Genomic DNA, 55,432 nt, shown 5'->3' with positions numbered 1-55,432 from the left:
GGCGTGCCGCCCGGCTGCTGCGCTGTAGAGGAACGACGCGTAGTCGTCGTCGAGCCCCCGGCCCATCGTCGACAGCGGGACGGGGCACGCGCGAAGGGCTGCGTCGAGGCCGTCGACCGACACCTGTCGCACGGTGAGCGCCCCGGCGGCCTCCCTCACCAGGCGGTGGGCCTGCTCGCCGACCACCTGTCCGAACTCGGTATCGAGGTTGGCGATGGGCACGTCGGCGGCCGCCAGGGCGATACGCCCGTATGCCGTGATGCTGTGGTGGGAGATGCCCCGGTGCCGCTCTCGGACGTCGGCCTCGGAGACCCGCAGCGCGGCGATGCTTCGCCCGCCGAGCGTGGCCGTCGCGTTGACCGCCTCGCCGGCCGCCACACCCGTGTAGCCCCACGTCGTGCCGGTGCCGACGTTTCCGGGGCCCTGGACCACGACGGCCAGATCGGCCCCGACGACATGCCGTGCGGCCAGCAGCCCGGAATGCAGTGTCACCGCCTCGTGGTCACCGCCGTAGGCCTGACCCACGGTCACGGTCGCGGCGAGCCACCCGGCGTCCTTCAGCCCGGCGACCGTGCGCGAGAACGCGATCGGCAGGGCGCCCCCGTCGGTCATCACATAGACAGCCCGGGCGTGCGGTCGATCCACGCGGAGACCGCAGAGCACGGCTGGGAGGGCCGAGTGAAGATCGGCGACGACGACCGGCATACCCTCCAGGTCACCCGCCGCGGCCAGGGGACCCGTCATGAGGGCGTGGTGGGGGCTGTCCTGCTCGTCGACAGCGAGGAACATCTGCTGGTGGGGTGTGTACCGCGCCTTGACGATGTGGCCGTGCGGAGGAGGCGGGTCGGCGGGGAGCCGGTCGGGGACAGCGACGACGAAGGCGAGACCCCCCGTGCCGAGGCCTCTCAGCAGGGCAGATGCGTTGAGCAGGACCCGGTCGCCCACCTGGGGCTCGCCGACCAGCGCCGTGTAGGCCAGAGCGCGAACCGTCTCAGGTTCGCCGGACGCGTCCTGGGGAGCCAGCCGCACGGCATACTCGACTGCACCCGGCCAGCGTCCGTGCACCTGCTCGACCCGTCCATCGCGCCACTGCATCACGACACGCACAGTAGCCGTCAGGCTCTCCTGCGTACTCCGGTAGCGTCGCCCTGTGAGCTCCCCGACCGGCCCTGCGGCAAAGACCGAGCGTCTGCTGAACCTCGTGCTCTGCCTGCTCTACACGCGCCGGGCGCTCCCCAAGTCCAAGATCCGCGAGATCGTGCCGCAGTACGGCTCGGCGGCCAGCGACGAGGCCTTCGACCGGATGTTCGAGCGTGACAAGGACGAGCTGCGCGAGCTCGGGATCCCGCTGGTCACCGAGGACATCGGTGGCGTCTGGGACGACGAGCTGGGCTACCGCATCGACCAGCGCGACTACGCACTGCCCGATATCGAGTTCGAGGCAGACGAGCTGGCCGTCCTCGGGCTGGCGAGCCGTACCTGGGCGCACGCCTCGCTGGCCGGCCCGGCAGCGTCGGCCCTGCGCAAGCTCAAAGCCATCGACATCGAGCGCGACGGCGAGTCCCTCGTCGGGATCGAGCCTCGGCTGGGCACGCGAGAGGCGGCCTTCGAGCCGGTGAAGAACGCGGTGGTCGCCCAGCAGACCATCTCCTTCGGCTACCGCACCGGCGGTCAGGGCCAGGTCCTCACGCGTCGCGTCCAGCCGTGGGGCCTCGCATCGTGGCACGGCCGCTGGTATCTCACCGGGCACGACCTCGACCGCGGTGCGCCGCGCGTGTTCCGGCTGTCGCGCATCGAGGGTGCGGTCAGGCCCGTGGGCAAACCCGGCGGTTATGCCGTGCCCTCGGACCACAGCGCTCGCGACATGATCCGCACCACCGTTGGCGACCAGCAGGCACGCACTGCCGTGGTGCGGGCCCGCGAGGGACGCGGTCAGGCGCTGCGCCGTCGTGGCCACGAGCGGGCGACCGAGCCGCCCCCGGCCGGCTGGACCCTGCTGGAGGTCCCGTTCACGGACGCTGACACCTTCGCCGACGAGGTCACCGGCTACGGGCCCGACGTCGTCGTGGAGGAGCCACCGGAGGTCCGTGAGCTGGTCATGGCGCGGCTGCGCGGTGCCCTCGGTCAGGAGGCCATGGCATGAGCGCTCCCGAGACCGCGACCGCGCGGCTGTCCCGTCTGCTGACGATGGTCCCGTGGCTGGTCAACCGCCAGGGGATCGACCTCGACCAGGCCGCCGCTGACCTGGGCATCACCGCGAACCAGCTCGAGACCGACCTGCGGTTGCTCTACCTGTGCGGCTACGGACAGATGCCGGACGAGCTGATCGACGCTCAGTGGGAGGGCGGCCGGGTCTTCGTGACCAACGCGGACGCCATCGCCCGCCCGCTGCGGCTGGGTCGCGACGAGGCCTTGACCCTCATGGTGGGCCTGCGCGCCCTGGCTGCGGTCCCCGGACTGGGGGAGCGCGACGCGATCGAGCGTGCGATGGCCAAGCTCGAGCAGGCCACCGGGGCCAGTGCCGAGGCGGCCGCTCGCGTCGAGGTCGCGATCGACGAGGGCGTCGAGGCGAACCTGCTCGCCGACGCCCGGCGCGCGGTCGTCGACCATCGGCGCGTCCACCTTCGCTACCTCGTCCCGAGTCGTGACGAGGCCACAGAGCGCGACGTCGACCCGATGCGCGTGGTCAACCTCGACTCCCGCTGGTATCTCGAGGGCTGGTGCCACCGAGCCCAGGACACGCGGTTGTTCCGGATGGACCGGATCGAGTCGATGCAGGTGCTCGACGAGGACGGCACACCGCCCGCGCACGCTCGGCTGCGCGACCTCGACGCGGGGACCTTCACCGCGAGCCCGGACGACACCCTGGTCACGCTGCGGCTCGAGGCCGGCGCCGCGTGGGTGAGTGACTACTACCCGGTCGAGTCGGTGGAGACGGCATCCGACGGGTCGCAGACCGTCACGTTGCGCACGGCCGACACACTGTGGCTGCGCCGGCTGATGTGGCGGCTGGGAGGACTCGGCAGGGTGCTGGCACCCGTAGAGCTGGCCGACAGCGTCCGCAGCGGTGCCGAGGCCGCTCTGGCGGCCTACGACGGGTAGGGTGCTGGGCGTGTTGTGGGTCCTGATCTGGGTGCTGCTCGTCGTGGTCGCGGTGGCCTACCTGGCGACCCGTGTCTGGGGCGTGTGGGGCCAGTTCAAAGAGCTGACGGCCGAGGTCGCCCATGCGTCTGACACCCTGACCGGCCTGCAGGCCCAGGCCGAGCGGCTCGGCGACCGGACGCCACCGGCGCCGCTGGCCGTGTTCGGAGACCCGCGGCAGCTGCGCCGGGAACGCCACGCCACGCGTGGAGCGTTGAAGCAGGAGCGGCGCGCCCGCCAGGCCGCCAGACAGCCCCGCTGGGCCCGCCCCGTAGACTGAACTCACCACGCGGCCGAAAAGGAAGGCACATCATGCTCAGGGGCGCATTCGAGGGTTGGCACATCGTGATCATCCTCGCGCTGCTCATACTCCTTTTCGGCTTCAAGCGCCTCCCCGACGCGGCCCGCAGCCTGGGGCGTTCGATGCGGATCTTCAAGTCCGAGGTCAACGAGATGAAGCACGACGGCAAGAGCGCGGCCAGCAGCGACACCGTCAAGGGCGAGACCGTCAAGGACGAGGCTCCGCCCCGCCAGGACACCGCGCCTCGCGAGGAGACCAGCCCGCGCGAGGGCAACTCCTCCGGCCTCTCCTGACCCGTCACCCCAGCAGCCCCGACGACGACAGCGCGGCAGTCCACGATGGCGTTCCGGCGTGCCCGCAACCCCGAGGGCAAGATGTCGCTGGCCGACCACCTTCGGGAGCTGCGCCGACGCTTCCTCATCTCGGCAGTCGCGGTCCTGGTCGGCGCGGTCGTCGGCTGGGTGACCTACCCCCGCGTCTACGCGGCCTTGGCGGCGCCGTTCAACGACTACAAGACGAGCCACCCGCACAGTGTCATCAGCCTCAACTTCGGCAACGCGACCGCCGCGTTCTCCCAACAGGTGAGCATCTCGATCTTCGTCGGCGTGCTGGCCTCGAGCCCCGTCTGGATGTTCCAGCTGTGGGCGTTCATCGTGCCTGGTCTGACTCGCAAGGAGCGCCGCATCTCGCTGGCGTTCATCGCCGCCATAGTGCCGCTGTTCCTGGCGGGCTGCGCGCTGGCCTACGTGGTGCTCCCGAAGGTCCTCGCGGTGCTCTACGGGTTCACGCCGCCGGGCGCCTCCAACATCCAGCAGGTCGCGGACTACTTCTCGTTCGTCACCCGGTTCATCCTGGCGTTCGGATGCTCGTTCCTCATGCCGGTCTTCCTGGTGGCCCTCAACGCCATCGGACTCCTGCCCTCGGCTGCGATGCTGCGTGTGTGGCGACCCGCCGTGTTCGGCATCTGCGTGCTCTCGGCCATCGCGACGCCCACGCCGGACGCGTTCACGATGTTCCTGTTGGCGATCCCTCTGGTCGCGCTCTACTTCGCCGCAATCGGCGTCAGCAAGCTCATCGAGCGCACCCGCGCGTCTGACCGGCCGACCTGGGCCGACGTGGCCGACGACGAGGCCTCGAACCTGTAGCCTCCGGCCGTGGTCAAACGCGTCGGACTGGTGGTCAACCCCACCTCTGGTAAGAACCGCGGCATGGTGCTGGGCCTCGAGGTCGCCCACCGTCTGCGCGCCGCCGGGCACGAGGTCCTGGACCTGTCCGACGAGTCGTACGCCGCCGCGCGCGACCGTGCGATGGGGGCCATCGCGCAGGGACTCGACCTCCTCGCGGTGGTCGGCGGCGACGGCATGGTCCACCTGGGCGTCAACCTGGTCGCCCTGACTCCTGTGCCGCTGGCGATCATCGGCGCAGGCACGGGCAACGACGTGGCCCGCGGCCTGGGCCTGCCCGTCCACGACCCGGTGCGTGCTGCCGACATCGTCACGACCGGTGTCCCGCGGACCATCGACGCGATCAGCCACACCGACTCCCACGGCGAGCGGCGCTGGTACGCAGGCGTTCTCGGTGCGGGGTTCGACTCGATCGTCAACGAGCGAGCCAACACGTGGCCGTGGCCGCACGGCCAGATGCGCTACAACCTCGCGATCCTGCGCGAGCTGCCGCTGTTTCGTCCCATTCCCTACGTCGTCACCGTCGACGGCCGCAGGCACGAGAGCAGGGCCATGCTCGTCGCCGTGGCCAACGGCCCCTCCTACGGCGGCGGCATGCGCGTCGCGCCCGACGCGAGCTTCGACGACGGGCTCGTCGACGTGGTGATCCTGCACGAGATCAGCACCCTCGAGTTCCTGCGGGTGTTCCCCAAAGTCTTCACCGGTGCCCATGTCCACCACCCGGCCGTGGAGATCATCAAGGGGCGCCAGGTGACCCTCGAGGCGGACGGCATCGTGGCGTACGCCGACGGTGAGCGCTTCGCGGCCCTGCCGCTCACCCTGGAGACCGTCTCCGGCGCGGTGACGGTGCTGGTGCCTCCCGGCACGTAGGCTCGGTCCCATGTCCACGCCCGCCGAGCGGTATGCCGCGAGCACGCGCCGCGCGGCATACGCCAAGAGCCAGCTGGCGGCCTTCGCCGCCACCGTCGCGTTCCCGCTCGACCCCTTCCAGGAGCAGGCCTGCGAGGCGGTGGAACAGGGGCGGGGTGTTCTGGTCGCGGCGCCCACCGGCGCAGGCAAGACGATCGTCGGAGAGTTCGCGGTCTTCCTCGCCCTCGCCACGGGCCGCAAGGCGTTCTACACGACGCCGATCAAGGCGCTGTCCAACCAGAAGTACAACGACCTCGTGCGCCGCCACGGCGCCGCCAACGTCGGACTGCTCACCGGCGACTCCTCGATCAACGGTGAGGCCCCCGTCGTCGTGATGACGACCGAGGTCCTGCGCAACATGATGTATGCCGGGTCCTCGACGTTGCACGGCCTGGGCTTCGTCGTCATGGACGAGGTGCACTACCTCGCCGACCGGTTCCGGGGAGCGGTCTGGGAGGAGGTCATCATCCACCTGGCTCAGGACGTCCAGGTGGTCTCGCTGTCGGCGACGGTGAGCAATGCCGAGGAGTTCGGCGCCTGGCTCGCCGAGGTGCGTGGGGGAGTCGACGTCATCGTGTCGGAGCACCGGCCGGTGCCGCTGTGGCAGCACCTCATGGTGGGCGAGCGCCTCTACGACCTGTTCGTCGACGAGGCATCCTCGCCCGTCACGGGCCTGGACGCCACGCGCGTCAATCCCGAGCTGTTGCAGGCGATCCGCGTCGCCGACGAGCGCGGTCGCTGGGACGGTGGCGGCCGCCAGGGGTCGAGAGGTAGACGTGGTCCGGGCGGACGCCCCGGGGAACGCACCGGCGGACGTCCCGGTGGGGGCGGGGGCACCGGCGGGCGGCCTGGTGGCGGCCCGACCCGCTCGGAGGTGATCCTGCGACTCGAGCGTGAGGGACTGCTGCCGGCCATCACCTTCATCTTCAGCCGGGTCGGCTGCGAGGCCGCGGTGAGCCAGCTGCTGCGCGACGGCGTCCGGCTGGTGCCCGAGGTCGAGGGCGACCGGATCCGGCGCACCGTCGAAGAGCGCGTCTCGTCCCTGGCCGACGAGGACCTCGGGGTGCTCGGCTACTGGGACTTCGTCGACGGGCTGAGCCGTGGTTTCGCCGCCCACCACGCCGGGATGCTGCCGACGTTCCGCGAGATCGTCGAGGAGCTGTTCACCGCCGGGCGGATCCGGGCCGTGTTCGCCACGGAGACTCTCGCCCTCGGCATCAACATGCCGGCCCGGACCGTGGTCATCGAGAAGCTGGTGAAGTTCAACGGCGAGACCCACGCCGACGTCACTCCCGCCGAGTACACCCAGCTGACCGGCCGGGCGGGCCGACGCGGCATCGACATCGAGGGGCACGCGCTCGTGCTCTGGAACCGCGGTCTCGACCCTTTGGCCTTGGCGGGGCTCGCCTCGACCCGCACCTACCCGCTGCGCTCGAGCTTCCGCCCGACCTACAACATGGCCGTCAACCTCGTGGCGCAGGTGGGTCGCGAGACCGCGCGCGAGATCCTCGAGACGTCGTTCGCGCAGTTCCAGGCCGACCGCGCCGTCGTGGGACTGGCTCGCGCGGTGCGCAAGAACGAGGAGGGCCTGCAGGGCTACGCCGAGGCGATGGAGTGTCACCTGGGCGACTTCCGCGAGTATGCCGCGCTGCGCGAGTCCATCGCCCGCCTCGAGAAGGAGGGAGCAAAGAGCCGCTCGGCCAGCCGGCGCGCGGAGGCCGCGGTGTCCTTGGAGGCGCTGCGGATCGGTGACGTCATCCGCATCCCGGCCGGCCGCCGGGCTGGGTACGCCGTGGTCGTCCAGCCCTCGAGGTCGTTCCACGGCGAGCCTGCCTCGCCCACCGTCGTCACCGAGGACCGGCAGGTGCGACGTCTCTCCCTGGTCGACGTCCCCACTCCCGTCGAGCCCCTCGCCAAGGTGAAGGTGCCACCCCACTTCAATGCCAAGAGCCCCAAGGCGCGCCGCGACCTCGCCACGTCGCTACGGATCGCCGTCCCGCACGACCCGCCGCCACCGCGGGCGCGCGCGCGGCATACGGGGGCAGCGGACGAGGATGAGCAGGTGGCGGAGCTGCGTCGCCGGCTCAAGGCCCACCCATGCCACCAGTGCCCCGACCGCGAGGACCACGCCCGATGGGCTGAGCGCTGGTGGCGCCTCAAGCGCGAGACCGTCGGACTGCAGCGCAAGGTGGAGGGGCGCACCAACTCGGTGGCCCGGACGTTCGACCAGATCTGCGCGCTGCTGGCCGAGCTGGGCTACCTGTCCCCAGACGGTGGCGAGGTCACGGCCCAGGGGCAGAACCTGCGGCGCCTCTACACCGAGAAGGACCTGCTGGCGGCCGAGTGCCTGCGCCACGGTGCGTGGAAGCGGCTCGACCCGGCCGGTCTCGCTGCCGTGGTCTCCTCGCTGATCCACGAGCCGCGACGCGACGAGGCGGACCCCGCGCCACGCATGCCCACGGACGAGGTTGCCGAGGCCGTGCACGAGATGCAGAGGCTCTGGTCGTCTCTGGAGGACCGTGAACGCGAGCTCGGGCTGCCCCTGACCGGCGACCCCGACGCCGGGATGGCCTGGATGATGCACCGGTGGGCCAGCGGTCGGCGCCTCGAGGAGGTGCTGAGGGGTTCAGACATGGCCGCCGGCGACTTCGTGCGACGCTGCAAGCAGGTGGTGGACCTGCTGGGGCAGCTGGCCGACGCCGCGCCGGAGCCGGTGCTGCGTGGCACCGCCCGCAAGGCCATCGACGCCGTGATGCGCGGCGTGGTGGCCGCCGACCGGCTGGACTGAGGGAACGATGTCCGACGACCCGCCGCTGACCGGCACCTCAGCCCTGACCGGTCTCAAGGCTGATCTGCACCGGTACCTCCAACAGGGCCGCGACAGCCTGTTGCGGACTCTCGATGGCCTGGGGGAGTACGACATCCGCCGTCCGCTGACTCCCAGTGGCACGAACCTGCTCGGTCTCGTCAAGCACCTTGCTGGCGTGGAGCTGGGCTATCTCGGCAACTCCGTGGGCCGGCCGGCCCCCATCACCCTGCCATGGGAGGAGGACGGCTCGGTCTGGCAGAGCGCCGACCTGTGGGCGACTGCCGAGCAGTCCCGCGACTACCTGCTGGATCTCTATCGCGTGGCCTGGGGCCACAGCGACGCTTCGCTGGCCGCGCTGCCGCTCGATGCGCCGGCGACCGTGTCGTGGTGGCCGGCAGAGCGCCGCTCGACGACCTTCGGCTCGTTGGTGGTCCGCGTGGTCGCGGAGACGGCTCAGCACGCCGGCCACGCCGAGATCCTGCGTGAGTCTCTGGATGGGCGCGGCGGCCGCGACCATGACGCCGTGGGGGATGACGCGTGGTGGGAGCGGTATGTCGCCGACATCCAGCGGGCGGCAAACGCGTTCCGCTGAGGGACCCGCTCGCTGTCCCTGTGGACAGCGGGGGTGGCGTGTGGGTGGAGTGCTCTAGATTGGACGTATGTTCGAATCGGGGGGTCGTCCGCAGCTGACGGTGACTGACGTGTCGTCGCTCGTCGGCGGTCTGGCGGCGCTGGACGTGGGCGACCTCACGGACGCTCGGCGGGTCGACCTCATGAGTGTGCTCGAGTCGCTGAAGGGCGCGGCTGCTGCGGTCCAGGCACGCCTGGCCGTGGACTTCGCCGAGTCGCAGGAGGCCGGGGCGCAGGAGGCGGGGACGCGGCGGCTCGAACGCCGGAGCGTCGCGGCACAGGTCGCGTTGGCACGACGCGAGTCTCCGCACCGGGGGTCGCGCCATTTGGGTTTCGCCCGGGCGATGGTGCGCGAGATGCCTCACACCATGGGCCATCTGGCCGCCGGACGGGTGAGCGAGTGGCGCGCCACCATCCTGTGCCGCGAGACCGCCTGCCTCAGCGTCGTGGACCGGACCGCGGTGGATGCAGCGCTGGCGGCCGACCTGCCGACTCTCGGGGATCGACAGGTCCAGTCACGAGCTCGGGCGCTGGCAGCCCGGTTGGATGCGACGGCGACGGCCAAGCGCGCGGCGCGGGCGCAGGGTGACCGGTGCGTGAGCCTGCGCCCGGCGCCGGACACCATGACGTACCTGACGGCGTTGCTGCCTGTGGCCCAAGGAGTGGCCGTGTTCGCCGCACTGGAACGGGCAGCAACCACCGAGCGCGCGGGCGACGACGACCGGGGTCGCGGTCAGCTCATGGCCGACACGCTGGTCGAGCGCGTGACGGGTCAGGCGGCCGCCGCGGCTGTGCCCATCGAGGTGGTCATGGTCATGTCCGGCGACACGCTGGCGGGGCTGGATGACTCCCCGGCTGAGGTGCCCGGTTACGGGCCTGTGCCCGGCGAGGCGGCTCGGGCAGCTCTCGCGGCGAGCTCCGATACGGAGGCGTCGATCTGGTTCCGGCGCGCGCTGACCAGCCCGGACGGTGCGCGGCTGATCGGTCTCGACAGCCGGCGCCGGTTGTTCCCCGTGGGGCTGAAGCGTTTCCTGGTCCTGCGTGACAGGACCTGCCGGACCCCATGGTGCGATGCCCCCATCCGTCACGCCGACCATGTGCTCCCGGCACGCCGGGGTGGCTCGACCACGTCGGCCAACGGCCAGGGTCTCTGTGAGGCCTGCAACCAGGTCAAGGAGGCCGCTGGGTGGTCTGCACGGGTCGTGCAGGACGGCACACGCGAGGGCGCACGGCACCGGGTCCGGCTCCGCACCCCCTACGACTCCACGGCCCCGCCACTCCTGGAGGGGGCGCCTGCACCAGACATCAGCTGGGTCGAACGCCGCCTTCACCTCCGGCTGGGTGCGGCGTGACGCCCTGGCTAGCCGATCCGCAGTGCCGCGAGGACTCGGTTCAGCGAGCTTGTCACGCCGAGCTCGCTGGCGAGCCGGCTCAGAAGCACGGGGTCGGCGACCTGCGCGGGCAGCCGCATGTCGACCTCCTCCACCGGCGCGTCTGGTGCGACCTCGACGACCTTGGGGGCCACCTCGAGATAGGCAGCGCCGGCCTCCAGGCGGGTCCGCTGCGCGCCCTTGATCTCGGGGTCGCCGTTGGCCACGGCCGCGCGCAGGGCCTCCAGGGAGCCGTAGCGCTCGATCAGCTTCGCGGCCGTCTTCTCACCGATGCCGGCCACGCCTGGCAGCCCGTCGCTGGTGTCACCGCGCAGCACCGCCATGTCCGCGTAGGCAGGGCCGCTGGACACGGCATACTTCGCGCGCAGGAACGCCTCGTCGACGAGGTCAGGGTCGCGCACGCCACCGCGCGCGGTGTAGACGACTCGCACGTTCGCCGCGTCGTCGACCAGCTGGAACAGGTCTCGGTCGCCGGTCACGACGTCCACGGCCATGGTCCCCTTGTGCCGTGCGGTGAGGGTGCCGATCACGTCGTCCGCCTCATAGCCGTCCGCACCCAGGCGGGCGATCCCCAGCGAGGCCAGCGCATCGCGGATCGCCGGCACCTGGGGTGCGAGGTCGTCGGGGGTCTGCTCCTCCTCGAGCGAGCCGTCCAAGAGCCGGTGCGTCTTGTACGTCGGGATCGCGTCCACGCGGAACTGAGGTCGCCAGTCGTTGTCCCAGCACGCCACAAGGTGAGTCGGCTGATGGGTCGTGACCAGCGAGGCGATCATGTCGAGGAACCCGCGCAGCGCGTTGGTCGGTGGCTGCGAGAGGTCGGTGCGCTGGTCGGGCACTCCGAAGAACGCCCGGTAGTACAGAGACGCAGAGTCGAGCAGCATCAGACGTCCCGAAGCCGTAACAGACATGCCGACATGCTGCCACCTGTGCCGCAGACCTCAGTAGGGTGGCACCGTGGAAGACCTCGACCGTCGCATCGTCGACCTGTTGCGTGCCGACGGGCGGATGAGCTACACCGACCTGGGGAAGTCGATGGGCTTGTCCACCTCAGCGGTGCATCAGCGAGTGCGGCGTCTGGAGGAGCGAGGCGTCATCAAGCGGTATGCCGCGATCGTCGACCACGCGGCGCTCGACCTGCCCCTCACGGCATTCGTGTCGATCACACCGTTGGACCCGGCTGCGCCGGACGACATCCCGGACCGGCTTCGCGAGATGTCCGAGCTCGAGGCCTGCCACTCCGTGGCCGGCTCGGAGAACTACATCCTCAAGGTGAGAGTGGGCACGCCTGGCGACCTCGAGGACCTGCTGGCCCGCATCCGAGCCAGGGCCAACGTGGCGACCCGGACCACGGTCGTCCTCTCCACACCCTGGGAGTAGCCGGGCGGCAGCTCAGCGGGCGATGGGGGCCAGTACGGCTCGGGCGGCGCGGACCAGGTCATCGGGAGAGAGCGAGACATCGAGCCCCCGCCGGCCACCGGACACATAGACTCTGTCGAACCCCGTCGCCGAGACGTCGACCACCGTCGGCAGGGCCCGGCGCTGGCCGACGGGCGAGATGCCTCCCACGACATAGCCCGTGGCGCGCTCGGCATCGGCGGTCTGCGCCATCGCGAGGCGCTTCAGCCCAAGAGCAACGGCCAGCGCCTTGAGGTCCAGCTGACCGTCGACGGGGACCACGCCCACCGCCAAGCCGCGCTCGCCCTGGACGACGAGGGTCTTGAAGACCTGGGCCGGTGGCACGCCGAGTGCCTCAGCAGCCTCCAGCCCGTAGGACGCAGCCCCGGGGTCGTGCTGGTAGGCATGCTCCACGAAGGCGATACCCAGCCGGGCCAGCGCCGTGGTGGCGGGCGTCCCGCTCAGTGGGACTCGACGCGTCGCACGAGGGCCCAGGCGCCGGGCAGCAGCCCCGCCGCCGCGAGGATCTTCAGGCCATCGCCGACGAGGAAGGGCACCATGCCCTGGTCGAGCCCGGTCCGCAGGTCCATGCCCGTGGAGGCCATGAGGTATGAGACCCCGATGGCGTAGATGACGACGTTGCCCAGCACCATGGTGAGCGCCGTCCGCACCGGGGTCCGGTCGGCGCCCCGTCGGGCCAGCCACCCCACGAGCCCGGCCGCGAGGACGAAGCCGATGAGGTAGCCGAACGAGGCGAAGCCGTAGCCGCTCGCGTGCCCGGCGAACCAGGGGACTCCCGCCATGCCCGCGAGCAGGTAGACGCCCGTGCTGAGCAGACCCCGCAGCGGCCCCAGCGCCGCGCCGGTGAGCAGCACAGCGAAGGTGCCGAGCGTCAGCGGGACCGGGGTGAACCCGAGCGGGATGGCGAACTGGGCGAGCAGTCCGATGAAGGCCGCGCCGCCCAGGACTAGGGCCGTGTCGCGCACCAGACCACCGGGGACGACGTCCGCGAGAACACGCTGGCGAGGCAGGGGGAGTGCAGTCACGGGAGCAACCTACCGAACGCCTCGACCGCCTAGACCAGGGAGGCCTCTCGTGAGGCTGCCGCAGCGGCGACCGCCTGCTCGTGAGCCGCCCCGTGGTCGGTCTGGTCGTGCCACCAGCTCTGTCCCGACTCGGGCAGGGTGTAGATCGGGTCGTAGTAGACGTAGTCGCGCGAGAGCGCCTGCTCCATCGACTCGTGGTCGGCGGCCTCGATGCTGGTCCGGTAGTTCTTGCGCCAGAAGGACATGCCGCGCTCCGTGTCGTACTGGTCGACCTGGTGCACCCACCGCTTCCCGACGAAGGGCACGTCGCAGACGATCCGCGGAGTCGCGAAGCCCGGCAGGTAGCCCATGATCGAGTGCTGCAGGTGCTGCGCCTCGGCGAGCGAGAGCCGCCAGTGCTCCGCGAACGGGATCATGTCGCACATGTAGAAGTAGTAGGGCGTGACCATCGCGTCGTCCTGGAGGGCGAAGCAGAGGTCGAGCAGCTGTTCGGTGGAGTCGTTGATGCCCCGCATCAGGACACCCTGGTTGCGCACGTCCCGCACTCCGGCCTCGAGCATGGCCTTGGCGGCCTGGGCCACCAGTGGAGTCACCGACTGGGCGCTGTTGACGTGCGTGTGGATCGCCAGCGACACCCCTCGGCTGCGCGCCTTGTGAGCCACCCGCGCCACGCCCTCGACGACCTCAGGCTGCAGCCAGTGCTGGGGCAGGCCCATGAGCGCCTTGGTCGCTAGCCGGATGTCGCGGATGGTGTCGATCTCGAGCAGCTTGTCGAGGAAGCCCTCGAGATTGCGCCACGGCATGTTGGCGACGTCGCCACCGGAGACCACCACGTCCCGGACCTGCGGGGTCTGCTGCAGGTACGCGAGCATGGCGGCATACCGGTCCACGGGCTTGCCGGTGAGCTTGAGCTTGTCGACCATCGGCGTGGAGTTGCCGACCAGGTCCATGCGGGTGCAGTGTCCGCAGTACTGCGGGCACGTCGGCAACAGCTCGGCGAGCACCTTCGTGGGGTATCTGTGGGTAAGCCCCTCCGCTACCCACATGTCATGCTCGTGCAGGCTGTCGCGGGTGGCCATCGGATGCGAGGGCCAGTCGGTGCGCCGGTCACTGAATACCGGCAGCATGTAGCGGCGGACCGGGTCGGCGTAGAAGGCACGGGTGAACTCGTGGCCGGCCGGAGGCATGGCCTCGGCGGTCGCCGGGACCATGGTGTTCATCATCTGTGGCGGGACGAGCATGGACATGGTCGCCCGTTCGGCCTGGTCGCGCTCGAGGTCGCCGTAGAACGCGTCGGTCAGCAGGTCGCCCATGAGCTCGCGCAGCTGCCGGACGTTCTTGACGCAGTGCGCGCGCTGCCACTGGGCGCTGGCCCAGTCCTGCTCGGTGACGTCGCGCCACCCGGGCAGGCGGGTCCAGTCGGGCTCGACGAGCTCGCGGTGCCGGTAGCGGTAGGGCTGCTCGATTGCTGTGCTCATAACTGGCAGGATACGGGACAGGTTCCGATGGAATCGACATCTGACCGCAAGATTTGCGTGTCGAATCACGCTCGATGGGAGATTCTGTGTCCGCCACCCCCTCTTCGCCGGTCGGCCTGCACCGCGTCCTCGACCCCGTGCCCGCCTGCCTGCCGCAGGCCGCCTCGCGGCTCGACACGTCACGGGCGTTGTGGCCCGACGAGGTGCGCGTGAGTGTGGAGACGCTCAACCTTGACGCGGCGTCATATCGGCAGCTCGCCGTCAAGCACGACGGCGACGGAGAGGCCATCCGCGCAGAGGTCCTCGACATCGTGCGGACGCGCGGCAAGATGCAGAACCCGGTGACCGGCTCCGGGGGGATGCTCATCGGCACGGTCGAGGAGGTGGGCCAGGAGTCGAGCCTGGGCCTGGCCGTGGGCGACCGCATCGCCACCCTGGTGTCGCTCTCCCTCACCCCGCTCGTGCTCACCGACGAGCTCGCCCGGTGGGACGGACGGTCGGAGCGAGTCCCCGCTGAGGGCTACGCCATCCTGTTCGGGCGCTCGATCGCCGCGCAGCTGCCCGACGACCTCGCACCCGACCTCTCCCTCATGGTTATGGATGTGTGTGGCGCCCCAGCGTTGGTGGCCAGGGTGGTGCGCGAGTATGCCGCGCAGGGCCACGCGCCGACCGTGGCAGTGCTGGGGGGCGCGGGGAAGTCGGGTTCGCTGTCTCTGGCGGCGGCCGCCGACGCAGGCGCTGCTCGCCGCATCGCCGTCGTCCCGGTCGAGCGTGAGGCGCGGCTGCTCGAGGACACGGGACTGGCCGAGGCGGTCGTCATCGCCGACGCCCGCAGCCCCCTGGGCCTATCCGAGGCGGTGGCGGCCGCGGGTGGGCCGGCCGATATCACCGTCGTCTGCGTCGACGTGCCGGGCTGCGAGCAGCCGGCGATCCTGTCCACGGCGCAGGGCGGCACGATCATCTTCTTCTCGATGGCCACGAGCTTCGCGGCGGCCGCCCTTGGCGCCGAGGGCGTGGCCGCGGACGTCCGCATGCTGGTGGGCAACGGCTACGTGCCCGGGCACGCGGCATACGCCCTCGAGCTGGTCCGTGGGAACAAGGCGGTGCGCGGCCTTTTCGAGGCCAGGGCACACTGAGCGGCGTGACCACCCTCTATCGCGGCGGATTCGTCTATACCCCTATCGACCCGTTCGCGAACGCGATGGTCGTTGACGACGCGACCGGCACCATCGCCTGGATCGGCGGCGACGACGCGGCAGCCGGACATGTGGACGCCGTCGACGAGGTCGTCGAGCTCGACGGCGCGCTGGTGACGCCCGCGTTCGTCGATGCGCACGCTCACACCTCGCAGACGGGGGCGACCCTGCGCGGGGTCGACCTGGCGAGCACCCGAAGCGTCGTCGAGGCACTCAGCCGCATCGAGGGCGCCGCTCGAACGGGCCAGGGCCGACCGGTCTACGCCCCGGGCTGGGACCAGGGCAGATGGGCCGAGGGTCGGCCGCACACCGGAGCCGAGCTCGACCGGGCGTCCTACGGCGGCGTCGTGTACTCGCCACGGGTGGACGGCCACTCGGCCGTCGTCTCCTCAGCGCTGGCGGCCGCCAGCGGAGCCCGCGACCTGCCGGGCTGGGAGGGGGAGGGGCTGGTCACCAGAGACGCCCATCATGCGGCCCGAGAGGCGTTCAACGGCGCGGTGACCCCGGCCCAGCGGCAGGCCGACATCGCCTTGGCCCTGCAGTCGGCGGCCGCGGCAGGCATCGGCCTCGTCCAAGAGAACGGCGGACGCACCCTGTCGGGGACCGACGACTTTGCCGAGGTGCTGGCGACGGGGGAGCGGGGCGACGGTCCCCAGACGATCGGCTACTGGGCGCAGCTGGTCTCGGACGAGGCCGAGGCTCGCGACGTGGCCACGCTGCACGGCGCTCGTGGCCTTGCGGGCGATCTCAACATCGACGGCTCGATCGGCTCGCGGACGGCGCACCTGCGCGCGGACTATGCCGACGCACCAGGACACACGGGCAACGCCTACCTCACCGTCGAGCAGGTCCGTGACCATGTCGCCGCCTGCTCCCTGGCCGGGCTGCAGGCGGGCTTCCACGTCATCGGCGACGCCGGCGTCGATACCGCGATCGAGGGCTTCGAGGCCGCCGCCCGCCTGGTCGGGGCGGCGACGGTCCTTCGCGGCCGCCACCGGCTGGAGCATCTCGAGATGGTCTCCCGCGAGGGCGTGGAGCGGCTCGTCAGGCTGGGGGTCGCTGCGAGCGTGCAGCCGGCCTTCGACGCCGCCTGGGGCGGCACGCACGGCATGTATGCCGCCCGGCTGGGGCCCGACCGCGTCCACGGCGACGCGCCGATGAACCCGTTCGCCTCCATGCTCGCGGCTGGGATGACCGTGGCCCTGGGCTCGGACTCGCCGGTCACACCGTTCGCCCCCTGGGAGGCGGTGCGCGCGTGTGTCAACCACCATGACGAGTCCCAGCGGGTCTCGGCGCGCTCGGCCTTCCTCGCCCACACCAGGGGTGGCTGGCGCGTCGCGGGGTTCGACGACCGGGGCTACCTCGACCTGGGGCTGCCGGCGACCTTTGCGGTCTGGGAGGTCGGCGACCTCGTGGTGCAGGCACCGGACGACCGGATCCAGACCTGGAGCACGGACCCGCGGTCCGGCACCCCCGGGCTGCCCGACCTGTCGCCCGGGACGCCGGCGCCAGTGTGCCGACGCACCGTCGTCCGGGGCCGGACCGTGTTCGACGCCGGGACCCTCTGACCCGGCGTTGAGGATTTGCGGTCCCATGAGTTGCTGTCGGGAAATTCTCGCCCCCGCTGCTAGATTTGCCGCGTGTCTTCGCGTATGAAACCTCTCCTCGACCTCAACCCAGGTGACGTCCGCCGAGCCCGCGCCCTCGCACGCAAGGCGGGTCGCCCAGTCGTGAAGCTGGCCCAGAGCCACACCACCGTCTCCGTCGAGCGCGCGACCCTGCGCCTGGCCGGCCTGTCCGGCGCCGACCACGACCGGGTGCCCTGGGTCAACCACCTGGTCGACCGGGTCCGCGCCGACGTGGGGCTCGAGCACGGCGTGACCACCCCGGTCTTCGACGCACTGCGCCGTGGCGAGGCAGAGGACCTGCTGACCCTGGCCCAGAAGTCCGCGAGCGGCTCCGTCTCGTTCCGCCTCCCCGAAGGCAGAGAGGCGACCCGCGCCCAGGCGACGGCGCGGATGGCCGTGGCTCGCGGCATACGGAGCATCGACCGCCAGCGGGCCACCCGAGAGCGGCTGATCCGCCGGCACGGTGACCCGAAGCAGCGCCCGTGGATCTATCTCATCGTCGCCACGGGCGACATCTACGAGGACATCCCGCAGGCCCAGAACGCCGCGCGTGAGGGCGCCGACATCATCGCGGTGATCCGCTCCACCGGCCAGTCCCTGCTCGACTACGTGCCTGAGGGCGCCACCCGCGAGGGGTATGCCGGCACGTACGCCACCCAGGAGAACTTCCGCCTCATGCGGGCGGCACTGGACGAGACGTCCAAGGAGCTGGGGCGCTACATCCGGCTGACCAACTACGCGAGCGGCCTCTGCATGCCGGAGATCGCGACCCTGGCCGGGCTCGAGCGGCTCGACATGATGCTCAACGACTCGATGTACGGAATCCTGTTTCGCGACATCAACCCGGTCCGGACCTTCGTCGACCAGCGGTTCAGCCGCCAGATCCACGCCCGGGCCGGCATCATCATCAACACCGGTGAGGACAACTACCTCACCACCGCCGACGCGGTCGAGGCGGCGCACACGGTCACCGTCAGCCAGCTGCTCAACGAGTACTTCGCCAAGGAGGCGGGGCTGGAGGACTGGCAGCTCGGGCTGGGCCACGCGTTCGAGATCAACCCGGAGCTGCCCGACTCCTTCCGCATGGAGCTCGCGCACGCGCTGCTGGCCCGGCAGCTGTTCCCCGACGCGCCGCTGAAGTGGATGCCGCCGACCAAGCACATGACGGGCGACGTCTTCCGGGGCTATCTCCTCGACGGCTTCTTCAACCTGGTGGGCGCGATGACGGGCCAGGGGATCCTGCTCGTCGGCATGATGACCGAGGCGGTCGTGACGCCGTTCCTGTCCGACCGGGACCTCGCCCTGCAGAACGTGCGCTACGTGCTCAACGCCGCGGGCGGCCTGGCGGAGGACTTCCACCCGCCCAAGAACGGCTTCATCCAGACTCGCGCCCGCGAGGTGCTCGGCGAAGCGGTCGAGCTGCTCACGCGGATCACCGACGAGCCGGGCCGGGCGCCTCTGCTCGAGGCGATCGCCGACGGCACCTTCGGGCTGATGAAGCGGCCGGCGGACGCCGGGAAGGGCCTGGACGGTGTCGTCCGGCGCGCGGACGGCTACGACAACCCGGCGATCACGCTGCTCGAGACGGGGGCCACGCGATGACCTCGGACGTGCGCCGGCCCGACATCGTCCGGCCCTACGGCGACACCACGGGCGACGGCATGGTGCAGGTCTCGTTCACCCTTCCCGTGCCGCACGACAAACGAGCCGAGGGAGCCGCACTGCAGCTGGCGGCGAAGATGGGCCTCGACCCGGCCCTGCTCGTGCACGCCAAGGCGATGGGGCCCGACTTCACGTTCTTCGTGGTCTACGGCAGCGCCAGACACCTCGTCGACCTGCGCGAGGTCGAGGTCGTCGAGCGTGAGTTCCCGCTGCTCACGCCCGGCGAGGTCAACAAGGCGGTCAAGAGCCGGCTGCGCCGCAAGCTCGTCGTCGTCGGGGCGTGCATCGGCACGGACGCCCACACTGTGGGCATCGACGCGATCCTCAACATCAAGGGCTTCGCAGGGGAGAAGGGCCTGGAGTACTACCGCGAGATCAAGGTCGTCAACCTCGGCGCCCAGGTGCTGGTGCCCGAGCTCGTGGCCCGGGCCAGGGCGGAGCGCGCCGATGCCGTGCTGGTCAGCCAGGTGGTGACGCAGAAGGACGCCCACATCCACAACACGACCACCATGAGCGCGGCGTTCCGCGAGGCCTACCCCGCGGGACAGGTGCCCCTGCTGGTTGTCGGGGGCCCGCGCTTCGAGGAGGGCTCGGCACCACGCCTCGGCGTGGACCGCATCTTCGGCCGCGGGACCACGCCCGGCGAGGTCGCCAGCTACCTCGTGCACGCGCTGACCCCCACACGGAGCAAGGAGAAGCCATGAGCAGCGAGTCCTCGGCGACAGTGGGCCTGACCGTCCTGCACCGCCGTTACGTCCCCTTCTCTCACGCGCACTACGCCGGGAACCTCGTCGACGGGGCCTACTCCCTGGCGGCCTTCGGCGACGTGGCCACCGAGATGTGCATCCGCGCCGACGGCGACGAGGGCCTGTTCGCGTCGTACTCCGACGTCCAGTTCAAGGCTCCGGTCCGCGCCGGCGACGTCATCGAGATCGAAGCCACGCTGGTCAGGGTGGGCAGCCGCAGCCGCGAGATGGACTTCGAGGTGCGCGTGGTGGGTCGCGGCGCTCCACAGCGAGGTGAGTCCGCCGCTGACGTACTGGACCCCCCGATCGTCGCCACGACCGCCCGTGGCGTCGTCGTGGTGCCGCCGCGCTCCACCTCAGGCTGAGGTGTCGGCGTGTCGCGGTCCGACACGCCGAGCCTGTGGATAGTGCTTGCAGCACAACGCTTTTCGACCGGCGAACGCGGGGTTGACAGATGACAGGTCAGCGGTAAGTTTGCCCACGGTCGTCCCATTGAGACGACGCGTCAGAGGGGGATCTCGGACCACGGCCCGGCCCGCGCGCTTAGTAGACAACAGCGGAATGCTGGCTCCCAGCCAGTCTCCTGCTGGTCCCAACGGCGGCGCGGGCCGTGCTGTGTTTTACGGTTGACCCGTGCCTGCGCCCTCCCGCCCGCTTCGAGCGGTGATCCGCCTGGTTCTGGCAGTGGTCTCGGGCCTGCTCACGGCTCAGGCCTTTCCCACGCACCACGGCTGGTGGTGGGCCGTGCTGGGCGTGGCGCTGCTGTCGGCGACGGTCATGGGCACCCGCTGGAGGTTGGCCCTGCTGCTCGGCCTCGGCCACGGGCTGGGCTTCTTCCTGCCGACGCTCTCCTGGGCCGGCGTCTATGTCGGCGACCTGCCGTGGATCGCCCTCTCGACGCTCGAGGCGCTGTACCTGGCGGTCATGTGCGTGCTCACCACGGCGCTGCAGCGTCCGTTGCTGTCGACTCGCCTTCGGCCCCTCGCGTATGCCGTCGTTCCCCTGTCCTGGGTGCTCCAGGAATGGGCGCGGAGCACGACGCCGTTCGGTGGCTTCCCATGGGCACGGCTCGCGTTCAGCCAGGCGGACAGCCCGCTCGCACCCCTGGCGCGTTTCGCGGGCGCTCCGGGCCTCACTTTCGCGGTCGCCGCCCTGGGGGCGCTGACTCACGCCGCGATCGTCGGGGCCAGCCACCGGGTCGGGCGCCCGCGCCCCCTCGGCCTGGCACCGGCATACCCCGTCGTGGGGGCGGTGCTGGCCGTCGCGGCCCTGGCTCCGTTGGGCGTGGCCATGACGACCACCCTCCCCACGGACGGGCAGCGCGTCTCGGTCTTGTTCGTGCAGGGCAACGTGCCCAAGGCCGGTCTCGACTTCAACGCCCAGCGACGGGCGGTCCTCGACAACCATGTGCGTGCCACGGTGGCGGCCACCAAGGGGGAGGGGACACCGCCGTCGCTGGTGGTCTGGCCTGAGAACTCCTCCGACATCGACCCGATCATCAACCTCGACGCCAAGGCCCAGATCGAGCTCGCGGTCGACACAGCCAAGGCGCCGATCCTGGTCGGTGCAGTGCTCGACGGTCCGGGACGGTTCGTGTCCAACGCCAGCCTGTTCTACCGACCCGGCGTCGAGACCCCCGAACGTTATGTCAAGCAACATCCCGTGCCCTTCGCCGAGTACATCCCCTACCGCACGTTCTTCCGCCGGTTCAGCGACAAGGTGGACCTCGTCGCGCGGGACTTCACCAGCGGCCATGCCCCCGGGGGCTTCCAGGTACCGGCGGCCGGTGGCCGGTCGTACTGGATCATCCCGACGATCTGCTTCGAGGTGGCCTACGACGACCTCATGCGCGACTCGACGATGCAGCCTGGCCGGTCCGACAGCATCCTCGCGGTCCAGACCAACAACGCGACGTTCGGCTACACCGCGGAGTCCGAGCAGCAGTTCGCCATCAGCCGCCTGCGTGCTATCGAGCACGGCCGGTCTGTCGTGCACGTGTCGACGGTGGGGGTGAGCGGCTTCATCAGCCCCGACGGAACGTTCACCGACAAGACGACGTTGTTCACGCAGGCGTCCCACCTCGGGACACCGGTGGTCCGAGACGAGATCACCCCTTCGGACCGGATCGGCGCCCTGCCGGAGTACGTCGCAGCGCTCGCCTGGCTGACGCTGCTCGCCCTCGGCCTGTGGCTGCGGCGACGGCCCGCTAAGGTCGTGGCTTCCCCCACGACCGCACGGAAGGAACGCATTGGTGTCTGAGGCGAGTGAGCAGTCGAGGACCGCTCCCATCGACCGAGTGCTCGTCTGCATCCCCACCTACAACGAGCGCGAGAACCTGCCGCTCGTGGTGGGACGGATCCGAGCCTCCGTGCCTACCGCCGACATCCTGGTCCTCGACGACAACAGCCCCGACGGCACCGGGCAGGTGGCGGACGACCTGGCCGCAGGCGACGGGCAGATCCACGTCCTGCACCGCCCCGGCAAGCAGGGGCTGGGGCTGGCCTATCTCGCGGGCTTCCAGTGGGGGCTCGATGAGGGCTATGACGCCATCGTCGAGATGGACGCGGACGGCTCGCACCAGCCTGAGCAGCTGCATCGGCTCCTCGAGGCCCTCGAGGATGCGGATGCGGTCATCGGGTCGCGCTGGGTGCGCGGCGGGTCGGTGGTGAACTGGCCGCTGCACCGCAAGGCCCTGTCTGTAGGCGGCAACATCTACACGCGCGCCCTGCTCGGTATGCCGGTCCATGACGCGACCGCGGGCTACCGCGCCTACCGCAGCTCGACTCTGCACACCATCGGGCTGCGCGACGTCGCGTCCGAGGGCTACTGCTTCCAGGTCGACCTGACCCGGCGCGCCGTCGCCCGCGGCCTGCGCGTGCGCGAGGTGCCGATCACGTTCGTCGAACGGGAGATCGGTGACTCGAAGATGAGCGGCAGCATCATGCGCGAGTCGCTCCAACGCATCACCGTGTGGGGGCTTCAGCACCGCGCCGACCAGCTGCGCCGGATCTCGGGCACGGTGGCGACCACGGTGTCGGGCAAGCTGTCCGACCGGGAACCCACGTGGCACCGGCTCTAGGGCGCACGCCCTACGCTCGACGCCGACGCCGGCCGCGCTGGCTGGCCGTCATCGCCCTGATGCTGCTGGTCGTCCCGATCCTGGAGATCGCCACGATCATCGCCGTCGGCAAGGTCATCGGTGGCTGGCAGACCCTGGTGCTTCTCCTGGCCGAGTCGGCCCTGGGAGCGTGGCTGGTCAGACGCGAGGGCGGGCGGGCCTGGGCCGCCCTGCGGACGGCCCTGCGCACCGGTCAGATGCCGAGCCGGCAGCTCGCCGACGCGGCACTGGTACTGGTGGGTGGCACGCTGCTGCTGACCCCCGGGTTCCTCACCGACGTGGTGGGCTTCTTCTTCATTCTGCCGGTGACCCGCCCCATGGCCCGCAGGGCGCTGGAGGCCGTAGTGGCCAGGCGGCTGCTGGGTGGGGTCTTCGGTGGCCGGGGGAGAGGGCCAGGAGGCACGGGTACGTCTGGACACACAGAAACGTCCGGCCCCGAGGGGCCGGACGTCATCGAGGGGGAAGTGCTCTAAGCCGTGCGCTTGCGGCGCGGCTTCTCTCCGCGAGACTCGCGCAGCAGGGTCAGCCGCTCCTCGAGCAGCTCCTCGAGCTCGGGGATCGAGCGACGCTCGAGGAGCATGTCCCAGTGGGTGCGCTGGTGCTTGACCTGCTTGGCCTCAGGCTCGGGGCCGTCGGCCAGGCGAGCGTCGAGGCCGCATCGGCACTCCCATGTGGCCGGGATCTCGGCCTCGATCGAGAAAGGAAGCTCGGTGCGGTGCCCCTGCGGACACACATAGGCGGTGATCTGTCGCTCACTGGGGACGACGTGCTCGTCGGTCTCGAGGCTGTGCGAGACGAGACGGCTGCCCCGAAGTGTTCGTTCTGCCATGAGGGGTTCTCCCAACGTTCTGGTTCCCGGCCCGCTCTGGGTGGGGGCTCGGGATTCACTCGGCATAACGCCGCAGCCCCGCGCAATGTTCCGACGGATCGGACCGGGAAATCGTTGGCCGATGTGTCACAGATCACACGGGAGGACTGCGCCTACCCGGCATACTCCCAGTGCCATGGCTCCGGGAGGGAGCCGGTCGGCTCGGCCCACGCGGGGTGGAACCAGCCGTAGAGCGGTGCGTTCTGCCTCATCCACAGGTGTGCGGGGGACCCGAAGTCCTGCACACCTCCGCAGAGGTCCACGGCGCGGCCCATACCGTGCTCGCTGGTGCCAGGTGTGGCCGCGAACTCGCCGCGCGTGGCCTTCACCGCGATCTGCTCCGCCAGCGACCGGTAGGAGTCGGTGACGCAGAGGGGGTGGCCGGTGTCGCGCTGGTAGGCAAGGCTCATGGCGTTGAACGCCTTGGCAGCGGCCGGCCGCAGGCTCTGGGCCGGTGCGCCGAAGAGCGGACACAGGGCGGCCGCGGGAACCTGGCCGTTGGGGTACTCACCGACGTCGGTACTGCAGGCGGAGACGGAGCCGTCCACGGCCACGCCGGGGACGAGCGCCGCCTTGCTGAGGGCTCGCGCCGCGCCGAGGGCGGCCTGGTCGCCGCTGCCGAGGAGCAGGCCGTTGATGCCGCCGACCTTGGCCACCTGCTGAGCCTGAAGCCGGCGGGTGGCCCCGAGCTGGGCCCTCTGTTGGGCGATGACCGCGTCGAGCTGTGTCTTCGCATCGGCAGCCTGCTGGGCTGCGTCGATGGCGCGGGTGCGTGCCTCCACGGCGCGCGCGGCGATGTCCCGTTGGAGCTGGGTGTGGTGCCTCACCCGTTCGAAGGCGTTGGTTCGAGTGTCGCTGATGTACCCGATCTGTGCCGAGGTGTCGGACGCCTCCGCAGGGGGCAGGGAAAGGGTGCCGAGGAGAGCGCCGATGTCGGCCAGGGAGCCGCTACCGCCCGCATACGCCTCGTAGGCCCACTGACCCAGTGCGTTGCGGTCCTGGCCCATCTGCGCGTCGAGCTGACGATAGAGCGTGACGTCGCGGTTGGCCTCCGCGCGTGCCGCCCGCTCGGCGTCCCGGGCGGTGGCGACCTGCTGGAGCAGGGTGTTGGCCTCGACGGCCAGGCGGTCGAGCTTGGTCACCGCCGCGGCGATGCCCGCGTTGGACCGGCTGAGGTCGTCGGCCAAGACGTTGGCGCTGGCTATCTGTGCCGCCAGCTGGGCCGGGCTCAGGGTCGGCTGGGCAGCCATGACGGGCGCGGTGCTGGTGGGAGACGGCGACGGCTGCGCTGTCGGGGTGGGAGAGGGGACCCCGGAGGCATACGCGGGCGAGCCCGCCACCAGCAGCCAGGTCACGGCACCGACGGCCGCCCCTGACACTATGCCTCGCACGAATACTCCCCTCCCCGCATCGAGTCACCCCCACACCTGGTGATCCTGCGCCCTCGACGACCCTAGCTATACAGAGTCGCGAAGGGTCTCGTGCTTTCGTCGGAGGTCGTTGCGCCGTCCGGCCGAGGCGGCAGCGCCCCGGGGAGGCCGCCCGGCCGTCAGAGGTCCTTGGCCGTCAGAGGTCCTTGGCCATCAGGCCGACGCGGTGCTCGGGGTTGCCGAGCCGGGTCACCTCGCGGTAGCCACGCTGGCGGTGGAAGGCCAGCGACGGCTCGTTGGCCGGCTCCACGTTGACCTCCAGGGTCAGCCGCCCGAAGGGCTTGGCCCGCGACTCGAGCTCGTCGTACGCCGCGGTGGCCAGCCCGCGTCGCCGGAAGGCGTCGTCGACGACGATCCGGTCGAGATAGGCGAAGCTCGGGCCGTAGGTCGAGGAGAACCAGCGGTAGTTGGGGGAGTCGTAGTCCTGACCCGGACCGAACACCAGGACGAAGCCGGCGGTGCGGCCGTCACAGTGGATGATGTCGGCACTGGCCGTCCACTGCAGCAGCCGGCGCAGTCTGGGCTCGTCCATGGGGGAGAGGAGCTCGACGTGGTCGGCGTTGAGCCGCAGAACATCCGATATGTCCGATTCGGTGATGGGACGCAGGGGAGAGGGGCCGGTCATGGCGCGAGTCTGCCACCGTGGCGAGGACGGCCCGCTCCGGTGACGGCCGTCCACAGACGGCTGAGCCCGCGCGGCCCGGTCCACAGCCCCAGTGTCCTGCTCGTCAGACCGTCACCGGTCGTCGGCATCCTGGGGGCATGGAGGCAGAGACATGGACGAACGAGGTGCTGCTGACCGGCCGGCTGAGCACGGCGCCGCACGAGCGAGAGCTGCCCAGCGGCGACGTCATGGTCCAGCTGCGGGTGGTCGTGCCGAGGCCCCGGACGGCATCCAAGCGCGTTCGCGTCGACACGATCGACGTCGCCTGCTGGACCGCACGGACCCGCCGCAGTGCGCTGCGACTAGAGGCTGGGACGCCCGTCCAGGTCACCGGCGCACTGCGGCGGCGGTTCTTCCGCGCTGGGGCCGCCGCGGTCAGCCGCTACGAGGTGGAGGCGTCGACCGTGACCAAGGTTGCCTCGGCCTAGCGGTAGGACAATTGGAACGCCGATAATCGACATTATGACAAGTAACGTGGGGAGAGCCGCCGGACGGTGATCTCGAACCACCAGAGCACGCCGCTCCAGACATCCCACAGCTCATCGGTGCGCAGGCCGTCGAGCTCTGGGTGACTCTCGACGTGGCCGCCGGTTGTCACGGCGCGGTTGAACACCGCTCGCGCAGCATCCTGGACCCTGGGGCGCACGACCGGCACCTGCGGGACGAACATCTCGATCCGTGCCTCACCGCTGACCCGCAGTGAGGACGAAGTCCGGTCGGCCCAGTGGGCAGACAGGGTCTCGGCGGCCAGTCGTCCGGTGGCGTCGATGAGCTGCCCCGCCGTGTCCGGACGGCACAGGAGAGCCTCGGCATCCGGATGGGACCGCAACCTCTCCACCCAGTCGGGCCGAGGGCCGGCGACAAGCTGGTCCATCCCCGCCGCGACAGCCTCCAGGAGAGCCGCGGAATGCACCGGTGCCTCGTCCACCCACGCAGCAGCCACCGCCGCGGGCCCAGACTGGTCGGCGTCTCGCGCGACGCCGTCGAGCAAGGCCTGCAGTCCCGGCAGGTCCATCCACAGACCTGGCAGCGCCCTGGCGCCGACGTGGACCGCCAACACCGGGACGCCCAGCCCCCACAGCCTCAGGGCCCCGCGGCCCCCGTGAAGTCGGAGCGTGAGCGCCCAGCCTTGGGAGGATGACAGGTCAGGATCGAAACGCATGACGTCGGTGAACCAGACCGACTGCCATCCCCTCAGCCGATGGCTGACCACCAGTCGCTCGGTCGTCGCGATGACGGCGGCCGCGTGCTCCTGCCCCCATCCGGCCGGCCCGCCGACGGTCACGACGGTCCGCAGGACTGCGAGCTCGCCTGGCGCCAGGGGCAGGTTGTGTGACTCCAGGCGCGGAGGCGAGCCACCATGCAGGAACAGGGCGGCATGCGCCCTGGCTGTCGCCCATTCGCGGTCGGCGACCTTCTGGAGCCGCGCGCCCCACTCCCCAGCTGTGTCCGTCACGTTCGCCCCCCGGCAGGTCGTCGATGGAGAGTCAGGAGTGCGCCGGTGGTGACGCCGCTCGCTACGGTGGAGACCATGGACACGGCGACCACGGCATACCGGCTCAACGACGGCACCTCAGTCCCCGCAGTCGGGTTCGGCACCTATCCCCTGCGCGGTGAGGACGGCGTCGCCGCGATCGTGAGTGCTCTGGAGAACGGCTACCGCTACCTCGACACGGCGGTGAACTACGAGAACGAGACTGAGGTCGGCGAGGCCCTCCGTCGGTCCGGCCTCCCCCGCGAGCAGGTACGCATCGCCACCAAGATTCCCGGTCGCTTCCACGCCACGTCCCTTGCGCTGCAGTCACTTCGAGACTCGGCCGACCGCCTCGGCGTCGATCGGATCGATGTCGGGCTCATCCACTGGCCCAACCCGAGCCAGGGCCTTTACCAGGAGGCATACGAGGCCCTGCTCGACGCCCAGAGAGACGGGCTCGTCGTCACCGTGGGGGTCAGCAACTTCACCGCGGATCATCTGCGCCGCGTCATCGACCGGACAGGGGTCACCCCGGCCCTCAACCAGATCGAGCTGCATCCGTACTTTCCACAGGCCGAGATGCGAGCGGTCCACGACGAGCTGGGCATTCGCACCCAGGCGTGGAGCCCGCTGGGCAAGCGCCAGGCCCCGTTCGACGAGCCTGCGGTGGCCGGTGCCGCTGCCGCCCACGGTGTCTCTCCAGGCCAGGTCATCCTCCGCTGGCACCTCCAGCTGGGCTCCATGCCGCTGCCCAAGTCCGCGACCCCCGAGCGCCAGCGCGCCAACCTCGACGTTCTCGGCTTCGAGCTCAGCGCCCAGGAGGTAGCCGCTATCAGCGCGCTCGGCCGTCCGGACGGACGGCTCTTCGGCGGGGACCCGGACACGCACGAGGAGATGTAAGCCATGCCCGACGTGCGGGTCGGTGTGTCGGGCTGGCGCTACCCACGCTGGCGGGGGGATTTCTACCCTCGCGGTCTGCGGCAGCGCGACGAGCTCGCCTACCTGGCCGAGCGGATGAGCTCGGTCGAGATCAACGGCTCCTTCTACTCCCTCCAACGACCGACCTCGTATGCCGCGTGGCGCGCGGCTGTGCCTGAGGGCTTCGTGTTCGCGGTCAAGGGCGGCCGGTTCATCACCCATCTCAAGCGGCTCAAGGGGGTCGACTCGGCCCTGGCGAACTTCTTCGCGTCCGGGCCGTTGGCTCTCGGCCCGATGCTGGGTCCGGTCCTGTGGCAGCTGCCCGAGCGGGTGGAGTTCGAGGCGGACGTCCTGGACGACTTCCTGTCGCTGCTCCCCCGCACCACGAACGACGCCGCTGCCCTTGCAGCCAAGCACGACGACAAGCTTTCCGAGAGCCGGGCCCTCACCGTCGCCGAGGCCGACCAGCCGCTGCGGCACGCCCTCGAGCCGCGGCATACCTCCTTTGACAGCAAGGAAGCCCGCGCGGTGCTACGCGCTCACAACGTGGCGATGGTGGTCGCCGACACTGCGGGGCGATGGCCCGAGATGGGCGACTCGACCGCCGAGTTCCACTATGTGCGCCTGCACGGTGAACAGCGCCTCTACGGGGGCGGCTACAGCGACGCCTCGTTGGAGCGTTGGGGTCAGCGCCTCGGAGGCTGGCTCGACGAGGGGCACGACGTCTACGCGTACTTCGACAACGACTCCGACGGACGCGCGCCGTATGACGCGGTTCGGCTGCGCGCCCTGCTCGACGGCCGCGCTCTCAGCTGAAGGGCGCCGGGTCACCCGCGCCGACCCGGACGACCTCGGGCGCGCCGTCCGAGAAGTCGACCACCGTCGTCGGCTCCGTGCCGCACTCCCCCGAGTCGATGACCGCGTCGACCTGGTGGTCCAGCTCCTCCTTGACCAGCCAGCCCTCGGTCATCGGCGCCTCCTCGCCGGGGAGGATGAGCGTGCTCGACAGAAGGGGCTCCCCCAGCTCGGCCAGCAACGCCTGCACCACTGGGTGCTCCGGGATCCGGACGCCGACGGTCTTCTTCTTCGGATGCAGCAGCCTGCGCGGAACCTCTTTGGTCGCAGGCAGGATGAACGTGTACGGGCCGGGAGTGGCCGCCTTGATCGCGCGGAACACCGAGTTGTCGATGTGCACGAGCTGCCCCAGCTGCGCGAAGTCCCGGCACACCAGCGTGAAGTGGTGACGTTCGTCGAGGTTGCGGATGCGGACGATCCGGTCCTTGCCGGTCTGGTTGCCGAGCGCACACCCCAGGGCGTACCCGGAGTCCGTCGGGTACGCCAGCAGGCCACCGTCGCGTACCAGCTGGACTGCCTGTCCGATCGCCCGGGGCTGTGGGTCGACCGGATGAACGTCGAGGTAGCGGGCCATGCGTCGACTGTATGCCCGCCGACTATGTTGGGGCCTGTGCGCGCACTCGTGAAGACTCATGCCGGCCCTGGACTGGAGCTCAAGGACGTTCCCGAGCCCGAGATCGGCCCCACCGACGTCAAGATCAGGGTCCTGCGGGCCGGCCTGTGTGGCACGGACCTGCACCTGGAGCAATGGGACGACTGGGCGGCCTCCACGGTCAAGGCGCCGATGACCATCGGCCACGAGTTCTACGGCGAGGTCGTCGAGGTGGGGCCCGATGTCGACTCGGTTCGGGTCGGGCAGCACGCCTCCGGCGAGGGGCACATCGTCTGTGGCACCTGCCGCAACTGCCGGGCGGGTCGACGGCACATGTGCATCAACACCCAGGGCATCGGCGTCAACCGCGACGGCGCCTTCGCCGACTTCGTGGTGATTCCGGCCTCGAACGTGTGGGTCCAGCCCGACGACCTGGACCCTGACCTCGCCGCTGTCTTCGACCCGCTGGGAAACGCCACGCACACCGCGCTGTCCTTCCCGATGGCGGGCGAGGACGTGGTGATCACCGGAGCCGGCCCGATCGGTGTGATGGCTGCTGCCCTGGCGCGCCACGTCGGCGCGCGCCACGTGGTCGTGACCGACGTGAGCGACTACCGGCTCGATCTGGCTCGCAACGCCGGCGCAGACCTCGTCGTCAACGCGGCCACGAGCAACCTGCGCGAGGCGATGGGCACCCTCGGCATGAAGGAGGGCTTCGACGTCGGACTGGAGATGTCGGGCGTCCCCAGCGCAGTCGAGGACATGCTCGCCAACCTCAACCACGGGGGCCGGGTCGCCATGCTGGGCCTGCCCAAGGACCCCTTCGCCATCGACTGGGGACGCGTCATCACGCACATGATCACCATCAAGGGCATCTACGGGCGCGAGATGTACGACACCTGGTACGCGATGAGCTCGATGCTCGGCAACTCGCCCGTGCTGAGAGAGCGCATCGCCTCGGTGATCACCCACCGCTTTCCTGCCGAGCAGTGGCAGGACGCCTTCGCCGCGGCCCGGTCGGGCCAGTGCGGCAAGGTCATCATGGATTGGAGCTGACCGATGTACGGCACCGTCAAGGACGAGCTGGCCACCACCCTTCGGGAGATCGAGGAGGCCGGTCTCTACAAGCGCGAGCGTCAGCTCACCTCACCCCAGTCGGCCCACATCACGACGGCACAGACCGGCGCACTCAACTTCTGCGCCAACAACTACCTGGGTCTGGCCGACCACCCGGAGGTCGAGGCGGCCGCCGCCAAGGCGCTGACCGAGTGGGGCTTCGGCATGGCCAGCGTCCGCTTCATCTGCGGCACGCAGGAGCTGCACAAGCGGCTCGAGCGCGCCCTCTCTGACTTCCTCGGGACGCAGGACACGATCCTGTACTCCTCCTGCTTCGACGCCAACGGTGGCGTCTTCGAGGTGCTCTTCGGCGCCGAGGACGCGATCATCTCCGACGAGCTGAACCACGCCTCGCTCATCGACGGCATCCGTCTGTCGAAGGCCAGGCGCTACCGGTACCGCAACGCGGACATGGCCGACCTGCGATCACAGCTCGTCGCAGCCCGCGACGCGGGCTCACGGCGCATCGTGGTCGTCACCGACGGCGTCTTCTCGATGGACGGCTACCTCGCGCCGCTGGACCAGATCTGCGACCTGGCCGACGAGTTCGGCGCGATGGTGCTGGTCGACGACAGCCACGCAGTCGGCTTCGTCGGCGACGGGGGCCGCGGCACGCCGGAGCGGTTCGGGGTCATGGACCGGGTCGACATCCTCACGGGCACGCTCGGTAAGGCGCTTGGTGGCGCCTCCGGTGGCTACGTCGCGGCGCACCAGGAGATCGTCGACCTGCTACGGCAGCGGTCCCGGCCCTACCTCTTCTCCAACGCCGTGGCCCCCAGCGTGGCCGCGGGGTCACTGCGCGCCCTCGAGATCGCCGCCACGTCGTCGGAGGGCCGCGCCAAGCTCAAGGCCAACACGGTCCTCTTCCGTGAGCTCATGACCGAGGCCGGCTTCGACCTGCTCCCCGGCGAGCACGCGATCACGCCGGTGATGTTCGCCGGCGAGGACGGTGCGCGCCAGGCGGCGGAGATGGCCGACGCCATGCTCGAGCATGGCGTCTATGTCATCGCGTTCTCCTATCCCGTTGTGCCGCAAGGCAAGGCGCGGATTCGCGTGCAGCTCTCCGCCGCTCATTCCGAGGAGGATGTCAGAGCATGTGTCGACGCCTTCGTCGCGGCCCGGGCCGAGGTCGGCTGAGCCGATGACCGGCGCGAGGCTCGTGTACTCGGCGATCGCCTCTCTCGACGGATTCGTCGTCGATGCACAGGGGCGGTTCGACTGGGCGGCCCCGAGCGATTCCGTGCACCGGTTCGTCAACGACCGGGAGCGCACGGTTGGCACCTACCTCTACGGACGCCGCATGTACGAGGTCATGAGCTACTGGGCCAGCCCCGACAGCGAGTCCGACCGGTCCCCCGTGTCCGCGGAATACCGCAGCATCTGGCAGCTGGCAGACAAGGTGGTGTACTCGCGCACGCTGACCCAGGCGGCGACCCCGAGGACCCGGCTCGAGCGCGAGTTCGACGCCACCTCAGTGCGGGCGCTCAAGACGGAGTCGGCGGCAGACGTGAGCGTCGGCGGCCCGACGCTGGCCGCCGAGGCGTTCCGCGCGGGGCTCGTCGACGAGGTCTCGCTGTTGCTCGTGCCGACCAGTGTCGGGGGCGGGACGCCTGCTCTCCCCAGAGGACAGCGACTGGACCTGCGGCTGCGCGAGGAGCGGCTCATCGACGACGTCGCCTTCCTGCGCTACGACGTGCGGGGCCAAGCCGGCTAGTTGTACTCCGCGCTGTCGATGGGTGTGCCGAGCTCGACCGTCCGGCTCACGGTGCACAGGCGGTCGTGCGACATCGCGATGGCCTTCGGCAGCATCTCGCGTGCCCGGTCCCCCGCGTGGTCCTCGGGGAAGGTCACGCTGAAGCGCACCTGGAGGTCGCCCATGTGGTTGCCGCGCTCGTCCTTCAGCTTCTCGCCGGAGGCGGTGACGACGAACGAGCCTGGCTCCGCCCGCTTGCTCGTGATGAAGTCGACGTCCACCGCCGAGCATCCGGCGATAGCCGTCAGGAGGAGCTCGACCGGGGTGAACTCCGGCCCCTCTCCCCCGCCGATCCGGATGGTGCCGCCGCGCACGTTGGTCACGTCGAAGACGCCCTTCGACACGCGCTCCATGCTGATCGAGCGGTGGCCCAGGCCGGTCCCGCCGGTCTCTTCGGTCATCGGTCTCCCCATTTCTGCGCCAAGGCGCGAACGACAGTCAGGTTTCGGGCGGTCCCCGGGACCCCCAGGATCCTCTCGATGCGGACACCGGTGAGGGTGACCTTGTGGAAGGGCACCGAGAGCTCCATGAGGACATCGTGTCCCATTACCTTCGCCCGTTCGCCGGGTGCCTCCCAGGCCTCCAGGGCTGCGGCTCGCTCGCCCGTCGGCTCGGTGAGGCAGAAGCTCACATAGCGACTCGCCTCGTCAGGCAGAGCAGGCGGTATGCCGTCGACCTCCTCGACGAGGCGCGCCAGCTGCCGCGGCGTCCGAACCATAGTGACGATCTCGAACCCGGCGTGGTCGCTCAGCCTTCCGCTGATCGCGGCCTCGACCTTGGTGTGCGAGCGCAGCGGCGTGCTGACCAGGAGGTTGCCCGACTGGATGTGGGACTCGACGCCGTCGAAGCCGTCGGACTCGAGCACCTCGCGGGCCTGCGCCATGCTCAGCTGGCGCTTGCCGACGTTGACGGCCCGAAGGAAGGCGACGTAACGCGGCATCAGAGCCGGACCTCGCCCGTGCCCAACGGCCGCACCAGACCACCCACCCGCACCACGCCGTCGGCACTGACCGACAGGCGCAGCTGCGACGGGCGCCCGACCAGCGCACCCTGGTGGACGACCCACTCGCCGCTCCGGCCTTGGGCCGCGAGCCACCCGCCGAGGTTGGAGCACGCCGACCCCGTGGCCGGGTCCTCGATCGCGGCGGCTCCCTGGGTGAACAGGGCACGCGCCTCCATGGTGCCGTCTCCGGTCTCGCACCAGAGGTAGACCAGCGTCTCCCCTCCCCTGGTGCCCATCCCGGCATACCGACGCATGAGGGCGGTATCGCCGACCGCACGGCGCACCGCATCCACGGACCTGGCCCGGGCGATCACCTGCGCGCTCCCGGTGCTGACCTGCTGCACGGGACCCACGAGGTCATCCTCGGTCAGACCGACGGCAGCAGCGATGTCCGCAGTGGCGTACTCGGGGCCGACCTGCGCGGCGTTGGCGGTGAGGGTCCACTGGTCACCCGACGCGGCGACCGGGATGACCCCCGCCGGCATGGACAGCCGGACCTCGTCGTCGCCGAACCCGAGGTCCTGCGCGACTGCTGCACTGCCCAGGGTCGGGTGGCCGGCGAAGGACATCTCGTAGCTGGGCGTGAAGATGCGGACGCCGCAGTCAGCGCCGCGCTCGGCGCCCACCAGGAAGGTCGTCTCGGAGAGGTTGAACTGCCGGGCCAACCCCTGCATCTGCTCGTCGGACAGGCCCGCGCCGTCCTCGAAGACACAGAGGGGGTTGCCCGAGAACGGGTCGTCCGGCACAGCGAAGACGTTCAGCAGCCGGTAGCGCAGCACGTCGGTGGTCACGGGCTCACTCTGCCATGCTGGAGCGGTGTCCTCTCAGCCACGCACACCGCCCCCCGGCGGCCGTCTCGTCCTGCTGCGTCACGGCGAGACGGAGTGGTCCAGGTCGGGGCGGCACACCGGGCGCACCGACATCCCCCTCACCGCCCACGGGGAACAGCTCGCCACCGCCGCAGGCGCACTGCTGACCTCGTACCGGTTCGTCCTGGCGCTGTCCTCGCCCCTCCAGCGCGCGCGTCGCACCGCGCAGCTGGCCGGGCTCTCCCCAGAGCTGGACGACGACCTGCTGGAGTGGGACTACGGCGGCTTCGAGGGCTTGACGACGGCGCAGATCCGCGCCGAGCTCGGCTATGACTGGACCGTCTTCGAGGACGGTGTGCCGCCGGGGCAGACACCCGGCGAGACCGTCGAGGAGGTGGCGGCCCGCGCCTCCCGAGTGGTGAAGCGCGCCGTGGCGGCCCTTTCGAACGGCGACGTGGCTCTGGTCGGGCACGGTCACTGCCTACGCGTTCTCGCCACGGTCTTCCTGCGCCAGGAGCCTCGGATGGGTGCCCAGCTGCTGCTCGACGCCGGCTCTGTCAGCGTGCTCGAGTTCGAGCGCGAGGCACCGGCCATCCGCGTCTGGAACCACGGTCCGGCGGTGTCGGCGCCGCACAGCTGAGTCGAGCCGGGTCAGCCGCGCACCGCTCGAGTGCGGGGCGGTCGCACGACGCTCAGGTCCGCCCGCCTCGGGGTGGGCCAGACGCGCAGGCCACTCGAGATCTCTTGTGCCGGAACGGGACTCGGGTCACCCTCCCACGAGGCGAGGCCCTCCGGTCCGAACAGCGCGACCGCAGTGCACTCGCCCGGCGTGAACCGCGGACCGTAGGAGACGGCACCGAAGCCCGCGTCGGCGAAGGCTTGCGCCCAGGCCTGGGGCACGGCATACGGGACCATGCTCTCCAGCTCGCGGGTGACGCCGAAGGACGCCGCGGCCCGGGACTGGAGGTCGGCCGCCCGGCGGCGCTCCGGCAGGCGCAGGCGTGACACGACGACCTCGGCGAGCGTCGACTCCGGCAGGGCGGCGCGGCCCCCGAGGACGGGGCCGAGGCGCTCGCGGAGGGCGCTCACCGCATCGAGAGCGGTGTAGCACGTGCCCTGGGGTGCCGCGAGGTCGAACCGGCCTCCACCGTCGTTGCCGAACCACCACGGGGCGCGATCGGCCTGATGGGCCCGGAACACCTCCGCCCCCGTGTCGAGGGCGCGGGCTGGAAACCCGATCAGCGACGAGGGAGGCAGCCCCTGCGCCACCGTCTCCCGACCCGTCACTCAGGCCGCCCAGCGCGCCGCGTCTGTGGCGGCGCAGCGAGCAACCCAGGCCACGGCCGTCGGCGAGGACCGGTGCACGACGAGGTAGTCGACAGCGCTGTGCCCCTCGAACGGCTCGGCGGGAGTGGTCAGCCAGGCGCCGACGGTCCACCCGTCCACCCCCTTGCGGGTGAACGCGCCCACGGCCTCCAAGACGCCGGCGCGGACCTGCCCCGTTCGGCCGAACTGGAGCGAGGGATAGAGCAGGTGACCGTCGGCCGTGCGGCACGCCAGTACGGTGCCCCGGCGGACACGGTCGAACAGGGCCTGCCGCGAGATGCCGAGCCACGCCACCAGACCCGAGGTGTCGTAGAAGGGGCCCAGTGGCTGGTCCAGCGGATGGACCGTCGGCAGTGCCGCCAGCATGCGGTCGGCGACCTCCTCGACCTCGTCGAGGTCGAGGTCACGCCCCTGGGCGCGCAGCTCGGCCTGGCGCGCCAGGACGCGGGTGCGCACCGCCTCGGCGAGCGCATCGACCGCCGCGGTGGTGGTCGTGTGCGTGGCCATGGTGGCTCCTGAGCGTCGAGGACGAGCCATCCGGCGCGTCAAGTGGGTCAAGGTGTCAGATCCCAGGATACTCCTGCCGTCCGACAGCGACGGGCTCGCGCTGCTCGCCTAGGGCACCGGCCAGGTGTGGACCGGGTCGTTGCTGTGCATGTGCCCCGCGTAAGCCTCGAGCATCGCCGCGAGCGCGCTCTGGCGGTCCAGTCCTCGCGCCTCCAGCGACCGCACGGCCTCTGTCTGCCACGTGGCGCCGTTGCGTCCGGTGGTACAGCGGCCCTCGATGACCGACAGGTAGCGGTCGCGCACCGCGCCCGACACCCCCCACTCTTCCAGGCCTGCTTGGGCCATCGGCAGCAGATGACGCAACACGAGCTCGTCAGCACCGACCTCACCGAAACCCGGCCAGTAGAGCCGCGACTCGATCCCGTCTCGGGCCGCGTTGCGGAAGTTCTGCTCCGCCACGGCGAAGCTCATCTTGGTCCAGACCGGCCGGTCGTCCGCTGCGAGCTTGCGGATCACGCCGTAGTAGAAGGCCGCGTTGGCCATCACGTCGACGAGGGTCGGACCGGCGGGCAGCACGCGGTTCTCGACGCGCAGGTGCGGAGTGCCGTCCACGACGTCGTAGATGGGCCGGTTCCACCGGTAGATGGTGCCGTTGTGCAGGCGCAGCTCTGCGAGGGCAGGCGCCTCCCCCGCCTCGAGCCGTGCGACCGGGTCCTCGTCGGTGACCTCCGCGAGCAGAGCCGGGAAGTAGCGGACGTTCTCCTCGAAGAGGTCGAAGATCGAGGTGATCCACCGCTCTCCGAAGAAGACGCGCGGGCGGACGCCCTGGTTCTTCAGCTCGATGCTGCGGGTGTCGGTGGCCTGGCTGAAGAGCTCGATGCGCGTCTCGGCGTGGAGCCGCTGGCCGAAGAAGAACGGCGAGTTGGCCGCGAGGGCGATCTGCGGAGCCACGATGGACTGGGCAGCGTTCCAGTGCGCGGCGAAGTCCTGGGGGGCGACCTGCAGGTGAAGCTGCACGCTGGTGCACGCCGACTCGGGGGCGATCGAGTCGCAGTACGTCGCCACCCGCTCACCCGACGGTCCCTCGATGTCGAGGAAGATGTCCTCGCCGCGGGCGTAGAAGATCGAGTCGTTGAGCGCCGTGTAGCGGTTGTTGGCGCTGATCCAGTCACCCTGGAAGTGCTCGGGCATGATCGTGGGCAGGATGCCGACCGCCACGATGTGGGCACCTCGCTTCTCCGCGGCCCGGGACGCCGCGTTGAGGGAGTGGCGCATCTCTGCCTCCAGCTCGAGGGCCGCGTCGCCGGGCAGCGGGCGGGGCGGCACGTTGAGCTCGATGTTGTAGCGGGCGAGCTCCGTCTGATAGCCCGGGTCCGCGATCTCCTCGAGCACCTCGGCGTTGGCGAACTTGGGACGGTAGCCCTCGTCGACGAGGTTGAGCTCGATCTCCATTCCGGTCATCGGGCGGTCGAACTCGAAACGGCTCTGTGACAGCATCCGCTCGAACACGTCGAGGTTCTGGCGCACCTTCTCGCGGTACCGCTGCCGCTGCTCGCGCGTGTAGCTCTGAGCGGTGACCTCTTCCCCCACGTCCCCTCCTACGATGCGTGTCCGTATGCCGAGTGTGGCCTCGACCCAACCACACGGAGGGCTCGCCGTGTCAATCATGGATGCTGTCGGTGCACTCTCCTAGCCTGCAGGGGTGCGGTTCCTCCACACCTCCGACTGGCATCTGGGGCGCTCGTTCCACCAGGTGGGGCTGCTCGACGCCCAGGCCCAGTTCGTCGACCATCTGGTCGAGACGGTGCGGTCGGAGTCGGTCGATGCCGTCCTGGTGTCGGGCGACATCTACGACCGGGCGATGCCTGCGCCCGACACGGTCCGACTGCTCTCCGAGGCCGTCACGAGGCTGACCGATGCCGGCGCGACGGTCGTGCTGTCCAGCGGCAACCACGACTCTGCCATCCGCCTGGGGTTCGCCAGCGAGCTGCTCGCGCGGGCAGGACTGCACATCCGCTCGACCGTGGACTCGATCGGCACCCCGGTCATGGTGGGTGACGTGGCGATCTACCCGCTGCCCTATCTGGAGCCGTCGGTGACAGCGGGGGCACTCGGAGCGGCGGAGCGCACCCACGCCGGTGTCCTCGACACCGCGATGCAGCGCGTGTGCGCCGATCGGCTCAGCAGGGGCGCCCGCTCGGTCGTGATGGCACACGCGTTCGTCACCGGTGGTGCGACCAGTGACTCCGAGCGCGACATCTCCGTGGGTGGCGTCTCAGCGGTGCACCCACGCCTCTTCGAGGGGGCCGACTACGTGGCTCTGGGGCACCTGCACGGACGTCAGCAGGTGAGCGAGAGCATCCGCTACAGCGGTTCGCCGATCGCCTTGTCGTTCAGCGAGGCAACCCACACCAAGGGATCGTGGCTCGTCGACCTCGAGCCGGACGGCCTCCACGTCGAACTGGTCGAGGCACCGGTCGCCCGGCCGCTGGCGGTCCTGCGCGGTGATCTCGACGACCTCCTGGCCAACCCCGCGTATGCGGTCCACGAGGACTCGTGGTGCCAGGTCACCCTCACCGACCCCGTCCGTCCGCTGGGAGCCATGGAACAGGTGCGGCGCCGGTTCCGCCATGCGCTCGTGCTGCAGTTTGATCCCCAGGGGGTGCCGACGCCCGTTCGCAGCTATGCCGACCGCTCGAGTGCCGCCACGCCGCTCGAGGTGTGCTGCGACTTCCTCACCCATGTCCGTGCGGGCGCCCCGGCGACCGACGACGAGCGGGCCCTGCTCGCCGAGGCGCTCGAGGGAGTCCGTACCGGCGCCGACGAGGCGACTGGGGCCGACCGCCGCGGCATACGAGCGGGTGCCGCATGAGGATCCATCGCCTGAGCATTCGTGCCTTCGGCCCGTTCGCCGACACCGTCGAGGTCGACTTCGAGCGGGTCAGCGAGAGCGGGCTCTTCCTCATCCGGGGTGCGACCGGCGCGGGCAAGACCAGCCTCCTCGACGCGATCGTGTTCGCTCTCTATGCCGACGTGCCGGGCGCCCGTTCCAAGAAGGGCCTGCACAGCGATCATGCCGACCGCCACGTGGTGCCCCAGGTGAGCCTGGACTTCACCGCGGGCGGCCGGTTGCTGCGTCTCGAGCGATCGCCGGAGTTTCGGCGTCCCAAGGCACGGGGCACCGGCGAGACGACTGTCCCGGCCAAGGCCGTGCTGTTCGAGCACCGACACGGCGGTTGGGCCGCCTTGAGCACTCGGCACGACGAGATCGCCGAGGTCGTCCAGGACGTGGTGGGCCTGGGCATGGAGCAGTTCAGCAAGGTGGTCCTGCTCCCCCAGGGTGACTTCGCGGCATTCCTGAGCGCGACTCCCGAGCAGCGACGCACCCTGCTGGAGCAGCTGTTCGACGTCTCGGCGTTCACGGGCGTGGAGGAGTGGCTGGCCGAGCGCCGCAAGGAGACGGCGCTCGCTGCCGAGGGCGAGCGCGGCGCCCTGAGCGCCGACCTCGGGGTCCTCGGCGAGATCCTGGCCAGCAGTCCCCTCACCGGTGATGCCGATGGTGACCCCGACGCCGACTGGTCGCAGGTGCCGCCGGCGCAGCTACCGGCTCGGGTGCAGGACACCCGGGCACGCCTCGCGAGTGCGGTCGACAGGGCGCTCGCCGAGCTTGATGCTGCCAGGCTCGCCGACGTGGCTGCCGCCACCGCGCACACCTCGGGGTCCGAGCTGGCCGCTCGCCAGGAGCGCCTGCGCCAGGCCAGGTCCAGCATGGAGGCACTCGACGAGGGCAGCGACGTGCATCTGACCGCAGTGAGTCTCCTTGAGGCAGCCTCGCGTGCTTCCGCCGTGAGTGGCGACCTGGCCGCGTGGGACCGCGCGGCGACGGCCGTGGCGGCAGCTCGCGACCGGCTCGACACCGCGGAGCAGGAGACCGAGCGCCTGGCTCCCCGCGGCAGCGATACGGCGGCGCTCGACGAGGTCGTGGCCCAGGTCGGGCGCGCAGGCCTCCCCCTGGCCGAGGCCTCCCATCGAGTGACGGCCGCTGCGCCTCGTCAGGCAGAGCACGACGAGCTCAGCCGGCTGCTGTCGCGGCTGCAGGCCGAGGGCCAGGCTTGTGCTGCCGCTATCACGGCTGCGGCGCAGGACCGTGAGGCCGCCGAGGCAGCGGCCCAACGGGCAGCGGACGCGGGTGCGGCAGCCGAGGCCGGTGCCCGCGCCATCGCTGAGCTGACACGGCATCGGCTGCTCCGCGCCGAGCAGGACACCGAGTCGGCGGCACTGGCTGACGAGCAGAGCGCCCTGCTGGCGGCCCGGGACGTCGCCCAGGAGGCGCGCGAGCTCTATCAGAATGCCGTGCAACGGCGCTTGGACGGCCTGGCCGGCGAGCTCGCCGCGCAGCTGCATGCCGGTGATGCCTGCCCTGTCTGCGGGTCCGCCGAGCACCCGTCACCGGCCACCACCGCTGATCCCGTCACCTCCGACGAGGTCGATGCAGCGGAGCGCTCGTGGCAGGCGGCGGCGGCGCAGGCGGCGTCCCATGCCGAGCGGGTGGCGGCCATCGCGGCCTCGCTCGCCGCCCGGGCACAGGCGCTCGCCGGCGATGAGCGCACCGCCGCCCAGCTCGACGAGGAGCTGATGCGCGCCCGGCTCGACCATGACGTCGTGCGGGCGACCGCTGCACAGTCCACCGTCCTGCAGGCCGCCGCAGTCCAGGCCGTCGAGCGCTGCCAGACCCTCGAACAGCGCCGCGGCAGCCTGCACGACGAGGTGACCTCCACCGCCGCGACGCTGGCCACACTCGAGCGCGAGCTGGAGGCCGACCGCCGGGCGGTGGAGTCATGCCTGGCCGAGCACCGGATGCAGTGTCCGTGTGGCGTGGCTGCGCAGGAGCAGGCGGCGATGGACCCGGACCGGGCGCTCTCCGGTCACCAAGCCGCGCTACGGCAGCTGGAGGACCGGGTGCAGGCTGCCGCACAGCTGACGACCGCTCAGAGTGGGCTCGACCAGATGCGCGACCTACTCGACGCGACCCTGACCGAGCACGGGTTCGCCAGTCCGCAGGATGCGCGGGAGCACCTGCTCGCCCCGGAGCGGCTCAGCGAGCTTCGTGCTCAGGTTGCCGCCTATGAGCATCGCCGGGTGGCCGCACAGGCGGTGCTCGACGACCCTCAGCTCGTGTCAGCCCAGGACCTGCCCGAGCCGGATCTCGCCGCCCTGGCCGAGGCGAGCCACCTCGCCCGCGCGACCCTACTGAGTGCCGCCTCGGCTGAGGCGCTCGCACGACGCAGCCTCGACGGCCTGACGCGTGTCGCGGCCACGATCGGGCAGCGATGCGCGGCCGTCGACCAGGCCTGCGCGGCCCACGACGTCGCGCGCCGACTCGCCGACGTCGTCGGCGGCGTGGGCGCCGACAACACCCTGCGCATGCGGCTGTCGGCCTTCGTCCTGGCCGCTCGCCTCGAGAAGGTCGCGACCCTGGCCAACGAACGGCTCGCGACCATGGGTGAGGGTCGCTACCAGCTCCGCCACAGTGACGGCCTGGCCGCTCGTGGGGCTCGCAGCGGGCTCGGTCTCGAGGTACTCGACCAGTGGACCGGGCAGGCGCGCTCCACGAGCTCGCTGTCGGGCGGCGAGTCCTTCATGGCCTCGCTGGCCCTGGCCCTCGGGCTGGCCGACGCAGTGCGCGAGGAGGCCGGCGGGTTCGACCTGCAGACGCTGTTCGTCGACGAAGGATTCGGCACCCTCGACGACGACAGCCTGGAGCAGGTCATGGACGTCCTGGACGGGCTGCGCGAAGGCGGGCGGTCCGTCGGGGTCGTCAGCCACGTCCCCGAGCTGCGCTCGCGTATCCCGTCGCAGGTCGTGGTCGACAAGACCGAGCGAGGGTCACGGGTCAGGCTGCGCGTCACCGACGAGTCGGTGCCGGCAGCCTGACCTCAGCCCTCGAACGCCTCAGGCGGCGGGCAGCTGCAGACGAGGTTGCGGTCTCCGAACGCGCCGTCGATGCGGGCCACGGGCGGCCAGTACTTGTCCGCGGGCGCGACTCCCACCGGGAAGGCCGCATCCGAGCGCTCGTACGGGTACTCCCACTTGCCGGCCAGCGCCTTGGCAGTGTGGGGGGCGTTGCGCAGCATGCTGTCGGCCACGGCCACCTCCCCGGACTCCACGGCGGCGATCTCGCGGCGGATGGCGATCATCGCATCGCAGAACCGGTCGATCTCGTAGCGGTCCTCGCTCTCGGTCGGCTCCACCATCAGCGTGCCGGCGACCGGGAACGACATCGTCGGGGCGTGGAAGCCATAGTCCACCAGTCTCTTGGCCACGTCATCGACCGTGACACCGCTGCGCTTGGTGAGCTCACGCAGGTCAAGGATGCACTCGTGCGCGACGACCCCGTCATGACCGGAGTACAGCACCGGGTAGTGCTCGCGCAGGCGGGTCGCCACGTAGTTGGCGTTGAGCACCGCGACCTGGGTGGCCCGCGTCAACCCGGCACCGCCCATGAGGCGCACGTACGCCCACGAGATCGGCAGGATGCTGGCCGACCCGAACGGCGCGGCAGAGATGGGGCCCACGCCGGTCGCGGGGCCGGCCTCGGCCACGAGTGGGTGGTTGGGCAGATGCGGAGCCAGGTGCGCTCGCACGGCCACCGGGCCCACACCCGGACCGCCACCGCCGTGCGGGATGCAGAACGTCTTGTGCAGGTTGAGGTGCGACACGTCGGCACCGAACTTGCCGGGTCGCGCCAGACCGACCAGGGCGTTCAGGTTGGCGCCGTCGACGTAGACCTGGCCGCCGGCATCGTGCACGAGCCCGCAGAGCTCGGTGATGGTGTCTTCGAACACGCCGTGCGTCGACGGGTAGGTCACCATGATCGCCGCGAGGTCGTCGCTATGCTGCTCGACCTTGGCGCGGAGGTCGTCCATGTCGACATCGCCGCCGGGCGCGGTCTTGACGACCACGACCTTCATGCCCGCCATCACCGCGCTGGCGGCGTTCGTGCCGTGCGCGCTTGCCGGGATGAGGCAGATGCGCCGCTGTGACTGACCGTTGGCCTGGTGGTAGGCGTGGATGGCGAGCAGACCGGCGAACTCACCCTGCGAGCCGGCGTTCGGCTGCAGCGACACGGCGTCGTAACCGGTGATCTCGCACAGCCATGCGGACAGGTCGTCGATGAGCTCGCGGATGCCCTCGGTCTGATGGGAGGGTGCGAACGGGTGGAGGTCGGCGAACTCCGGCCAGGTCACCGAGACCATCTCGGTCGTGGCATTGAGCTTCATGGTGCACGAGCCGAGCGGGATCATGCCGCGGTCCAGCGCGAAGTCGCGGTCCGCGAGGCGGCGCAGGTAGCGCAGCATGGACGTCTCGGAGTGGTGGCTGTGGAACACCGGGTGGGTCAGGTACGTGCTGGTCCGGACGAGCTCGGCCGGCCAGGCAAGCTCGGTCAGCGGGACCTCGGTACGCCCGGCCACACCGAAGGCGGCCCAGACAGCGTCCAGGTCGCGCAGGTCCGTGGTCTCGTCCACGCTCACCGAGACGGTGTCGGCGTCGACACGCCACAGGTTGACCCCGCGCTGGGCGGCCTCGGCGACGACCTCGTCGGCCCGACCGGGCACCGCCACAGTGACCGTGTCGAAGTAGTGCGTGGTGGAGACCTCGACGCCTCCGTCGGTCAGCCCCTCCACCAGGGCCTGCGCGTGGGCATGGGTCCGGCGCGCGATCGCGGCCAGTCCGGCCGGGCCGTGGTACACGGCATACATCGACGCCATCACTGCGAGCAGCACCTGGGCGGTGCAGATGTTGGACGTGGCCTTCTCGCGGCGGATGTGCTGCTCGCGGGTCTGGAGAGCGAGGCGGTATGCGGGGGCGCCCTCGGCGTCCACGCTCACCCCGACGAGGCGGCCGGGTAGCGAGCGCTCCAGGCCGGGGCGGACGCTCATGTAGCCGGCGTGGGGGCCGCCGAAGCCCATCGGGACACCGAACCGCTGGCTGGTACCGACTGCGACATCGGCGCCCCACTCGCCGGGCGCGGTGGCCAGGGTCAGCGCCAGCAGGTCGGCTGCCGCGGTGACCAGCGCGCCCACCTCGTGAGCGGCAGCGGCGAGGGCCCGCCAGTCGCGCAGCTCGCCGTCGGCCCCGGGGTACTGCACGAGCACACCGAAGATGTCACGGTCCCCCGCCGCCACGCGCAGCGCGTCCGCCGAGTCGACGGCATCGAGGTCGGCCACGAGAACGTCCAGTCCGAGCGGCACCGCCCGCGTCTGCATCACGGCCACCGTCTGCGGGAACGCGTGGCGGTCGACCAGCATCACAGCGTCAGCCGCGGCCTTGCTGGAGCGACGCATGAGCGTCATCGCCTCGGCGGCCGCGGTGCCTTCGTCGAGCAGCGACGCACCCGCGGTGGCAAGACCGGTCAGGTCACTGACCACGGTCTGGAAGTTGAGCAGGGCCTCGAGACGGCCCTGGGAGATCTCAGGCTGGTAGGGCGTGTAGGCGGTGTACCAGGCGGGGTTCTCGAGCACGTTGCGCTGCACGACGGCGGGCGTGATGGTGCCGTAGTAGCCGAGCCCGATCATCGAGGTCATCACCTGGTTGCGGCGTGCCAGGCCACGGAGCTCCTCCACGACAGCGCCTTCGGAGGCGGCGGCGTCGATCCGCAGCGGACTGTCGGTGCGGATGGCGCCGGGCAGCGCGTGGTCGGTCAACGCGTCGAGCGAGGCGTGACCCACGACGGCGAGCATGGCGTCGACGTCGGACTCGGAGGGACCGATGTGCCGTCCGGTGAACTCGGACAGGTCAGCGGTGGAGAAGACGGACATGAGGCTCCTGAACGTGGGTGTGCTCGGTCAGCCTCCCCTTCTGTCACGGCTGATCGCCGCTTCAGAGGTGCCTGTCCCGCGTGGTCCTGGCGCCTGAGAGGTTCCGGGGAGATTTGCCCCTTCGGCGCCCCGGGCCGGCGGCCCAGGGACTCTCCCACACGGGATGGTCAGCACAGTCAATCTACACGACGAAGCCCGCGCATCCGCGAGGACGGGCGGGCTTCGTCGAAGCGTGGAGCGGGGGTCGCGTCAGGCGAGACGTGCCTGTCGACGCATCCGCAGCTCGTCGCCCGGGTGCTCGGCGGGGGCGTCCTCTTCGGCGCGCTCGCTCGGCAGCTCCGCCAGCTCGCCCTCGACCTCGCGCCACACCCGGCCGACAGCGATGCCGAACACACCCTGGCCGCCCTGCACCAGGTCGATGACCTCGTCGGCCGAGGTGCACTCGTAGACGGACGCGCCGTCGCTCATGAGCGTGATCTGGGCGAGGTCCTCGACCCCCCGCTCGCGCAGGTGCGTGATCGCGACGCGGATCTGCTGGAGGGAGACGCCGGTGTCGAGCAGCCGCTTGACGACCTTAAGGACGAGGATGTCGCGGAAGCCGTAGAGCCGCTGCGTCCCGGAGCCGGTCGCGCCACGCACCGACGGCTCGACCAGGCCGGTGCGGGCCCAGTAGTCGAGCTGACGGTAGGTGATGCCGGCCGCCTTGCAGGCCGTGGGCCCGCGGTAGCCGATGTCGTCACTGAGCTCCGGAAGGTCGTCCGTGAACAGCAGTCCCTGTGCCGCCGCCGGCACGGTCGTGCTGGTCGTCGCGCCGTGTCGAGCCTCACCGCTCGGGTTCACGATGCTCACCTCCTGGTCAGTGCGGACGCCAAACTACAGCCGTCGCATTCATGGTCTGAGCCGACGGTACGGCCGGGCGTGACTGCAGGTCAACCACCACACGACCTTCGCCCTTCGGCGTGTCGCGGCATACAGCCCATCTCTCACCCTAAGGTTCAGGGTCAGACTCTCCCGGGTCGCTCTCGAAGTCCTCGGCCGAGACGTGGTCGAGGAACTCCTTGAAGCGCTCCACCTCGTCCTCGGCGTCCTCGTCGCTCGACATCGAGACCCCAGCCTCCTCCAGGAGCGTCTCCCCCGTCACGATCTCGGTCCCGGTCCGCAGGGCCAGGGCGATCGCGTCGGAGCTGCGCGAGGAGATCTCCGTGGTGCCGTCGAGGATCAGGGCGGCGTAGAAGATGCCGTCGCGCAGCTCGACGATGCGCACCTCGGTGAGCCGGTGTCCCAGACCCTCGATGACGTTCTTCATCAGGTCGTGGGTCAGCGGACGCGGCGGCTGGATGCCCTGCTGGGCATAGGCGATGGCCGTCGCCTCGGCGGCGCCGATCCAGATCGGCAGGTAGCGGTCACCGCCGCGCTCGCGCAACAGGACGATGGGGTGGTTGGTGGGCATCTCGACGCGGACACCAAGGACATCCAGAGCCTTCACTGCTCCACCGTACCCCGTCGGACACGCCGTTCACCCGCGGGAGAGGCCGTCCTTCACCAATGCGGTATGCAAGGCGATGCAGAGCCGCAGAACGTCAGGTGTCGGGTCCGCCTCAGCCCGGTGTGGCGTGACGACCTGCTGCACGAGCCCCACCTCACGGTCGGCGGCGGTGCGGAAGGGCCGAAGGTGCCTGGGCTCGATTCCGTAGGCCGCGAGCCCGGAAGCCGCGTGGGCGATCGCCAGCGCGGACTCCCCGAAGTGACCGCCCTGGTCTGCCCGCAGCAGCCCGAACGTCGCCAGCGCCTCGAACGCAGACTCCTCGAGCCCGGTGGCACGCATCAGCTCGTCCCGGGTCAGCAGGAGCCCCGCCGATGGCGCCAGGTCGGCCGCCGTCGGGAGATCAGGGTCGACCGAGGCGTCGGGGACCCGCGGCCGCCCCAGGGCCGCCCCCGCCCCAGAGTCCGATGTCAGCCCACGGTCGAGGGCATCCAGAGCGTCGCGGATGACCTTGAGCGGCCAGTAGTGGTCCCGCTGAGCCGCGAGGATGTAGCGCAGCCGCTCAAGGTCGTGCTCGGAGTAGGAGCGGTACCCCGATCCCGTGCGGGCCGGGGTCACGAGCCCCTCAGCCTCGAGGAAGCGGATCTTCGAGATGCTGACGTCGGGGAAGTCGTCGTGGAGGGTGGCCAGCACCGCCCCGATCGTCATGCCCTGACGTGGGTTCCGAGCGGTCACCAGGAGCCTTGTTCAGGCCTTGCCGGCGTAGAAGACCAGACGGAACTTGCCGATCTGCACCTCGTCGCCGGTGTGCAGCGTCGCCTCGTCGATGCGCTCGCGGTTGACGTAGGTCCCGTTGAGCGAGCCCACGTCGCGCACGACGAAGGTGCTCGCCTCGCGGCGGAAGTTCGCGTGCTTGCGGGACACGGTCACGTCGTCGAGGAAGATGTCGCTGTCGGGGTGGCGCCCCGCGTTGACCTCGTCGTCGTCGAGCAGGAACCGCGCGCCGGTGTTGGGGCCACGGAGCACGACGAGCAACGCCGTGCCGGGACGCAGGGCGTCGACGGTCGCCTGGTCGGCCCTGCTGAGCGTGATGTCCGACTCGGCGCTGGTGTCGATCTGCTCGAGGTCGCCGATGCCCGGCAGCCGCATGGTGGTCGGCTCGTGCGGGCGCGACGTCTCTGGGTCGTTCTCGCTGCCGTTCATGCGTTCTGCTCCTCGTGTGTCGGGCCCTGCGACTCCCCCTCTAGCAAAGCACAAACCTAGGAGACGGCCACGGGGGTTTGTGGTCGTTTACCGGAATCGGACGCCGCTCAGGCGAGCTGCTCCTGGTAGGCCGGTGCGTCGAGCAGAGCGTCGAGGGCGCCCGCGTCGGCCGGGCGCAGCTCGTACATCCAGCCGGCGCCGTAGGGGTCGGTGTTGACCAGCTCGGGCGTGCTGTCGAGCGCGTCGTTCACGCCGGTGACCTCGCCGGCGAGGGGGGCGTAGAGGTCGCTGACCGACTTCGTGGACTCGACCTCACCGCAGGCGTCGCCGGCCGAGACGGTGTCACCCACCGCCGGGAGGCTCACGTAGACGACGTCGCCGAGGGCGTCCTGGGCGAACGCGGTGATGCCGATCCGAACCACACCGTCGTCGTTGACGCGCACCCACTCGTGCTCAGGGGTGTAACGCAGGTCCTCGGGGTAGTCCAGCTGGCTCATGCGAATCCTCTCGGGACGTGGTCAGCGGCATCACTTCGACGGCGCCGGGACGGGGCGAGCGTAACGAGGCGTGGGAAGGGTGTGCAACGCGGTGATGCTCACCGACGCTCTCTGGTCGATCGTGGACTGCGCACCCTGCCCGTGCACCGAGTCCGTAACGCCGCCGGGGATGCCCATCGCGGAGGCCATGGTGGCGCTATCGCCGATGGCCTTGATGACGTATGGCGAGGTCAACGGCTCTCCCGAGACCTGGACGCTGCCGCCCGCGTCGGCGAACCAGGTGTCGGCCACGACGCGCACGGTCCCGATCTGCACGGCCTCCGCCCCGGCGTCCCTCAGCTCCTGGAGGGCGTCGAGGAGCAGGGCCGAGGTGACCTTGTGCCCGGGGTCAGTGATGGTGATGACGATGCCGGGGCCTATGGCCGGGACGGTGCCGGTCAGGATGCCGAGCGTGTCGAGCCGGTCCTGGGCCGACTTCAGGGCCTCGGAGCTCGACCCGGCTCCGGAGAGCAGGCGGTCGCGGCTCACCTCCAGAGCACGGGTGTCGTTGCCCAACCGCGCCTGTTCCTGGCTGACGTCGTCCAGGATCCGCACCAGCTCGTCCTCACGCAGCTGCTCCAGTCCGCTCTGGCTGGTCTGGTGAACCTGCGTGGCGATGGCGAACCCGAGCCCGATGGCGAGCAGCGCCGCGAAGGCGTTGGCTCGGGTCGCCCGGGGACGGGCCATCCGCAGCAGCACCCCCCACGCCGACGTCTGGGTCGGCCTCGGGGGCGGGCTCGGAGCGGGTGTCGGGCTGCTCATGCCCGGAACAGGTGCCGGCGGATCGAGGCGACGTTGGAGAAGATCCGCACTCCCAGCACGACGACGACTCCCGTCGAGAGCTGCGACCCGACGCCGAGCTGGTCACCCAGGAAGACGATGAACGCTGCGACCACGACATTGGCCAGGAACGACACCACGAAGACCTTGTCGTTGAAGATCCCGTCCAGCACGGCCCGAACCGCCCCGAACACGGCGTCGAGCGCGGCGATGACCGCGATCGGCAGGTACGGCTGAAGGCCCAGTGGGACGTCGGGGCCCCACACGAGTCCGAGAAGGACTCCTCCGACGAGGCCGAGCAGGGGAATCACGGTGTTGGCTCCGATGTGGTCGGTGTTGTGGTCGGTGTGGATGTATGCGGTGTTGACGTATGGGGTGTTGACGTATGCGGTGTTGACGTATGGGGCGTGGAGGTCGGTGAGCGCCGCGTGGGCGTACCGGTGGGGACCGGGGTCGACCCTGGCACCACGGCATACCGGAGCGTCAAGGTGGTCGCAGCCGGGAGGGTGAGCGAGTCGACGTTGTCCATGGAAACACGGATGCCGTAGTTGTCGGTCAGGGCACGCGCATAGGCGCCACCGTCATTGCCCGCGAAGTCCGCCTGCAACGACTTGGGGTCGCCGATGGCGTCGATGGTGTACGGCCGCGTCAGCGGGCGGTAGTTGACCAGGATCGCCTCGCCGGCGAAGCGGATCGCCGACTTGGAGGTCAGCCGCTGCCCGTTCACGGCGATGGCCTCCGCACCCGCCTCCCACAGCCCGTCGACCACGATCTGCAGGTCCTTGGACAGCACCTTGCCGTCGGTGCTCTGGGCGTTCGTACGGGGGTTGCCGTCCGCGCTGTTGCCCGGCGCGCTGGGAGCGTCGTCGAGCACGAGCCGCATACCCGGACCAGTCACGGCGTCGGCCCCCGACGCCAGTGATAGCGCGGCCAGCCGGTCCTGCAGGGCCCGCTGGTCGCTCTGTGCGAGGGCCTGGCTCTGGAGCTGGTCGACCTGGCTCTGAAGGGTCCGGAGCTGGGCACCCTCGGCGTCGGCCGCGCGGCGGCGGGCCTGGATCTCGGCGACCAGCTCGGACTTGGCCTTGACGGCAGACGGCGACGGAGCACGCAATGCCAGCGCCCCGGTCGTCAGCAGAAGGCCGATCACCAGGGCCGCACCGAGGACGCCCGGCGTGCGGACCCCGGTGCTGGCGGGAAGTCCCGCCTCTTCGCGCGCCTGAGCAGCAGCGGCATACCCCGGGTCCAAGGGGCGCTCCATCATGGAGGTGAGCAGGGTCATGGACTCGTCCAGGCGCCGCCCCGGGGTCGGGGACGGCGAGGAGGTGCGGTGCGAGCTGGGGCCCATGACTGAGGCTAGGTCCTGAGGGCGCGGGCATGAGCCCGCGCCACCTCGCGGGCCTGGCCGATGTAGATCGCGCCCGCGACCCAGTAGAGGACGACACCCCACCAGGCGAAGGCCCATCCGATCGGCAACGCCCACCGCGCGAAGCCCCCCTCGCCCTGCCCGAGCAGGAGAAGGGGGAAGGCGTAGAGCAGGTTGAACGTGGCGGCCTTGCCGACGAAGTGCACGGGCAGCCCGGTCTGGCCGAAGCGGCGGATCCAGGCGAGAACCCCGGCCAGCAGCACCTCCCGGCCCACGAGGACCGCCACGAGCCACCAGGGGATGATGTCGCGCCAAGCCAGGCCCACCAGGGTCGTCGCGATGTAGAGGCGGTCGGCCAGGGGGTCCAGCAGCTGCCCCACCCGCGACTCCAGGCCGAAGCGTCTCGCGATCTTGCCGTCAAGGTAGTCGCTCAGGCCCGACAGCATGAGGGTGACGAGGGCGATGGCGTCGTGGCGCGTGAGGATGGCCCAGACGAAGATGGGAACCCCCACCAGCCGCAGGGCGGAGAGCACGTTCGGGAGCGTGAGCACCCGGTCGGACGCGGGCGTCGCGCGGGACGACCCCGCCTCCAGCTGCCCGTTGCCCTGTGCCGCCACGCGGGAAGCCTAACGGGCGGGTGCTCGTACAGTTCACAGGCATGGAGAACCCTCTGCTCGGCCCCGGGCTGGACAGCCTGCGCGAGCGACGCAGTCTCAAGTGGCGGTTGTACGGGCCTGACGTGCTGCCCCTGTGGGTCGCGGAGATGGACGTCGTACCCGCCGAGCCGGTTCGGCGCGCCGTCATCGACGCGGTGGAGCGCGGCGACACGGGCTATCCGTGGGCGGACGACTATGCCGAGGCGCTCGCATCCTTCGCCCGGACCCGCTGGGGCTGGAGCCCGGACCCGCGGGCGATGGCGCTGGTCCCGGACGTCATGATCGGGGTGAGCGAGGTCCTCAAGCTCCTGACCGGCCCCGGTGACGCCGTCGTCGTCAACTCTCCGGTCTATCCCCCGTTCTTCGAGTTCGTCAGCCATCTGGGGCGCCGGGTGGTCGAGGCGCCCCTGTCCCCCGCCGGGCGGATCGACCCGGAGACGCTGGACCGCGCCCTGGGCGAGGCCGTGCGCTCGGGTGAGCGCGCGGCATACCTGATCTGCAACCCCCAGAACCCCACCGGAGCGGTGCACACCGCGGCCGAGCTCACCGAGGCGCTCACCCTCGCCGAGCGCTACGGCGTCCGGGTCGTGGCTGACGAGATCCACGCACCGCTCGTGCCCGCCGGGACGCGGTTCACGCCGGTGACGTCGCTGGACGCCGGTGCGCGCGCGATCTCGCTCATGTCGGCTTCCAAGGCCTTCAACCTGGCGGGTCTCAAGGCGGCCGTTGCGGTGCCGGGGCCCGCGGCGGTGAGCGACCTCGCCCAGCTGCCCGAGGTGGTCTCCCACGGGGCGAGCCACCTTGGCGTCCTCGCCCACCGGGCTGCCTATCTCGAGGGCGGTCCCTGGCTCGACGCCCTGCTCCAGGGGCTGGACGAGAACCGGCGCCTGCTGGCGGGCCTCCTGGCCGAGCACCTTCCCGAAGTGGGCTACCGGATCCCGGAGGGGACCTTTCTCGCGTGGCTCGACTTTCGTGCGCTGGACCTCGGCGACGACCCGGCGGAGGTGCTGCGCGAGCGGGCACGGGTGGCGCTGCACCCGGGGCCGGGCTTCGGCCAGGGAGGGTTGGGGCATGCGCGGCTGAACTTCGGCACGGCGCCGTCGATCCTGCGCGAGGCCGTGACCCGGATCGCCGCCGCGGTGTAGGTGCGTGCCACAGTGGTTGTCATGGCCGATGATTCTGGGTTCACCGGGTTCCCTGCCTGGGGCGTGAGGTTCTACGGGCAGCTGCAGGAGAACAACACCAAGGAGTTCTGGACCCAGCACAAGTCCGAGTGGGAACGGGCCGTACGCGACCCCATGCGCGACCTGGTCGAGGAGCTCGAGGACGAGTTCGGCCCGGCCACCGTGTTCCGGCCCAACCGCGACCTGCGGTTCAGCGCGGACAAGTCGCCGTACAAGACGTACCAGGGCGCGATCGCCGGACCCGCCGCGGGCATCGGGTTCTACGTGCAGCTCGACGCCGAGGGTCTGTTGGTAGGCGGAGGTTTCCACACCCACTCCCCCGCACAGACCGACCGGTTCCGCGCCGCGATCGACGCGGACCCCAGCGGCGCCGAGCTCGAACGGATCACCGACGCCCTGGCCGCCCAGGGCTATGTGCTCGGAGGCGCGGCCCTCAAGACCCGGCCCAAAGGCGTCGACCCCGACCATCCTCGGCTGGACCTGTTGCGGCGCAAAGAGATCATGGCGCTGCGGCGCATCGGCACTCCGCCATGGCTCGAGTCCCACGAGGCACTCGACCAGGTGCGCGACCACTGGGTCGCCATCCGGCCCTTGAGCGAGTGGATCGTCACGCATGTCGGGCCCGCCGAGAGCCGCGCGGGCGCGGGCGCCGGCTCGCGAGGGCGCTGAGGTAACCATGGGTGGCGGCCACGGACACTCGCACGTCCACTCTGGGACGACCAACCCTGATGCGCCCCAGGTCCCGGCTTCGGTCAAGCGCGTGCTCGGCGCCGTGGTGGCGCTGCTCGTGCTGGCATCCCTGGCCGGAATGTGGGTGCTGCGCCCGACCGGACACGGTCGCCCGACCGTGCCCGGCGCATCGTCAGGTGCGACCTACCTGTCCGGCGTGGTCGGCAGCCTGACGCCCCTCGACTGCTCGCAGATGGGCGCCGCGCCGGCGAAGGGCTCGGCAGGGGTGGCCGGGTCGGGGCAGTGCGCCACAGCCATGGTGCGGCTCGACAACGCCACCACGATCAGCATCGACGTCCCGCCTGAGGTCGTCAGAGCTGGCGTCGGGACTGCGGTGGTGGTCATGAAGGTCCCGAGCCAGAGCGGGTCGCCCTACGCCTACTACGACCTGGACCGGGGCAAGCCCCTCGTGCTCCTGGCTCTGCTGTTCTGCGTCGTCGTCGTGGGGGTCGCCCGATGGCGGGGGCTGCGAGCCCTCGTCGGCCTCGGTGTGGCGGCGGTCGTGGTCACGAAGTTCCTGCTCCCGGCACTCCTCGAGGGGCACGACCCCGTGGCGCTGGGTCTGGCCACCTCGGGCGCGATCATGGTCGTCGTCCTGTACCTCGCACACGGCGTCACACTGCGCACGACGACCGCCCTCCTCGGGACCATGGTGGGGGTCGGCATCACGGCAGGGCTGGGCGTTGCCGCTGTGGCGGCGGCGCACCTGACGGGTGTCAGCAACGACGACAACCAGGCCCTGCAGGTCGTGGCTCAACAGCTCGACCTCAGCAACCTGTTGACGTGCGGCATCATCCTGGCCGGCCTCGGCATCCTCAACGACGTCACCATCACTCAGAGCTCGGCCGTCTGGGAGCTGTGGGAGCTGGCGCCGGGCATCGGCCCGCGGCGGCTCTACGCGCAGGCGATGCGGATCGGCCGCGACCACATCGCCTCCACTGTCTACACGGTGGTGTTCGCGTATGCCGGTGCGGCGCTGCCCGTGCTCCTGCTCATCAACCTCTATGACCAGCCCCTGTGGCGCACGCTCACCAGCCTGGACATCGGTGAGGAGCTGGTTCGCACCATGGCCGGTGGGGTCGGTCTGGTGCTCAGCGTTCCCGCGACGACGGCGCTCGCCGTCCTTGTGGTGAGCTCCATCCGCGCCGAGGGGTCCTGGGCCCCTGTCTCGGGCGGGGTGACCGCTGACGAGGTCCTGCCTGGGACGCGGCGGGCCAGGCGCGGCCACGGGTCTCGGCGCCGTCGGCGCTAGACCCGACGGTTGGCGCTCAGGTGGCGGATCTGGGCGACCAGGTCCGCCCGCAGGTCATCGTGTCCAGGCCCGAGCACCGTCTCCGGCGCAGGGGCTCGCCACCGCTGGATCGGGTGCAGCGCGACCGGCCGCCAGGTGTGCTCTGGACCCTCCCACTCGTAGCGCGGCCACACATGTGCATGCAGAAACGCGTCATGGTTGCCCTGGATCTCCAGGTTGACGCGCCTGAAGGCAGGATCACGGCGCTCGCTTACCAGCTCCACAGCCTCACCGAGCAGCTCGAGGTCGGCCAGGAAGCCCAGCCGGCGGTGGCGCGGGAGGTCGGTCAGCCGGTCGGCACCGGGTGTGTCGGTGATCAGGACGCAGTAGCCGGGCAGGAACTGGACGTCTCCCATCACGGCGAATCCGGCGGACAACCGGGCCAGCACGGTGGGGTTCTCACCGCGCAGCGCAGCCCCCACTCGGTCGCGTCTCCAGTCGTCAGGACTGAGTGCCTCGCTCACCCGGCTCACCCTGGCACAGACCGCCCCCCGCCGGCTCAGGTCAGTCGTCGAAGACATGCCAGCAGATGGGACTGCGGCGTCGTTCGTCGTCGAGCACGAGCTCACGGACGGCCTCGGGGAGCCTCTCCTGCTGCCACGCGCGCTCGGCGGCGCGAGCCGTACCCGCGTCGTCTGGCGGCACGGACGCGACGGCCGCCCTGAGGGCATAGGCGGCAGCCCCGAGGTCGTGGGCGGCGACATGAGGCACCGCGGCCGCCTGGCGGGAGTCGCTCATGCGCACCTCTCCGCGAATCCAGCCCCTACCGAGCTCGATGGCCTCGTGAGGCCGTGTGTCACCGGGCTGCTGGTCCTCGAACAACGGCAGCACGTGCTCCGCGCACAACAGCGCCCACTCAGCTAGGAGCCGGTGGTGCGCATCGGTCAGCGAGCCGCCGCGACGGATGGTGACCAGCCGGGTATCACGCTCTTTCGGGAGCATGGGCACACCGCATTCCTAGCACCGTCGAACCGCCCAGACACCCGGCGTGTGGACCTCGGCATCGGGCGGGCGAGAGCAGCAGAACGGGGTCTGACCTGTGGTGACAGGCCAGACCCCGGTTGGTCGGGCTGACAGGATTTGAACCTGCGACCCCTTGACCCCCAGATTGGCGGGGGTCTTGCTCAGCGCTCGAGCGATGTACCAAGCTGCGCAGGTAGACGACACCGCCGCGATCGCCATATTGAGGCGCAGAGCTGCAAATCCATCCCACGGCCCAAGAACGCACGCTGGACCGGGTCGCAACCGCCAAGGTCGACTCTGGCCCCCGTCGACAGCGAGCGCATTGGCGGCGTCGGGTCAAATGAGTCCGCTCACCGTAGTGCAAGCCCAGCTAGCGGCTAGGCGGTAATCGCCTCCGACGGCAACCCGCACGAACACCTCGCGGATGTGGGAGGCGTATTCATTCAGGATCTCGCCCGCGGTGGCGGTGTCCGGGT

58 protein-coding genes and 1 riboswitch (1 of these 59 cut by a window edge) are annotated in these 55,432 nt (G+C 70.6%); of the genes, 30 read left to right on the top strand and 28 right to left on the bottom strand.

What is annotated here, in order from left to right:
- On the bottom strand, positions 1-1,098 hold the 5' portion of the coding sequence (locus VGN50_RS00635) for a DUF3866 family protein (protein WP_414694490.1). Its footprint begins 27 nt before the window's first position; the window shows 1,098 of its 1,125 coding nt (coding positions 1-1,098); the start codon lies at positions 1,096-1,098; the stop codon falls past the left edge of the window.
- 52 nt (positions 1,099-1,150) lie between these two features.
- Here VGN50_RS00635 and VGN50_RS00630 point away from each other — a divergent pair, with 52 nt between their 5' ends.
- From VGN50_RS00630 to VGN50_RS00590, 9 genes are all read left to right on the top strand, one after another.
- On the top strand, positions 1,151-2,143 hold the full coding sequence (locus VGN50_RS00630) for a helix-turn-helix transcriptional regulator (RefSeq protein WP_327442691.1): 993 nt from the start codon (positions 1,151-1,153) through the stop codon (positions 2,141-2,143).
- Positions 2,140-3,102 carry a WYL domain-containing protein gene (locus VGN50_RS00625; protein WP_327442690.1) on the top strand — a complete coding sequence of 321 codons (963 nt, stop codon included), beginning with the start codon at positions 2,140-2,142 and terminating at the stop codon, positions 3,100-3,102. The genes VGN50_RS00630 and VGN50_RS00625 overlap by 4 nt, the downstream gene beginning before the upstream one ends.
- Before the next feature lie 10 nt (positions 3,103-3,112).
- Complete coding sequence (locus tag VGN50_RS00620; RefSeq protein ID WP_327442689.1) at positions 3,113-3,421, top strand: hypothetical protein; 309 nt, start codon at positions 3,113-3,115, stop codon at positions 3,419-3,421.
- A 32-nt stretch (positions 3,422-3,453) separates the two neighbouring features.
- On the top strand, positions 3,454-3,735 hold the full coding sequence (gene tatA, locus VGN50_RS00615) for a Sec-independent protein translocase subunit TatA (protein ID WP_327442688.1): 282 nt from the start codon (positions 3,454-3,456) through the stop codon (positions 3,733-3,735).
- Between the two features lie 45 nt (positions 3,736-3,780).
- Complete coding sequence (gene tatC, locus VGN50_RS00610) at positions 3,781-4,587, top strand: twin-arginine translocase subunit TatC (RefSeq protein ID WP_327442687.1); 807 nt, start codon at positions 3,781-3,783, stop codon at positions 4,585-4,587.
- 9 nt (positions 4,588-4,596) lie between these two features.
- Complete coding sequence (locus tag VGN50_RS00605; protein ID WP_327442686.1) at positions 4,597-5,496, top strand: diacylglycerol/lipid kinase family protein; 900 nt, start codon at positions 4,597-4,599, stop codon at positions 5,494-5,496.
- Between the two features lie 10 nt (positions 5,497-5,506).
- Positions 5,507-8,323 carry a DEAD/DEAH box helicase gene (locus tag VGN50_RS00600; RefSeq protein ID WP_327442685.1) on the top strand — a complete coding sequence of 939 codons (2,817 nt, stop codon included), beginning with the start codon at positions 5,507-5,509 and terminating at the stop codon, positions 8,321-8,323.
- Between the two features lie 7 nt (positions 8,324-8,330).
- The gene (locus tag VGN50_RS00595) at positions 8,331-8,936 is read left to right on the top strand and encodes a DinB family protein (RefSeq protein WP_327442684.1); all 606 of its coding nucleotides are present in this window, start codon (positions 8,331-8,333) and stop codon (positions 8,934-8,936) included.
- A gap of 67 nt (positions 8,937-9,003) precedes the next feature.
- On the top strand, positions 9,004-10,326 hold the full coding sequence (locus VGN50_RS00590; protein ID WP_327442683.1) for an HNH endonuclease: 1,323 nt from the start codon (positions 9,004-9,006) through the stop codon (positions 10,324-10,326).
- 8 nt (positions 10,327-10,334) lie between these two features.
- On the opposite strand, the gene VGN50_RS00585 is transcribed toward VGN50_RS00590, so the two are convergent.
- Positions 10,335-11,273 carry a 5'-3' exonuclease gene (locus tag VGN50_RS00585; protein WP_327442682.1) on the bottom strand — a complete coding sequence of 313 codons (939 nt, stop codon included), beginning with the start codon at positions 11,271-11,273 and terminating at the stop codon, positions 10,335-10,337.
- 46 nt (positions 11,274-11,319) lie between these two features.
- Between VGN50_RS00585 and VGN50_RS00580 the strand changes: the two genes are divergently transcribed.
- Positions 11,320-11,742: an Lrp/AsnC family transcriptional regulator gene (locus VGN50_RS00580; protein ID WP_327442681.1), complete on the top strand. Its 423-nt coding sequence runs from the start codon at positions 11,320-11,322 to the stop codon at positions 11,740-11,742.
- Between the two features lie 12 nt (positions 11,743-11,754).
- Here the strand turns inward: VGN50_RS00580 and ybaK are convergent, their stop codons facing one another.
- From ybaK to VGN50_RS00565, 3 genes are read right to left on the bottom strand one after another with little or no spacing between them, the layout of a single operon-like run.
- A complete protein-coding gene (gene ybaK / locus VGN50_RS00575; RefSeq protein WP_327442707.1) occupies positions 11,755-12,255 on the bottom strand; it encodes a Cys-tRNA(Pro) deacylase in 501 nt (166 codons plus the stop codon).
- Positions 12,222-12,806, bottom strand: a complete 585-nt coding sequence (locus VGN50_RS00570) for a biotin transporter BioY (RefSeq protein ID WP_327442680.1) — start codon at positions 12,804-12,806, stop codon at positions 12,222-12,224. Before VGN50_RS00570 ends, ybaK begins: the two co-directional genes overlap by 34 nt.
- Positions 12,807-12,835: 29 nt before the next feature.
- A complete protein-coding gene (locus VGN50_RS00565) occupies positions 12,836-14,284 on the bottom strand; it encodes a lysine 2,3-aminomutase (protein WP_327442679.1) in 1,449 nt (482 codons plus the stop codon).
- Between the two features lie 86 nt (positions 14,285-14,370).
- Between VGN50_RS00565 and VGN50_RS00560 the strand changes: the two genes are divergently transcribed.
- The 8 genes from VGN50_RS00560 (at position 14,371) to VGN50_RS00525 (ending at position 23,107) form a co-directional block, all read left to right on the top strand.
- Positions 14,371-15,420 carry an L-erythro-3,5-diaminohexanoate dehydrogenase gene (locus tag VGN50_RS00560; protein ID WP_327442678.1) on the top strand — a complete coding sequence of 350 codons (1,050 nt, stop codon included), beginning with the start codon at positions 14,371-14,373 and terminating at the stop codon, positions 15,418-15,420.
- 5 nt (positions 15,421-15,425) lie between these two features.
- A complete protein-coding gene (locus VGN50_RS00555) occupies positions 15,426-17,048 on the top strand; it encodes an amidohydrolase (RefSeq protein ID WP_327442677.1) in 1,623 nt (540 codons plus the stop codon).
- Positions 17,049-17,120: 72 nt separating this feature from the next.
- On the top strand, positions 17,121-18,710 hold the full coding sequence (locus tag VGN50_RS00550) for a lysine 5,6-aminomutase subunit alpha (RefSeq protein WP_327442676.1): 1,590 nt from the start codon (positions 17,121-17,123) through the stop codon (positions 18,708-18,710).
- Positions 18,707-19,474, top strand: a complete 768-nt coding sequence (locus tag VGN50_RS00545) for an OAM dimerization domain-containing protein (RefSeq protein ID WP_327442675.1) — start codon at positions 18,707-18,709, stop codon at positions 19,472-19,474. Before VGN50_RS00550 ends, VGN50_RS00545 begins: the two co-directional genes overlap by 4 nt.
- Entirely contained in the window at positions 19,471-19,881 is a 411-nt protein-coding gene (locus tag VGN50_RS00540; protein ID WP_327442674.1) for a hotdog domain-containing protein, read from the top strand. Before VGN50_RS00545 ends, VGN50_RS00540 begins: the two co-directional genes overlap by 4 nt.
- 268 nt (positions 19,882-20,149) lie before the next feature.
- Entirely contained in the window at positions 20,150-21,775 is a 1,626-nt protein-coding gene (lnt, locus tag VGN50_RS00535) for an apolipoprotein N-acyltransferase (protein ID WP_327442673.1), read from the top strand.
- Positions 21,765-22,595 (top strand): polyprenol monophosphomannose synthase, encoded by an 831-nt coding sequence (locus VGN50_RS00530; RefSeq protein WP_414694489.1) that lies wholly within the window; start codon positions 21,765-21,767, stop codon positions 22,593-22,595. The genes lnt and VGN50_RS00530 overlap by 11 nt, the downstream gene beginning before the upstream one ends.
- Positions 22,580-23,107: an FxsA family protein gene (locus tag VGN50_RS00525; RefSeq protein WP_327442671.1), complete on the top strand. Its 528-nt coding sequence runs from the start codon at positions 22,580-22,582 to the stop codon at positions 23,105-23,107. Before VGN50_RS00530 ends, VGN50_RS00525 begins: the two co-directional genes overlap by 16 nt.
- On the opposite strand, the gene VGN50_RS00520 is transcribed toward VGN50_RS00525, so the two are convergent.
- The 3 genes from VGN50_RS00520 to VGN50_RS00510 form a co-directional block, all read right to left on the bottom strand.
- Positions 23,104-23,463, bottom strand: a complete 360-nt coding sequence (locus VGN50_RS00520; protein ID WP_327442670.1) for an RNA polymerase-binding protein RbpA — start codon at positions 23,461-23,463, stop codon at positions 23,104-23,106. The genes VGN50_RS00525 and VGN50_RS00520 overlap by 4 nt on opposite strands.
- Before the next feature lie 152 nt (positions 23,464-23,615).
- Complete coding sequence (locus VGN50_RS00515) at positions 23,616-24,893, bottom strand: M15 family metallopeptidase (protein WP_327442669.1); 1,278 nt, start codon at positions 24,891-24,893, stop codon at positions 23,616-23,618.
- A 175-nt stretch (positions 24,894-25,068) separates the two neighbouring features.
- Entirely contained in the window at positions 25,069-25,557 is a 489-nt protein-coding gene (locus tag VGN50_RS00510) for a GNAT family N-acetyltransferase (protein WP_327442668.1), read from the bottom strand.
- A 137-nt stretch (positions 25,558-25,694) separates the two neighbouring features.
- Here VGN50_RS00510 and VGN50_RS00505 point away from each other — a divergent pair, with 137 nt between their 5' ends.
- On the top strand, positions 25,695-26,024 hold the full coding sequence (locus VGN50_RS00505) for a single-stranded DNA-binding protein (protein ID WP_327442667.1): 330 nt from the start codon (positions 25,695-25,697) through the stop codon (positions 26,022-26,024).
- Between the two features lie 32 nt (positions 26,025-26,056).
- Here the strand turns inward: VGN50_RS00505 and VGN50_RS00500 are convergent, their stop codons facing one another.
- Positions 26,057-27,052, bottom strand: coding sequence for a hypothetical protein (locus tag VGN50_RS00500; protein WP_327442666.1), 996 nt, complete (start codon positions 27,050-27,052; stop codon positions 26,057-26,059).
- Positions 27,053-27,127: 75 nt separating this feature from the next.
- On the opposite strand from VGN50_RS00500, the gene VGN50_RS00495 reads away from it, so the two are divergent.
- Positions 27,128-27,970, top strand: coding sequence for an aldo/keto reductase (locus VGN50_RS00495; RefSeq protein ID WP_327442665.1), 843 nt, complete (start codon positions 27,128-27,130; stop codon positions 27,968-27,970).
- Between the two features lie 3 nt (positions 27,971-27,973).
- The gene (locus tag VGN50_RS00490) at positions 27,974-28,804 is read left to right on the top strand and encodes a DUF72 domain-containing protein (protein ID WP_327442664.1); all 831 of its coding nucleotides are present in this window, start codon (positions 27,974-27,976) and stop codon (positions 28,802-28,804) included.
- Here the strand turns inward: VGN50_RS00490 and VGN50_RS00485 are convergent.
- A complete protein-coding gene (locus VGN50_RS00485; protein ID WP_327442663.1) occupies positions 28,797-29,417 on the bottom strand; it encodes an L-threonylcarbamoyladenylate synthase in 621 nt (206 codons plus the stop codon). The genes VGN50_RS00490 and VGN50_RS00485 overlap by 8 nt on opposite strands.
- A gap of 36 nt (positions 29,418-29,453) precedes the next feature.
- On the opposite strand from VGN50_RS00485, the gene tdh reads away from it, so the two are divergent.
- The 3 genes from tdh to VGN50_RS00470 are packed head-to-tail and all read left to right on the top strand — an operon-like array spanning position 29,454 to position 32,265.
- Entirely contained in the window at positions 29,454-30,491 is a 1,038-nt protein-coding gene (tdh, locus tag VGN50_RS00480; RefSeq protein ID WP_327442662.1) for an L-threonine 3-dehydrogenase, read from the top strand.
- Positions 30,492-30,494: 3 nt separating this feature from the next.
- Positions 30,495-31,688, top strand: a complete 1,194-nt coding sequence (locus VGN50_RS00475) for a glycine C-acetyltransferase (RefSeq protein WP_327442661.1) — start codon at positions 30,495-30,497, stop codon at positions 31,686-31,688.
- Between the two features lie 4 nt (positions 31,689-31,692).
- Entirely contained in the window at positions 31,693-32,265 is a 573-nt protein-coding gene (locus tag VGN50_RS00470) for a dihydrofolate reductase family protein (protein WP_327442660.1), read from the top strand.
- On the opposite strand, the gene VGN50_RS00465 is transcribed toward VGN50_RS00470, so the two are convergent.
- From VGN50_RS00465 to VGN50_RS00455, 3 genes are read right to left on the bottom strand one after another with little or no spacing between them, the layout of a single operon-like run.
- Positions 32,262-32,705: an OsmC family protein gene (locus tag VGN50_RS00465; protein WP_327442659.1), complete on the bottom strand. Its 444-nt coding sequence runs from the start codon at positions 32,703-32,705 to the stop codon at positions 32,262-32,264. The genes VGN50_RS00470 and VGN50_RS00465 overlap by 4 nt on opposite strands.
- On the bottom strand, positions 32,702-33,244 hold the full coding sequence (locus VGN50_RS00460) for a DUF1697 domain-containing protein (RefSeq protein WP_327442658.1): 543 nt from the start codon (positions 33,242-33,244) through the stop codon (positions 32,702-32,704). Before VGN50_RS00460 ends, VGN50_RS00465 begins: the two co-directional genes overlap by 4 nt.
- On the bottom strand, positions 33,244-34,098 hold the full coding sequence (locus VGN50_RS00455; protein ID WP_327442657.1) for a PhzF family phenazine biosynthesis protein: 855 nt from the start codon (positions 34,096-34,098) through the stop codon (positions 33,244-33,246). The genes VGN50_RS00460 and VGN50_RS00455 overlap by 1 nt, the downstream gene beginning before the upstream one ends.
- 25 nt (positions 34,099-34,123) lie before the next feature.
- Here VGN50_RS00455 and VGN50_RS00450 point away from each other — a divergent pair, with 25 nt between their 5' ends.
- The gene (locus VGN50_RS00450; protein WP_327442656.1) at positions 34,124-34,756 is read left to right on the top strand and encodes a histidine phosphatase family protein; all 633 of its coding nucleotides are present in this window, start codon (positions 34,124-34,126) and stop codon (positions 34,754-34,756) included.
- A gap of 11 nt (positions 34,757-34,767) precedes the next feature.
- Here VGN50_RS00450 and VGN50_RS00445 read toward each other — a convergent pair whose 3' ends face one another.
- The 3 genes from VGN50_RS00445 to VGN50_RS00435 all read right to left on the bottom strand — a co-directional run bounded on the left by VGN50_RS00445 (position 34,768) and on the right by VGN50_RS00435 (position 37,539).
- Positions 34,768-35,403, bottom strand: a complete 636-nt coding sequence (locus tag VGN50_RS00445) for an RES family NAD+ phosphorylase (protein ID WP_327442655.1) — start codon at positions 35,401-35,403, stop codon at positions 34,768-34,770.
- Positions 35,404-35,949 carry a hypothetical protein gene (locus tag VGN50_RS00440; RefSeq protein ID WP_327442654.1) on the bottom strand — a complete coding sequence of 182 codons (546 nt, stop codon included), beginning with the start codon at positions 35,947-35,949 and terminating at the stop codon, positions 35,404-35,406. It lies immediately after the preceding gene.
- A 108-nt stretch (positions 35,950-36,057) separates the two neighbouring features.
- The gene (locus tag VGN50_RS00435; protein WP_327442653.1) at positions 36,058-37,539 is read right to left on the bottom strand and encodes a glutamate--cysteine ligase; all 1,482 of its coding nucleotides are present in this window, start codon (positions 37,537-37,539) and stop codon (positions 36,058-36,060) included.
- 112 nt (positions 37,540-37,651) lie between these two features.
- Here VGN50_RS00435 and VGN50_RS00430 point away from each other — a divergent pair, with 112 nt between their 5' ends.
- Positions 37,652-38,821, top strand: a complete 1,170-nt coding sequence (locus tag VGN50_RS00430) for an exonuclease SbcCD subunit D (RefSeq protein ID WP_327442652.1) — start codon at positions 37,652-37,654, stop codon at positions 38,819-38,821.
- Complete coding sequence (locus VGN50_RS00425) at positions 38,818-41,883, top strand: SMC family ATPase (protein WP_327442651.1); 3,066 nt, start codon at positions 38,818-38,820, stop codon at positions 41,881-41,883. Before VGN50_RS00430 ends, VGN50_RS00425 begins: the two co-directional genes overlap by 4 nt.
- Before the next feature lie 2 nt (positions 41,884-41,885).
- Here the strand turns inward: VGN50_RS00425 and gcvP are convergent, their stop codons facing one another.
- The 10 genes from gcvP to VGN50_RS00375 all read right to left on the bottom strand — a co-directional run bounded on the left by gcvP (position 41,886) and on the right by VGN50_RS00375 (position 50,750).
- A complete protein-coding gene (gene gcvP, locus VGN50_RS00420; RefSeq protein WP_327442650.1) occupies positions 41,886-44,768 on the bottom strand; it encodes an aminomethyl-transferring glycine dehydrogenase in 2,883 nt (960 codons plus the stop codon).
- A 71-nt stretch (positions 44,769-44,839) separates the two neighbouring features.
- Positions 44,840-44,935, bottom strand: a riboswitch (glycine riboswitch).
- An 82-nt stretch (positions 44,936-45,017) separates the two neighbouring features.
- Positions 45,018-45,608 (bottom strand): MerR family transcriptional regulator, encoded by a 591-nt coding sequence (locus VGN50_RS00415; protein ID WP_327442706.1) that lies wholly within the window; start codon positions 45,606-45,608, stop codon positions 45,018-45,020.
- A gap of 148 nt (positions 45,609-45,756) precedes the next feature.
- A complete protein-coding gene (locus tag VGN50_RS00410) occupies positions 45,757-46,254 on the bottom strand; it encodes a bifunctional nuclease family protein (RefSeq protein WP_327442649.1) in 498 nt (165 codons plus the stop codon).
- Between the two features lie 30 nt (positions 46,255-46,284).
- On the bottom strand, positions 46,285-46,986 hold the full coding sequence (locus tag VGN50_RS00405) for a MerR family transcriptional regulator (RefSeq protein WP_327442648.1): 702 nt from the start codon (positions 46,984-46,986) through the stop codon (positions 46,285-46,287).
- Positions 46,987-46,998: 12 nt separating this feature from the next.
- Positions 46,999-47,454, bottom strand: coding sequence for an FHA domain-containing protein (locus VGN50_RS00400; protein ID WP_327442647.1), 456 nt, complete (start codon positions 47,452-47,454; stop codon positions 46,999-47,001).
- Positions 47,455-47,561: 107 nt separating this feature from the next.
- On the bottom strand, positions 47,562-47,951 hold the full coding sequence (gene gcvH / locus VGN50_RS00395; RefSeq protein WP_327442646.1) for a glycine cleavage system protein GcvH: 390 nt from the start codon (positions 47,949-47,951) through the stop codon (positions 47,562-47,564).
- A 30-nt stretch (positions 47,952-47,981) separates the two neighbouring features.
- On the bottom strand, positions 47,982-48,752 hold the full coding sequence (locus VGN50_RS00390) for a DUF881 domain-containing protein (protein WP_327442645.1): 771 nt from the start codon (positions 48,750-48,752) through the stop codon (positions 47,982-47,984).
- On the bottom strand, positions 48,749-49,081 hold the full coding sequence (locus VGN50_RS00385) for a small basic family protein (RefSeq protein WP_327442644.1): 333 nt from the start codon (positions 49,079-49,081) through the stop codon (positions 48,749-48,751). The genes VGN50_RS00390 and VGN50_RS00385 overlap by 4 nt, the downstream gene beginning before the upstream one ends.
- Positions 49,078-50,115 (bottom strand): DUF881 domain-containing protein, encoded by a 1,038-nt coding sequence (locus tag VGN50_RS00380; RefSeq protein ID WP_327442643.1) that lies wholly within the window; start codon positions 50,113-50,115, stop codon positions 49,078-49,080. Before VGN50_RS00380 ends, VGN50_RS00385 begins: the two co-directional genes overlap by 4 nt.
- 8 nt (positions 50,116-50,123) lie before the next feature.
- Positions 50,124-50,750, bottom strand: a complete 627-nt coding sequence (locus VGN50_RS00375) for a CDP-alcohol phosphatidyltransferase family protein (protein WP_327442642.1) — start codon at positions 50,748-50,750, stop codon at positions 50,124-50,126.
- 41 nt (positions 50,751-50,791) lie between these two features.
- Between VGN50_RS00375 and VGN50_RS00370 the strand changes: the two genes are divergently transcribed.
- The 3 genes from VGN50_RS00370 to VGN50_RS00360 all read left to right on the top strand — a co-directional run bounded on the left by VGN50_RS00370 (position 50,792) and on the right by VGN50_RS00360 (position 53,954).
- Positions 50,792-51,934, top strand: coding sequence for a MalY/PatB family protein (locus VGN50_RS00370; protein WP_327442641.1), 1,143 nt, complete (start codon positions 50,792-50,794; stop codon positions 51,932-51,934).
- A 21-nt stretch (positions 51,935-51,955) separates the two neighbouring features.
- On the top strand, positions 51,956-52,642 hold the full coding sequence (locus VGN50_RS00365; RefSeq protein WP_327442640.1) for a DUF2461 domain-containing protein: 687 nt from the start codon (positions 51,956-51,958) through the stop codon (positions 52,640-52,642).
- A 91-nt stretch (positions 52,643-52,733) separates the two neighbouring features.
- Complete coding sequence (locus VGN50_RS00360; protein ID WP_327442639.1) at positions 52,734-53,954, top strand: YibE/F family protein; 1,221 nt, start codon at positions 52,734-52,736, stop codon at positions 53,952-53,954.
- On the opposite strand, the gene VGN50_RS00355 is transcribed toward VGN50_RS00360, so the two are convergent.
- A complete protein-coding gene (locus tag VGN50_RS00355) occupies positions 53,951-54,457 on the bottom strand; it encodes a diadenosine tetraphosphate hydrolase (RefSeq protein WP_327442638.1) in 507 nt (168 codons plus the stop codon). The two genes, VGN50_RS00360 and VGN50_RS00355, sit on opposite strands and share 4 nt — an antisense overlap.
- 40 nt (positions 54,458-54,497) lie before the next feature.
- Positions 54,498-54,941, bottom strand: a complete 444-nt coding sequence (locus VGN50_RS00350; protein ID WP_327442637.1) for a putative immunity protein — start codon at positions 54,939-54,941, stop codon at positions 54,498-54,500.
- Between the last annotated feature and the right edge of the window lie 491 nt (positions 54,942-55,432).

It is taken from the genome of Pedococcus sp., assembly GCF_036000045.1.
Taxonomy (GTDB): Bacteria; Actinomycetota; Actinomycetes; order Actinomycetales; family Dermatophilaceae; genus Pedococcus.
Note: the sequence above shows the minus strand (reverse complement) of the source record. Positions and strands in the feature narration are given on the sequence as shown.

What these genes read in the sequence shown, in the direction of transcription:
- VGN50_RS00390 (WP_327442645.1), bottom strand. Translation starts at nt 48,752, where the DNA reads ATGAGCAGCCCGACACCCGCTCCGAGCCCGCCCCCGAGGCCGACCCAG.
- VGN50_RS00470 (WP_327442660.1), top strand. Translation starts at nt 31,693, where the DNA reads ATGACCGGCGCGAGGCTCGTGTACTCGGCGATCGCCTCTCTCGACGGA.
- VGN50_RS00495 (WP_327442665.1), top strand. Translation starts at nt 27,128, where the DNA reads ATGGACACGGCGACCACGGCATACCGGCTCAACGACGGCACCTCAGTC.
- VGN50_RS00520 (WP_327442670.1), bottom strand. Translation starts at nt 23,463, where the DNA reads ATGGCAGAACGAACACTTCGGGGCAGCCGTCTCGTCTCGCACAGCCTC.
- VGN50_RS00380 (WP_327442643.1), bottom strand. Translation starts at nt 50,115, where the DNA reads ATGGGCCCCAGCTCGCACCGCACCTCCTCGCCGTCCCCGACCCCGGGG.
- VGN50_RS00465 (WP_327442659.1), bottom strand. Translation starts at nt 32,705, where the DNA reads ATGACCGAAGAGACCGGCGGGACCGGCCTGGGCCACCGCTCGATCAGC.
- VGN50_RS00400 (WP_327442647.1), bottom strand. Translation starts at nt 47,454, where the DNA reads ATGAACGGCAGCGAGAACGACCCAGAGACGTCGCGCCCGCACGAGCCG.
- gcvP (WP_327442650.1), bottom strand. Translation starts at nt 44,768, where the DNA reads ATGTCCGTCTTCTCCACCGCTGACCTGTCCGAGTTCACCGGACGGCAC.
- VGN50_RS00595 (WP_327442684.1), top strand. Translation starts at nt 8,331, where the DNA reads ATGTCCGACGACCCGCCGCTGACCGGCACCTCAGCCCTGACCGGTCTC.
- VGN50_RS00565 (WP_327442679.1), bottom strand. Translation starts at nt 14,284, where the DNA reads ATGAGCACAGCAATCGAGCAGCCCTACCGCTACCGGCACCGCGAGCTC.
- VGN50_RS00600 (WP_327442685.1), top strand. Translation starts at nt 5,507, where the DNA reads ATGTCCACGCCCGCCGAGCGGTATGCCGCGAGCACGCGCCGCGCGGCA.
- VGN50_RS00505 (WP_327442667.1), top strand. Translation starts at nt 25,695, where the DNA reads ATGGAGGCAGAGACATGGACGAACGAGGTGCTGCTGACCGGCCGGCTG.
- VGN50_RS00460 (WP_327442658.1), bottom strand. Translation starts at nt 33,244, where the DNA reads ATGCCGCGTTACGTCGCCTTCCTTCGGGCCGTCAACGTCGGCAAGCGC.
- VGN50_RS00540 (WP_327442674.1), top strand. Translation starts at nt 19,471, where the DNA reads ATGAGCAGCGAGTCCTCGGCGACAGTGGGCCTGACCGTCCTGCACCGC.
- VGN50_RS00485 (WP_327442663.1), bottom strand. Translation starts at nt 29,417, where the DNA reads ATGGCCCGCTACCTCGACGTTCATCCGGTCGACCCACAGCCCCGGGCG.
- VGN50_RS00425 (WP_327442651.1), top strand. Translation starts at nt 38,818, where the DNA reads ATGAGGATCCATCGCCTGAGCATTCGTGCCTTCGGCCCGTTCGCCGAC.
- VGN50_RS00365 (WP_327442640.1), top strand. Translation starts at nt 51,956, where the DNA reads ATGGCCGATGATTCTGGGTTCACCGGGTTCCCTGCCTGGGGCGTGAGG.
- VGN50_RS00585 (WP_327442682.1), bottom strand. Translation starts at nt 11,273, where the DNA reads ATGTCTGTTACGGCTTCGGGACGTCTGATGCTGCTCGACTCTGCGTCT.
- VGN50_RS00590 (WP_327442683.1), top strand. Translation starts at nt 9,004, where the DNA reads ATGTTCGAATCGGGGGGTCGTCCGCAGCTGACGGTGACTGACGTGTCG.
- VGN50_RS00510 (WP_327442668.1), bottom strand. Translation starts at nt 25,557, where the DNA reads ATGACCGGCCCCTCTCCCCTGCGTCCCATCACCGAATCGGACATATCG.
- gcvH (WP_327442646.1), bottom strand. Translation starts at nt 47,951, where the DNA reads ATGAGCCAGCTGGACTACCCCGAGGACCTGCGTTACACCCCTGAGCAC.
- tatC (WP_327442687.1), top strand. Translation starts at nt 3,781, where the DNA reads ATGGCGTTCCGGCGTGCCCGCAACCCCGAGGGCAAGATGTCGCTGGCC.
- VGN50_RS00545 (WP_327442675.1), top strand. Translation starts at nt 18,707, where the DNA reads ATGACCTCGGACGTGCGCCGGCCCGACATCGTCCGGCCCTACGGCGAC.
- VGN50_RS00490 (WP_327442664.1), top strand. Translation starts at nt 27,974, where the DNA reads ATGCCCGACGTGCGGGTCGGTGTGTCGGGCTGGCGCTACCCACGCTGG.
- VGN50_RS00625 (WP_327442690.1), top strand. Translation starts at nt 2,140, where the DNA reads ATGAGCGCTCCCGAGACCGCGACCGCGCGGCTGTCCCGTCTGCTGACG.
- VGN50_RS00475 (WP_327442661.1), top strand. Translation starts at nt 30,495, where the DNA reads ATGTACGGCACCGTCAAGGACGAGCTGGCCACCACCCTTCGGGAGATC.
- VGN50_RS00370 (WP_327442641.1), top strand. Translation starts at nt 50,792, where the DNA reads ATGGAGAACCCTCTGCTCGGCCCCGGGCTGGACAGCCTGCGCGAGCGA.
- VGN50_RS00440 (WP_327442654.1), bottom strand. Translation starts at nt 35,949, where the DNA reads ATGGCCACGCACACGACCACCACCGCGGCGGTCGATGCGCTCGCCGAG.
- tatA (WP_327442688.1), top strand. Translation starts at nt 3,454, where the DNA reads ATGCTCAGGGGCGCATTCGAGGGTTGGCACATCGTGATCATCCTCGCG.